At 48.6% G+C, this 50756-nt stretch carries 48 protein-coding genes (1 of these 48 running past the window's edge); 28 read left to right on the plus strand and 20 right to left on the minus strand.

Annotated features, from left to right (window positions below; all coding sequences use genetic code 11):
- On the minus strand, window positions 1-336 hold the start of the coding sequence (locus HMPREF2608_RS07920) for a Glu/Leu/Phe/Val family dehydrogenase (RefSeq protein ID WP_070504425.1). Its footprint begins 930 nt before the window's first position; 336 of the gene's 1266 nt are visible here — the first part of the coding sequence; the start codon lies at window positions 334-336; its stop codon lies beyond the left edge, outside the window.
- A 421-nt stretch (window positions 337-757) separates the two neighbouring features.
- On the opposite strand from HMPREF2608_RS07920, the gene HMPREF2608_RS07925 reads away from it, so the two are divergent.
- The 3 genes from HMPREF2608_RS07925 to HMPREF2608_RS11495 all read left to right on the plus strand — a co-directional run bounded on the left by HMPREF2608_RS07925 (window position 758) and on the right by HMPREF2608_RS11495 (window position 2267).
- Window positions 758-1471, plus strand: a complete 714-nt coding sequence (locus HMPREF2608_RS07925) for a phosphoglycolate phosphatase (protein WP_070826548.1) — start codon at window positions 758-760, stop codon at window positions 1469-1471.
- A gap of 100 nt (window positions 1472-1571) precedes the next feature.
- Window positions 1572-2030: a recombination regulator RecX gene (recX, locus tag HMPREF2608_RS07930; protein ID WP_070826549.1), complete on the plus strand. Its 459-nt coding sequence runs from the start codon at window positions 1572-1574 to the stop codon at window positions 2028-2030.
- 75 nt (window positions 2031-2105) lie between these two features.
- A complete protein-coding gene (locus tag HMPREF2608_RS11495; RefSeq protein ID WP_049344044.1) occupies window positions 2106-2267 on the plus strand; it encodes a hypothetical protein in 162 nt (53 codons plus the stop codon).
- Between the two features lie 117 nt (window positions 2268-2384).
- Here HMPREF2608_RS11495 and HMPREF2608_RS07935 read toward each other — a convergent pair whose 3' ends face one another.
- The 3 genes from HMPREF2608_RS07935 to gmk form a co-directional block, all read right to left on the minus strand.
- On the minus strand, window positions 2385-4541 hold the full coding sequence (locus HMPREF2608_RS07935) for a RelA/SpoT family protein (protein WP_070826550.1): 2157 nt from the start codon (window positions 4539-4541) through the stop codon (window positions 2385-2387).
- 104 nt (window positions 4542-4645) lie between these two features.
- Entirely contained in the window at window positions 4646-4852 is a 207-nt protein-coding gene (gene rpoZ, locus HMPREF2608_RS07940; protein WP_003682294.1) for a DNA-directed RNA polymerase subunit omega, read from the minus strand.
- A 52-nt stretch (window positions 4853-4904) separates the two neighbouring features.
- Window positions 4905-5522: a guanylate kinase gene (gmk, locus tag HMPREF2608_RS07945; RefSeq protein WP_070826551.1), complete on the minus strand. Its 618-nt coding sequence runs from the start codon at window positions 5520-5522 to the stop codon at window positions 4905-4907.
- Between the two features lie 168 nt (window positions 5523-5690).
- Here gmk and HMPREF2608_RS07950 point away from each other — a divergent pair, with 168 nt between their 5' ends.
- On the plus strand, window positions 5691-6251 hold the full coding sequence (locus HMPREF2608_RS07950; RefSeq protein WP_003745823.1) for an adenine phosphoribosyltransferase: 561 nt from the start codon (window positions 5691-5693) through the stop codon (window positions 6249-6251).
- Between the two features lie 49 nt (window positions 6252-6300).
- Here the strand turns inward: HMPREF2608_RS07950 and HMPREF2608_RS07955 are convergent, their stop codons facing one another.
- The 3 genes from HMPREF2608_RS07955 to HMPREF2608_RS07965 all read right to left on the minus strand — a co-directional run bounded on the left by HMPREF2608_RS07955 (window position 6301) and on the right by HMPREF2608_RS07965 (window position 10514).
- The gene (locus HMPREF2608_RS07955; RefSeq protein ID WP_070826552.1) at window positions 6301-7038 is read right to left on the minus strand and encodes a toxin-antitoxin system YwqK family antitoxin; all 738 of its coding nucleotides are present in this window, start codon (window positions 7036-7038) and stop codon (window positions 6301-6303) included.
- 225 nt (window positions 7039-7263) lie between these two features.
- Window positions 7264-8163: a 50S ribosomal protein L3 N(5)-glutamine methyltransferase gene (gene prmB, locus HMPREF2608_RS07960; protein WP_070826553.1), complete on the minus strand. Its 900-nt coding sequence runs from the start codon at window positions 8161-8163 to the stop codon at window positions 7264-7266.
- 95 nt (window positions 8164-8258) lie between these two features.
- Entirely contained in the window at window positions 8259-10514 is a 2256-nt protein-coding gene (locus tag HMPREF2608_RS07965) for a nitric-oxide reductase large subunit (protein ID WP_070826554.1), read from the minus strand.
- Between the two features lie 399 nt (window positions 10515-10913).
- On the opposite strand from HMPREF2608_RS07965, the gene nirK reads away from it, so the two are divergent.
- A complete protein-coding gene (nirK, locus tag HMPREF2608_RS07970) occupies window positions 10914-12080 on the plus strand; it encodes a copper-containing nitrite reductase (protein WP_070826555.1) in 1167 nt (388 codons plus the stop codon).
- 172 nt (window positions 12081-12252) lie between these two features.
- Window positions 12253-13008: a formylglycine-generating enzyme family protein gene (locus tag HMPREF2608_RS07975; protein ID WP_004519388.1), complete on the plus strand. Its 756-nt coding sequence runs from the start codon at window positions 12253-12255 to the stop codon at window positions 13006-13008.
- Between the two features lie 3 nt (window positions 13009-13011).
- On the opposite strand, the gene HMPREF2608_RS07980 is transcribed toward HMPREF2608_RS07975, so the two are convergent.
- Complete coding sequence (locus HMPREF2608_RS07980; protein ID WP_039861972.1) at window positions 13012-13221, minus strand: hypothetical protein; 210 nt, start codon at window positions 13219-13221, stop codon at window positions 13012-13014.
- On the opposite strand from HMPREF2608_RS07980, the gene rpsO reads away from it, so the two are divergent.
- Entirely contained in the window at window positions 13220-13489 is a 270-nt protein-coding gene (rpsO, locus tag HMPREF2608_RS07985) for a 30S ribosomal protein S15 (protein WP_003679932.1), read from the plus strand. The two genes, HMPREF2608_RS07980 and rpsO, sit on opposite strands and share 2 nt — an antisense overlap.
- 178 nt (window positions 13490-13667) lie before the next feature.
- Complete coding sequence (locus HMPREF2608_RS07990) at window positions 13668-15761, plus strand: AsmA family protein (RefSeq protein WP_070826556.1); 2094 nt, start codon at window positions 13668-13670, stop codon at window positions 15759-15761.
- Between the two features lie 267 nt (window positions 15762-16028).
- Here HMPREF2608_RS07990 and ubiD read toward each other — a convergent pair whose 3' ends face one another.
- Window positions 16029-17507, minus strand: a complete 1479-nt coding sequence (gene ubiD, locus HMPREF2608_RS08000) for a 4-hydroxy-3-polyprenylbenzoate decarboxylase (RefSeq protein WP_070826558.1) — start codon at window positions 17505-17507, stop codon at window positions 16029-16031.
- A gap of 249 nt (window positions 17508-17756) precedes the next feature.
- Between ubiD and HMPREF2608_RS08005 the strand changes: the two genes are divergently transcribed.
- The 7 genes from HMPREF2608_RS08005 to trmA all read left to right on the plus strand — a co-directional run bounded on the left by HMPREF2608_RS08005 (window position 17757) and on the right by trmA (window position 25890).
- Window positions 17757-18419 (plus strand): DedA family protein, encoded by a 663-nt coding sequence (locus HMPREF2608_RS08005; RefSeq protein ID WP_070826559.1) that lies wholly within the window; start codon window positions 17757-17759, stop codon window positions 18417-18419.
- A gap of 66 nt (window positions 18420-18485) precedes the next feature.
- The gene (locus tag HMPREF2608_RS08010) at window positions 18486-19469 is read left to right on the plus strand and encodes an asparaginase (protein WP_070826560.1); all 984 of its coding nucleotides are present in this window, start codon (window positions 18486-18488) and stop codon (window positions 19467-19469) included.
- 13 nt (window positions 19470-19482) lie between these two features.
- Window positions 19483-20250 (plus strand): TatD family hydrolase, encoded by a 768-nt coding sequence (locus HMPREF2608_RS08015; RefSeq protein WP_070826561.1) that lies wholly within the window; start codon window positions 19483-19485, stop codon window positions 20248-20250.
- 287 nt (window positions 20251-20537) lie between these two features.
- Entirely contained in the window at window positions 20538-21806 is a 1269-nt protein-coding gene (locus tag HMPREF2608_RS08020) for an Nramp family divalent metal transporter (RefSeq protein ID WP_049344377.1), read from the plus strand.
- A gap of 155 nt (window positions 21807-21961) precedes the next feature.
- Window positions 21962-23038 carry a peptide chain release factor 1 gene (gene prfA / locus HMPREF2608_RS08025; protein WP_049329850.1) on the plus strand — a complete coding sequence of 359 codons (1077 nt, stop codon included), beginning with the start codon at window positions 21962-21964 and terminating at the stop codon, window positions 23036-23038.
- 149 nt (window positions 23039-23187) lie between these two features.
- Window positions 23188-24690 carry a phosphate acetyltransferase gene (gene pta / locus HMPREF2608_RS08030; RefSeq protein WP_070826562.1) on the plus strand — a complete coding sequence of 501 codons (1503 nt, stop codon included), beginning with the start codon at window positions 23188-23190 and terminating at the stop codon, window positions 24688-24690.
- A gap of 117 nt (window positions 24691-24807) precedes the next feature.
- Complete coding sequence (gene trmA, locus HMPREF2608_RS08035) at window positions 24808-25890, plus strand: tRNA (uridine(54)-C5)-methyltransferase TrmA (RefSeq protein ID WP_070826563.1); 1083 nt, start codon at window positions 24808-24810, stop codon at window positions 25888-25890.
- Between the two features lie 69 nt (window positions 25891-25959).
- Here trmA and HMPREF2608_RS08040 read toward each other — a convergent pair whose 3' ends face one another.
- Window positions 25960-27000 (minus strand): zinc-dependent alcohol dehydrogenase family protein, encoded by a 1041-nt coding sequence (locus tag HMPREF2608_RS08040; RefSeq protein ID WP_070826564.1) that lies wholly within the window; start codon window positions 26998-27000, stop codon window positions 25960-25962.
- Window positions 27001-27162: 162 nt separating this feature from the next.
- Between HMPREF2608_RS08040 and mutY the strand changes: the two genes are divergently transcribed.
- Window positions 27163-28197, plus strand: a complete 1035-nt coding sequence (gene mutY, locus HMPREF2608_RS08045) for an A/G-specific adenine glycosylase (RefSeq protein WP_070826565.1) — start codon at window positions 27163-27165, stop codon at window positions 28195-28197.
- A gap of 6 nt (window positions 28198-28203) precedes the next feature.
- Here the strand turns inward: mutY and HMPREF2608_RS08050 are convergent, their stop codons facing one another.
- Both HMPREF2608_RS08050 and HMPREF2608_RS08055 read right to left on the minus strand, forming a co-directional pair.
- Window positions 28204-28560, minus strand: coding sequence for a hypothetical protein (locus tag HMPREF2608_RS08050; RefSeq protein ID WP_063067965.1), 357 nt, complete (start codon window positions 28558-28560; stop codon window positions 28204-28206).
- Window positions 28561-28563: 3 nt separating this feature from the next.
- The gene (locus tag HMPREF2608_RS08055; protein ID WP_003745781.1) at window positions 28564-28761 is read right to left on the minus strand and encodes a zinc-finger domain-containing protein; all 198 of its coding nucleotides are present in this window, start codon (window positions 28759-28761) and stop codon (window positions 28564-28566) included.
- A 107-nt stretch (window positions 28762-28868) separates the two neighbouring features.
- Here HMPREF2608_RS08055 and HMPREF2608_RS08060 point away from each other — a divergent pair, with 107 nt between their 5' ends.
- The gene (locus HMPREF2608_RS08060) at window positions 28869-29369 is read left to right on the plus strand and encodes a DMP19 family protein (protein WP_084824608.1); all 501 of its coding nucleotides are present in this window, start codon (window positions 28869-28871) and stop codon (window positions 29367-29369) included.
- 63 nt (window positions 29370-29432) lie between these two features.
- Here HMPREF2608_RS08060 and HMPREF2608_RS08065 read toward each other — a convergent pair whose 3' ends face one another.
- On the minus strand, window positions 29433-30206 hold the full coding sequence (locus tag HMPREF2608_RS08065; protein ID WP_070826566.1) for a M48 family metallopeptidase: 774 nt from the start codon (window positions 30204-30206) through the stop codon (window positions 29433-29435).
- A gap of 108 nt (window positions 30207-30314) precedes the next feature.
- A complete protein-coding gene (locus HMPREF2608_RS08070; protein WP_070826599.1) occupies window positions 30315-31247 on the minus strand; it encodes a serine hydrolase in 933 nt (310 codons plus the stop codon).
- A gap of 288 nt (window positions 31248-31535) precedes the next feature.
- Here HMPREF2608_RS08070 and clpX point away from each other — a divergent pair, with 288 nt between their 5' ends.
- A complete protein-coding gene (gene clpX, locus HMPREF2608_RS08075) occupies window positions 31536-32801 on the plus strand; it encodes an ATP-dependent Clp protease ATP-binding subunit ClpX (RefSeq protein ID WP_070826567.1) in 1266 nt (421 codons plus the stop codon).
- A 207-nt stretch (window positions 32802-33008) separates the two neighbouring features.
- Here clpX and HMPREF2608_RS08080 read toward each other — a convergent pair whose 3' ends face one another.
- Entirely contained in the window at window positions 33009-33341 is a 333-nt protein-coding gene (locus tag HMPREF2608_RS08080; protein ID WP_070826568.1) for a hypothetical protein, read from the minus strand.
- 429 nt (window positions 33342-33770) lie between these two features.
- Between HMPREF2608_RS08080 and HMPREF2608_RS08085 the strand changes: the two genes are divergently transcribed.
- On the plus strand, window positions 33771-35165 hold the full coding sequence (locus HMPREF2608_RS08085) for a DEAD/DEAH box helicase (protein ID WP_141761483.1): 1395 nt from the start codon (window positions 33771-33773) through the stop codon (window positions 35163-35165).
- A gap of 183 nt (window positions 35166-35348) precedes the next feature.
- On the opposite strand, the gene acnB is transcribed toward HMPREF2608_RS08085, so the two are convergent.
- Both acnB and HMPREF2608_RS08095 read right to left on the minus strand, forming a co-directional pair.
- Window positions 35349-37934 carry a bifunctional aconitate hydratase 2/2-methylisocitrate dehydratase gene (acnB, locus tag HMPREF2608_RS08090; RefSeq protein ID WP_070826570.1) on the minus strand — a complete coding sequence of 862 codons (2586 nt, stop codon included), beginning with the start codon at window positions 37932-37934 and terminating at the stop codon, window positions 35349-35351.
- A 200-nt stretch (window positions 37935-38134) separates the two neighbouring features.
- Window positions 38135-39172, minus strand: coding sequence for a sensor histidine kinase (locus HMPREF2608_RS08095; RefSeq protein WP_070826571.1), 1038 nt, complete (start codon window positions 39170-39172; stop codon window positions 38135-38137).
- A 93-nt stretch (window positions 39173-39265) separates the two neighbouring features.
- On the opposite strand from HMPREF2608_RS08095, the gene argH reads away from it, so the two are divergent.
- Window positions 39266-40645, plus strand: a complete 1380-nt coding sequence (argH, locus tag HMPREF2608_RS08100; RefSeq protein ID WP_070826572.1) for an argininosuccinate lyase — start codon at window positions 39266-39268, stop codon at window positions 40643-40645.
- Window positions 40646-40812: 167 nt separating this feature from the next.
- Window positions 40813-41337: a hypothetical protein gene (locus HMPREF2608_RS08105; RefSeq protein ID WP_070826573.1), complete on the plus strand. Its 525-nt coding sequence runs from the start codon at window positions 40813-40815 to the stop codon at window positions 41335-41337.
- 50 nt (window positions 41338-41387) lie between these two features.
- Here HMPREF2608_RS08105 and fumC read toward each other — a convergent pair whose 3' ends face one another.
- Window positions 41388-42776, minus strand: coding sequence for a class II fumarate hydratase (gene fumC / locus HMPREF2608_RS08110; protein WP_070826574.1), 1389 nt, complete (start codon window positions 42774-42776; stop codon window positions 41388-41390).
- Window positions 42777-43085: 309 nt separating this feature from the next.
- Between fumC and HMPREF2608_RS08115 the strand changes: the two genes are divergently transcribed.
- Complete coding sequence (locus HMPREF2608_RS08115; protein ID WP_070826575.1) at window positions 43086-45005, plus strand: TonB-dependent receptor; 1920 nt, start codon at window positions 43086-43088, stop codon at window positions 45003-45005.
- 58 nt (window positions 45006-45063) lie between these two features.
- Entirely contained in the window at window positions 45064-46041 is a 978-nt protein-coding gene (locus tag HMPREF2608_RS08120; RefSeq protein WP_049335420.1) for an ABC transporter substrate-binding protein, read from the plus strand.
- A gap of 140 nt (window positions 46042-46181) precedes the next feature.
- On the opposite strand, the gene HMPREF2608_RS08125 is transcribed toward HMPREF2608_RS08120, so the two are convergent.
- Window positions 46182-46472 carry a DUF1330 domain-containing protein gene (locus HMPREF2608_RS08125; RefSeq protein WP_070826576.1) on the minus strand — a complete coding sequence of 97 codons (291 nt, stop codon included), beginning with the start codon at window positions 46470-46472 and terminating at the stop codon, window positions 46182-46184.
- A 111-nt stretch (window positions 46473-46583) separates the two neighbouring features.
- On the minus strand, window positions 46584-47015 hold the full coding sequence (locus HMPREF2608_RS08130) for an organic hydroperoxide resistance protein (protein WP_070826577.1): 432 nt from the start codon (window positions 47013-47015) through the stop codon (window positions 46584-46586).
- A gap of 85 nt (window positions 47016-47100) precedes the next feature.
- On the opposite strand from HMPREF2608_RS08130, the gene HMPREF2608_RS08135 reads away from it, so the two are divergent.
- The 5 genes from HMPREF2608_RS08135 (at window position 47101) to HMPREF2608_RS08150 (ending at window position 50565) form a co-directional block, all read left to right on the plus strand.
- Window positions 47101-47781, plus strand: a complete 681-nt coding sequence (locus HMPREF2608_RS08135; RefSeq protein ID WP_210402777.1) for an AraC family transcriptional regulator — start codon at window positions 47101-47103, stop codon at window positions 47779-47781.
- A complete protein-coding gene (locus tag HMPREF2608_RS11570) occupies window positions 47760-48014 on the plus strand; it encodes a helix-turn-helix transcriptional regulator (protein WP_210402778.1) in 255 nt (84 codons plus the stop codon). The genes HMPREF2608_RS08135 and HMPREF2608_RS11570 overlap by 22 nt, the downstream gene beginning before the upstream one ends.
- Window positions 48015-48147: 133 nt before the next feature.
- Window positions 48148-48945, plus strand: coding sequence for an ABC transporter permease (locus tag HMPREF2608_RS08140; protein WP_049230919.1), 798 nt, complete (start codon window positions 48148-48150; stop codon window positions 48943-48945).
- A complete protein-coding gene (locus tag HMPREF2608_RS08145; protein WP_210402779.1) occupies window positions 48945-49637 on the plus strand; it encodes an ATP-binding cassette domain-containing protein in 693 nt (230 codons plus the stop codon). Before HMPREF2608_RS08140 ends, HMPREF2608_RS08145 begins: the two co-directional genes overlap by 1 nt.
- 313 nt (window positions 49638-49950) lie before the next feature.
- Complete coding sequence (locus tag HMPREF2608_RS08150) at window positions 49951-50565, plus strand: CadD family cadmium resistance transporter (protein ID WP_070826601.1); 615 nt, start codon at window positions 49951-49953, stop codon at window positions 50563-50565.
- Window positions 50566-50756: the final 191 nt, after the last annotated feature.

Consider the following 50756-nt stretch of genomic DNA (forward strand, 5'->3'; position numbering starts at 1 on the left):
GCCTTTACCGCCGCCGTAAGGAATACCGGCCACGCAGCATTTGATGGTCATCCAAATAGACAGTGCTTTGACTTCGTCCAGATTTACATTGGGATGGAAGCGCACGCCGCCTTTGTAAGGGCCGACGGCATTATTGTGTTGTGAACGGTAGCCGGTGAAATTTTCTACTGTACCGTTGTCGAGTTTGACAGGGAAGTTGACTTCCAAAACACGTTGCGGCTTTTTCAAGATTTCAAATACTGCTGGGTCGGCATTCAGGCGATCGCAGGCAATTTTCACTTGTTTTTGTGCAATTTCAAACGGATTCAGTGTTTCTTTAACAGCAGATGCGGACATGTATTTTTCCTTTTCATACACATGATTAGACGAGAGCCATACTTGTTACTATATACAAAAACAGGAAAAAATGTAATAGCATGTAGTCGATAAAAAGCAAATCCATTCATTTATATATGAATTTAGTTTGAGGCCGTCTGAAAATATCGGCACACTAGCCGGAAATTTTTCAGACAGCCTAGTACAAATGCTCATCAAACCATTCAAAAAAGTACACAAACCCTTTGTTTTTTAATGCCTACTAAACCGCCCTTTTTGTTGACAAAATCCTTTCCACATTGCCAACAGACTGACAGACTTAGACCAGCGAAAATTGTTAACAATTTAAACAAATATCCCTTTAAAGAATCAGCAAAACATCGGCAAATCAGGCAAACAATGTTAAAATAACCACTTAAATAATATGACAGAAAGCTACTCAATGACCACTGCTGCTTTAGAACATGTTCAAGCCGTTGCCTTTGATTTGGACGGTACCTTATGTGATTCCGTTCCCGATTTAGCCGCAGCAGCCCAAGCCATGTGTGCGCACTTGGGTTTACCTGTTTTGCCCACCCAAACGGTTGAAAGTTATGTCGGCGACGGCATCAGCAAGTTGATTCATCGCGTCATTAGCAATGATCGTGAAAAAGAAGCCGATCCTGAAATCTGGGAAAAAGGCTTTGTGTTCTTTATGAAATATTATCGCGAACACTTAAGCGACTTTACCCGCCCCTACCCTGAAACCGAAGCCGGTCTCGGCCTGCTCAAGTCCTTGGGTATTCCATTGGTTGTTATTACCAATAAAAATGAAATTCTGGCTGCTGAGTTGCTGAAACAGCTCAATCTCGACGGCTATTTCAGCTTGGTTCTCGGCGGAGACAGCCTGACTGAGAAAAAACCCAGCCCATTGCCGCTTCAACATGCGGCCGAAGTTTTGGGCATCGACGTTGCCAATATGCTGATGGTGGGCGACTCCAAAAATGACATTATTGCCGCCAAAGCGGCCGGTTGCTTCAGCGTCGGCGTAACATTCGGCTACGGCGACATGACCTTGCTCTCCCAAGACAAAGCGACTAAACCTGATTTGTTGATTCGCGCGCTGCCTGAAATCTACGAAAATCTGCAACCGCAAAAAAACAAAGACGAAGAATAATTCGGCTTTATTTTTAGACGGCCTTTTCGGTGCTTTCACCTAATCAGGCCGTCTGAAATGTAATTCAATGTAGTTAAAATCCCGCCCCTTCCATATCCCCATGAAACCTCCCAAAACCTTACGCGCCCGCGCCTTGGATATTCTTTCCCGTCAGGAAGTCAGCCGTGTCGGCTTGAAACGCAAACTGGCTCCCCACGCTGAAAGCGAAGAAGAATTGGAAAAGATTTTGGATGAATTTGCCGAACGAAATTGGCAATCCGACCAGCGTTACGCAGAAGCCTATATTCACAGCAAGAGCAACCGTTACGGCACGCTCCGCCTCAAGCAAGCCTTGGCGCAACAAGGTATCGATGCAGACGACTGTCGGGAATTCTTACCCGATAGGGAGGACGAGCTGCAAACCGCCATTTCCGTCTTGCGTAAAAAATTCAAGCAAGAAGCTCAAGATTTGAAAGAAAAACAAAAACAAGCGCGTTTCCTTGCCTATCGCGGCTTTGGTGCCGACACCATTCAGACGGCCTTAAAAACGGCGTGGAATGAAGAAGACTCCTATCAATAATCATTCCCACTTGAATCTTTGCTTCTATCGGCGTACCCTTACGCTTTTATTCAATAATTCAATCAGAGCTTCATTATGTCCGACAAACCGCACGATACACCTAATCCCCTACTCGAAGATGAACGCAAAAACCCTGTTTACCGCTTGGGTCAGGCAGTAGCCGGATTCATGTTGCTGGTTTGGGCCGGCGTTTTGGCCTTGGTTTTCTTCTTGGTTTTCCGTTTTTGGTTGAATTAAACCTAATCCGATTACAAAAAAGCCATAAACCCTCTTAAAAAAGCCAACAGCTTTTATTTGTAAACATCAAAAAGGCCGTCTGAAAATACTTTCAGACGGCCTTTGCTTATAACGAGATTATCCTCGAATCACTTTACGGATATTCGGATTGGCATGCATTGCATGAATAATCTGATTAACCTGATCCAAGTCTTTGACTTTAATTGTGAATTTAAATTCTACAAAACCTTCCGTTCCTGCTTGCGCTTTGGTTGGCGTATCGACAGATTCGATATCCGCACCGGAATTGGAAATCGCTTGCGCCATTGAGGCCAACAAACCATGCGCATCTTCGGATTTAACGTTGAGGATGGTGCGGTACGTTTGATTGCGCAAACTGTCCCAACCCGCATCCAGTTGCTCTTCCGGATCAGCTTTGACCAAAGTTTGACAGGTATCACGGTGGATAATCATACCCTTGTCTTTGACCAATAATGCGCGGATCGCATCGCCGGGAATCGGATGACAACATTCGGCAAAATGAATCCGGCCGGTTTCCTGATCGTTGACTTTGATCGGGCTGAGTTTGACCTCGCTGCCAAAATGTTGGCCTGCCAACTCGGCAATGTGCATGGCAACGTGTACCGGCAAAGTATGCCCCATACCGACATTGTAGAGAACCTCTTCAAACGAGGTTTGTTTGGTATTCAAATCGGCAAGGTATTTTTCTTTGAGGTCGTCTGAAAGCAGGATGTCTTTAGGCAACAGGCTGGATAAAGCTTTTTGCAGCAGGTTCTCACCCAAAACAACGGCATCGTGACGATTCAGATTTTTAATGTATTGACGGATGGCGCTGCGCGCACGGCTGGAAACGGCAAAGTTCAACCATGCCACATTAGGCTTGGCGTGTTCGGAAGTAATGATTTCTACCGTATCACCGGTTTTCAGCTTGGTGCGCAACGGCATCATGACGTTATTGATACGCGCGGCAACGGTTTTATGGCCGATGTTGGTGTGCACAGCATAGGCAAAGTCAATCGGCGTTGCACCCTTAGGCAAGGTTAAAATATCGCCTTTCGGAGTAACGATATAGACTTCATTGGGGAACAAATCGACTTTGACATGCTCCAAAAACTCGATGGCATTTGAGCTGCTGGCTTGCAGGTCAAGAATATTTTTCATCCATCGGTTCATATGGAGGACGGCTTGGTCCGGAGTATTTTCACCGGATTTATAAATCCAATGGCCGGCAATACCGCCCTCGGCTACGGCATCCATTTCACGCGTACGGATTTGCACTTCGATCGGCAAACCGTAAGGGCCGACCAAGGTTGTGTGCAGGCTTTGATAACCGTTACTTTTCGGAATGGCGATATAGTCTTTGAAACGGCCAGGTTTGGGGTGGTATAAATTATGCAATGCACCCAACGCGGCATAACAGGCAGGAATATTGTTTACAATGACCCGAAAGCCGTAGATATCCATTACTTCGGCAAAACGCAGTTTTTTAGCCAGCATTTTTTGATGGATGCTGTATAAGTTTTTCTCGCGGCCTTTGATTTTGGCTTCAATATTGACACCCACCAAACGCTGACTGAATGCACGCAGCACTTTGCCGACAACATCGCGACGGTTTTTGCGGCTGTTGTCCATGGCTTTTTTCAGGGTTTCGTAGCGTCTTGGGTGGAGGTTTTGGAACGATAAGTCTTGAAGCTCTTGATACGCATTGTTCAGGCCAATGCGATTGGCGATTTGAGCATAGATTTCGAGGGTTTCTTTGGCGATGCGACGGCGTTTTTCCGGACGCATAGAGCCAAGGGTACGCATATTGTGCAATCGGTCGGCAAGTTTGACGACGATGACGCGCACGTCTTTAGTCATGGCGAGGATAAGCTTGCGGAAACTTTCCGCCTGATGCTCGGCATGATCTTCAAATTTGAGTTTTTCCAGCTTGGAAAGGCCGTCTACCATTTCGGCAATGGTATTGCCGAATTCTGCCGCCATTTCGACTTTGGTTACACCCGTATCTTCCAATACATCGTGCATAACGCCTGCGCAGAGGCCTTGAACATCCATGTGCCAAATCGCAAGCTGCGTGGCAACGGCAAGGGGATGGGTGATGTAGGGTTCGCCGCTTTTACGGGTTTGTCCGTCATGGGCGTGGAAAGCGTAGGCAACGGCTCTTTCAAGCTCGGCCTGCTCATTGGTATTGAGATAGGATGCGGTGCGAAACAAAAGCTCGCGCGCTTCTGCTGTCAACGGATCATAGGGGGCGGTAGGCAGTGGGGCTGGCATTTTCAGACGGCCTTTTATGGCTATTTTTAAGCCGTCAGACTGTATCGGTTGTGATATCGCACCGATACAGTCCGCGCGACGGTTTTATCGGTTTGCCGGTTGGTTTATTTGTTGCGGGTCAGCAGCTCGGTTCCGATTTGTCCGGCTGCGATTTCACGCAGGGCGGTAACGGTTGGTTTGTTGTTGCGGATGTCGTCAACCAAAGGCGTGTTGCCGTTTTCGAGCTGGCGTGCGCGACGGGCGGCAACGAGGGTAAGGTCGAAGTGGTTAGGGATTTTACCTGTGCAGTCTTCAGTAGTAATACGGGCCATGTTTGCTTGCTTTCTTTCTATGTTTCAAATAAACGGTTATTTTCGCTGTTTTTTAGGAATTTTCCAACAGGTTTGAAATAAATCCCTGTTGAGAGGATTTTTTCAGACGGCCTGCTTTAATAATGTGGAATAAATCGGCTTCGGCACGATCCAAATCGTCATTCACGACAACGTAATCGAACAAAACGGATTGCTCAATCTCATGACGGGCTTTTGAAAGGCGTGTTTGAATAACTTCTTCGCTGTCTGTACCACGGCCGATCAAACGTTGCGCTAAAACTTCAAAGGAAGGCGGCAGGATAAAAATACTGCTGGCTTCAGGCAACGATTTACGCACTTGCGCCGCACCTTGCACATCGATTTCCAAAATTACGTCATAGCCCTCTTCGCTCAATGAATTCACGCCGGCGATGCTGGTGCCGTAATAATTGCCGAACACATTGGCGTGTTCCAAAAAGGCTCTTTGCTCAATCAGTGATTCAAATTCTTCTTTGGGAACAAAGTGGTAATGCACACCATGTACCTCACCCTCACGCGGCTGGCGCGTAGTATGAGAAATGGAAACACGGATATCGTCATGATTTTTCAACAGGCGCGACACCAAAGTCGTTTTGCCTGTGCCCGAAGCGGCGGAAATGATGAAAATATTGCCTTTTTTGTGATTTTGCATGGTAATTCAGCCGATGGTATGTACCTGTAAATTATAACACAACACAATGTTTCTCGGAATTTCAGACGGCCTGTTGCAAAATTTGGCTATTGTATCGATTAATTTGGCAAGTTTGCATATGACCGCTACAATGGCGTGTTAAAAACTTTTTGATTTCGGAATATCGAAATGTTGATTCATCCTGAAGTAATGGGCGTAGAAGCTTTGGCGGACAAAATCCGTAAAATTGAAAACTGGCCGCAAAAAGGGATTTTGTTTCATGACATTACTCCCGTTTTGCAAAGCGCAGAATATTTCCGCCTGCTGGTTGATTTGCTGGTTTATCGCTATATGGGGCAAAAAGTTGACGTTGTGGCAGGCTTGGACGCGCGCGGTTTCATCATTGGCGCGGCTTTGGCCTATCAACTGAATGTCGGCTTCGTTCCCATTCGTAAAAAAGGTAAACTGCCGTTTGATACGGTTTCTCAAAGTTATGCTTTGGAATATGGCGAAGCAACGGTAGAAATCCATACCGATGCCATCAAACCGGGCGCACGCGTTTTGTTGGTAGATGATTTGGTGGCGACCGGCGGCACCATGCTGGCAGGCGTCGAGCTGATCCGCAAACTGGGCGGCGAAGTAATCGAAACAGCTGCTATTTTGGAGTTTACCGATTTGGACGGCGGCAAAAAAATCCGCGAAAGCGGCGCGCCGTTATTTACCCTGTGCCAAAACAAAGGCTGTATGTAACACACAAAAAACCGCAAGCCGATCAGCCTGCGGTTTTTTATTGTTAAAATTATTCGAGAACGTATCCGTCTGTATCCCAAAAGGTTTTTTTCACCAACTGGTCGTCTTTATAAACCAACTCGGATTTCTTCGCACCATCATCATACCAGTCCAAAATGATGCCGCTGCGTTTGCCGTTGCGAATGCTCAATTCAGACACAACGCGGCCATTTTCATCCCAACTGATAATTTCCGTCGGTTTGTCATTGCTCATCATCATTTCGGTTTTCGGGCTGCCGTCTGAATACCATTGCTTCCAATAGCCATTGGCTTTATCGTGCTTAAATTGAATTTCGCTTTCTTTCACACCGTTTCGGTAATAGCGGGAACCCACACCCTCACTCAGTCCATTTTGATAGGGCATCACCGCAGATTTTTTGCCGTTTGGATACCAGTTAATCCACTCACCGTGCGGCTTACCGTTGCGATAGCTGCCAACCATCTTTTTCTGCCCGTTAAAATGCCACAGGGTCAGCGTGCCATTATCCAGAGCCGGCACAAAAACCTTAATCTGACCAGCAGGTATCTCGTACGGATCAGAATATTTTTTCATTGATGGATAGTAAAAATCCTGAACCTGCGCCTTGCCTGCCGCAATTTTGTATTGGCGGACATAAGCAACCGAAGGCATGGTTGCCGTCAGTTTACCGTTTTGATTGAAATAAACGGTATATTGCTGGGCAAAAGCGACAACGGGCGTACTGAATAAAACAGCAGCCAACAGGCCTGATTTTAAACAATTATTCATAATATTGGGTTTGGCAGTATATGTTCTACAAAAAGTCAGTAATAAAAATCTACCGGCATTTAAATCTATGACAAATATTATAAGCCATAGTTTCAAACCCTGCTTGGATTTCACAGCCGACATATCATAGGCGTTTGTATTTTCTTAAAACATTAAAGACATTACAAAATAGAGGCCGTCTGAATTTTTTTCAGACGGCCTCTATTTCAATTACATTAAAACAATTTATTCTTCACCCAACAATTGCTCACGGGTCAACAAGAATACAAACCCATCGCCACCGCTGGTTTCCAACCAAGTAAACGGTAATTCGGGATAAGCCGCTTCCAATACTTCACGATTGTGACCGATTTCAACCAGCAATACACCTTTTGGATTCAAATATTTCGCCGCTTGCAGAATGATTTGACGTGTAGCGTCCAAACCATCTTCGCCACTACCCAAAGCCAATTCCGGCTCGTGCAGGTATTCATCAGGCAACGCTTCCACTGATTCCGCGTCGACATAAGGCGGATTGGAAACAATTAAGTCGTAGGTTTCATCCAAACCTTCGAATAAATCGGTATGCACCAAGCTGATGCGGTCTTCCAAACCATAATCTTCAATATTGATGGCGGCTACTTCCAGCGCATCCAAGCTTAAATCAACGGCATCGATTTGTGCATCAGGATAGTGGTGCGCCATTTGAATGGCCAAACAGCCGCTACCGGTACACAAATCCAAAGCTCGATGCACCAACTCATCATGTTCAATCCAAGGACGGATATCGTCGCCCAGCAATTCGTAAATGAAAGAACGAGGCACGATAACGCGCTCATCAACATAAAAATCAAACTCGCCCTGCCATGCCTGATGCGTCAGATACGCGGCAGGAATATACTCCACTGCGCGGCGTTCGAGAATGGACAACACCTCTTCCTTCTCACTTTGCAACAATTTAGCATCCAAATAAGGTTCCAACGTATCCAAAGGCAGATTCAAAGTGTGCAAAATCAGATAGGCTGCCTCGTCATGGGCATTATCGCTTCCGTGTCCGAAAAACAGTCCGGCATCGTTAAAACGGCTGACGGCGAAACGCAGCAAATCGCGAACAGTGGTCAGCTCTTGAGCAGCTTGATTGAACATAATGTTTTGTCTTGTCAATTTAAGAATGTTGAAATTATAACAGAAAGGCCGTCTGAAAACTTTTCAGACGGCCTTCGATTTAATTCAGCTTAAGATTATTTATCGCGGCTGAATACGATTTTGGTAGCTTGGATAGCAACGCAGACAGCACCACCGATAAAGATCAAGTCAGCAGCAGTACGAACCCAACGCAGGGTATCCAGAATTTCCATTTGCAGGAATTCTTCACTACGTGCATACCACAGACCATGAGTGATAGAAGCGTAAGCTTGAATCACGCCGACCGGCAACAGGCTGATGGCAATCATACCGACCAGACCGCCGTTCAGCAGCCAGAAGCCCCAAGTCATCAGTTTGTCGTCAAATTGAACATTAGGTTTCAGGTAACGTGCAACCAGCAATACAAAGCCCAGAGCCAAGAAACCGTACACACCGAACAGAGCCGCGTGAGCGTGAACTGCAGTAGTGTTCAGACCTTGGATGTAGAACAGGGAAATCGGCGGGTTAATCAGGAAGCCGAATACGCCGGCACCGATCATGTTCCAGAAGGCAACTGCTACGAAGCACATCAGAGGCCAACGCAGACGTTTCGCCCAGTCGGACAGGTGTTGGTAAGACCAGTGTTCGTAAGCTTCACGACCCAGCAGAATCAAAGGTACAACTTCCAAAGCAGAGAAACATGCACCGATTGCCATAGAGGCAGAGGTAGAGCCAGAGAAGTACAAGTGGTGCAATGTACCTGGAATACCACCCAACATGAAGATTGCAGCAGCGGCCAGAGTAGAAGCAGTAGCAGTACTACGGCGAACAAAGCCCATGTTGTAGAAGATGAATGCGAAGGCAGCAGTAGCGAACACTTCGAAGAAGCCTTCTACCCACAGGTGAACCACCCACCAACGCCAGTATTCCATCACAGCGATTGGAGATTTCTCACCGTAGAACAGGCCAGGAGCGTAGAACACACCCACACCAACCATAGAAGCTACAAAGATAGCCAACAGGTTTTTGTCTGTACCTTTTTCTTTAAAGGCAGAAATGGTGCAACGCAACATCAAGAACAGCCACAACAGCAAGCCGACCATCAGCAGAAGTTGCCAGAAGCGACCCAAATCCAAGTATTCGTAACCTTGGTGACCGAACCAGAAGTTCAGCTCAGGCGGAATGATGTGAGTCAAAGCAAAGAAGTTACCTGCGTAAGAACCGCCGACTACGATGAACAGGGCGATGTACAGGAAGTTCACACCGGCACGTTGGAATTTAGGATCTTTACCGCCGTTCACAATCGGAGCCAAGAACAGACCTGCTGTCAGGAAGCCGGTTGCAATCCAGAAAATAGCGGATTGGATGTGCCAAGTACGGGTCAGCGCATATGGGAACCAGTCGGCCATTTCAAAGCCCAGTGCGGTATCGATACCGTAGAAGCCTTGACCTTCGACAGTATAGTGAGCGGTCAAACCACCCAACAGTACTTGTACGACAAACAGCGCAACAGTCAGGAATACATATTTGCCCAACGCTTTTTGAGAAGGAGTCAGTTGTACTTTAGAGATAGGATCTTCAGTAGGTACTTCAACCTCTTCATGTTTGGTCAAGAAAGAGTAACCCCACATCAGCAAGCCGATACCCATCAGCAACAATACCACGCTGGTGAAAGACCACATGTAGTTTTCAGTAGTCGGTACGTTGTTGATCAAAGGCTCGTGCGGCCAGTTGTTAGTGTAAGTGAAGTTCTCGTCAGGACGGTTGGCCGAAGCAGACCAAGAAGTCCAGAAGAAGAAGTTGAACAGTTTTTCACGCGCTTCTTGGCTTGGCAATGTGTTGTTTTTCATTGCAAAGTGTTCGCGAGTGGTTTGGAACTTAGGATCGTCGCTGTACACGCCGTGATAGTAAGGCAGAATACTTTCGATCGCTTTCACGCGGGTATCGCTGATAACGACAGAACCGTCTTCCTTAATACGGCTTTGGTTGCGGTATTCGTTAGCCAAACGGGTTTTCAGAACAGCTTGTTCCTCAGGAGAAACTTCGTCAAATTTTTTGCCGTAAGTTTCTTGCGCAGTCAGATCCAACCATGCAACCAGCTCGCGATGCAGCCAGTCGGCAGTCCAGTCCGGAGCTTGGTATGCACCGTGACCCAATACAGAGCCAACTTCCATACCGCCGGTAGTTTGCCATGCAGATTGACCTGCCAAAATATCGTCTTTGGTCATCAGGACTTTGCCGGATGCAGAAACGACTTGTTCAGGGTATGGCGGAGCCTTTTTATAGACCTCGCTACCCATATAACCAAGAATGGTAAAGCATACTGCCAGTACGGCAAACAGCAAGTACCAAAGCTTCTTGTACTGTCCCATTTTGAGTACTCCTTGATTTTGGTAAAAAGTGGTTGGGTATTAATTCATCAAATATGAATGTTAAAGATTGTATCACGGTTTTAAAAGTAAAGAAATATTTTGTCAATAATATTCCTTTAAAACCATTAACTTATATGATATTGATTCCCATTTTCCTGTACAAACCCTCCTTTATCGTATTTTGTGTTAAGTTTCCGCTAACATTTTCACACAAAATTAAACTTTTCGATGTATTTTTTTATACTTCTAAAGGAGTATTTAGGGATTAAAAGATTCATATTCCCTGAACAATTTGATTTACATCAAAATAAGACCAAACAAGCACCTACATAATCATACAAAACTTCAAACCATCCTATCAGGATTCTTAACTTTTCTTACTATAAGGAAACTTTAAACATGAAACGCCAAACCTTAGCCGCACTTATCGCTTCTGTATTTGCATTGGCCGCATGCGGCGAGCAAGCTGCTAAACCTGCTGAAACTCCAGCTGCTACCGCTTCTGCTGAGGCTCCTGCTGCTTCCGACTCACAAGCTGCTGCAGAGACTCCTTCTTCAGAACTGCCTGTAATCGATGCTATCATGACTCACGCTCCGGAAGTTCCACCTCCAACTGATCGCGACCATCCGGCTAAAGTACGCGTTAAAATGGAAACCGTTGAAAAAACCATGACCATGGAAGACGGTGTTGAGTACCACTACTGGACATTCAACGGCGACGTTCCAGGTCAAATGATCCGTGTACGCGAAGGCGATACTGTTGAAGTTGAATTCTCTAACAATCCTTCTTCTACCGTTCCTCACAACGTTGACTTCCACGCTGCTACCGGTCAAGGCGGTGGTGCAGAAGCTTCCTTCACTGCCCCAGGCCACACTTCTACTTTCAGCTTTAAAGCACTGCAAGCCGGTTTGTACATCTACCACTGTGCCGTTGCTCCTGTAGGTATGCACATCGCCAACGGTATGTACGGTTTGATCTTGGTTGAACCTAAAGAAGGCCTGCCTAAAGTAGATAAAGAGTTCTACATCGTACAAGGCGACTTCTATACTAAAGGTAAAAAAGGCGCTCAAGGCCTGCAACCTTTCGATATGGATAAAGCAATTGCCGAACAACCTGAATACGTCGTATTCAACGGTCACGTAGGCTCTATCGCCGGTGATAACGCTCTGAAAGCTAAAGCTGGTGAAACTGTTCGTATGTACGTTGGTAACGGTGGTCCTAACTTGGTATCTTCTTTCCACGTTATCGGCGAAATCTTCGACAAAGTATATGTTGAAGGTGGTAAACTGATTAACGAAAACGTACAAAGTACAATTGTTCCTGCCGGTGGTGCCGCTATCGTTGAATTCAAAGTCGACATTCCAGGCAGCTACACTTTGGTTGACCACTCTATCTTCCGTGCGTTCAACAAAGGTGCTTTGGGTCAATTGAAAGTTGAAGGTGATGAAAACCCTGAAATCATGACCAAAAAACTGAGCGACACCGTTTACCACCCTGCCGGTGCTGCTGCTTCTGCCCCAGCCACTGCGTCTGCCGCACCTGCTGCTTCTGAAGCCGCTAAATAATCCCTCGGTTTAATACGCCAAGCCACTGCTACTCTTCTCTTAGAGTCGCAGTGGCTTCCATCACAATTAATCTTCCTATTCAATCAGACAGATTGATTTTTCAGACGGCCTTGTTATGATTAGGCTATCTTAAAAATAAATTTTCTGTTTCAATCGATAATAAGGGCGTACCATGAAACTCATACGACTCCTCCTCTTAGGCAGTGCCTTAATCTGCGGCAATACATTTGCAGCCGAAATGGTAAAAATCGAAGGAGGCAGCTATCGCCCTCTCTATCTTAAAAAAGAGACTTCCCTTATTAAAGTCAAGCCCTTCCAACTTGATAAATATCCTGTAACCAATGCCGAATTCGCCGAATTTTTGAAAACACATCCACAATGGCAAAAAGACAAAATCAGCTCTAAACAAGCTGAAAAAGCTTACCTGAAACATTGGGTAAAAAACGGCAGCAACAGTTATGCGCCTAAAGCCAGCGAACTCAAACATCCGGTAACTAATGTTTCATGGTTTGCCGCCAATGCCTACTGCGTTTCCAAAGGCAAACGCCTGCCGACTATTGACGAGTGGGAATTTGCAGGCTTGGCTTCTACCACTCAAAAAGATGGCTCTGCCGAACCCGGCTACAACCGCACCATCTTGGATTGGTATGCAGACGGCGGCCGAAACGGCCTGCACGACATCGGTAAAAACAAACCCAACTACTGGGGCGTATACGATATGCACGGCCTGATTTGGGAATGGACTGAAGACTTCAACAGCAGCCAACTCTCTGCCGGCTCGTCCAACACACAAATGTTCTGTAGCGGCGCATCCGTAGGCTCAAGCGACCCGTCCAACTATGCGGCATTCTTACGCTACGGCATCCGCACCAGCCTACAGTCCAAATATGTTTTAAATAACTTGGGCTTCCGCTGTGCGAGCAAATAAAGTTTAGTTTTTTATCACCAAAGCAGCTTTGGCGGTACTGAAAGGTATCGCCGCTTTTTTTGGCCGTCTGAAAAGATATGGCGCACAAAGACAAATTGTGGCATAATCCGCCCGTCTTTCTAAAAAGGCACTTAGGAGTTTGCTTAGGTCGTTTGGCTTGGCAAACTTGTCCGAACCTGAAAAGGTTCTTTTATTTTCGGAGTTATCCATCATGGCATTGACCGTAGAACAAAAAGCACAAATTGTTAAAGATTTCCAACGCAAAGAAGGCGATACCGGCTCTTCTGAAGTACAAGTCGCTCTGTTGACTTTCCGCATCAACGACCTGACTCCTCACTTCAAAGCCAACCCTAAAGACCACCACAGCCGTCGCGGCCTGTTGAAAATGGTTAGCCAACGTCGTCGCCTATTGTCTTACCTGCGTCGTACTCAGCCTGATACTTACCGTACACTGATTACCCGCCTGGGTCTGCGTAAATAATTTATGCTTAAATCAACACCGCCTTCGGGCGGTGTTTTTTATTAACATACCGATGCCGTCTGAAACACAGGCCCACGCTCTGTGTTATACTTCCACACGCTTAAGCAGCAAGGCTTAAACTTCCAATCACTCCTTAAAGCTCCCATCAAAGCGAGAATCTGAATTGTCTGTTCATTCCATGTTGCACTCAGGAAAATTTTGGCTGAAATCCCTGGTTTTCAGCATTGCCGTGCTTTTATGCCTCGCGGCGGTATTGAGTGCCTTAATGTTCCGCATATTCAATACAGAAAACATCGACGCATTCATACAGAAAAACTTTTCTGCCCATGGCTGCCAAGTCAAATACAACGCCAATATCAGCAGAAAATGGCTACCGCGCCCTACGCTGATTTTAAAAGACCTCAGCCTTTCCTCTTCCGAACCTGACACGCCGACGCTGAACATCGCTGAGTCCGAAATGGGCTTTGGTTGGAGCAGCCTATGGTCAGACGCCCCCATTCTTGAAAAATGGATTCTTTCCAATCCGTCGCTGACGCTGGGCCCAAAAAACCACCTGCCTGCCTGCCTGCAACAAAACCATGCATCAAAAGAAAGCTTCCAGCTCAACCGCGTCATCATCAATAGCGGCAGCATCCGCTATCACAATAAAGAGCAAGATGTTGCCTTAAACGATCTGCAATTTTCCCTACGCAGAGCCGATTCAGACGGCCGTCCCTTCGACATCAGCGGCACACTGCAAAATATCGGTAACCCCATCAGTTGGCAGGGCGCAGGCTATCTGGTACCCAACAATGCCGGTTGGAGTGTTCCCGCCCTTAAGCTGAACCTACAAACCGTATTACTCAAAAACAAGCTGGATGCCCAAATCGCAGGCAGCCTTAATTGGCAAAATCAAACCGCCCTTTTGCGCGACTTCAATCTGCAAGCCGAAAGCGACTATCAAAACTTGCATATCAACGCACGTTCTCCCCTCTTGCAATTCAAAAACGGCTATTTGCACCTCAACACACTCAACGGCGCATTGACCGCCGGCAGTGAAAACAACCAATGGGACGGCTCATTCAAACTGGACAAAACCAACCTCTATCCAACCGTCTTGACCGCCGCCAATTTTGAACTCAAAGGCAGCCATAAAGACGACCGCCTCCAAACCAACTTTACCTTTTCCAGCCCATTGGTTTGGCAAAAAGGCAAAGGCATCGATGCACCCAAACTGCATCTCAGCACCCTGCAAGACACCATCAACCGCCTTCCCCGCCCCCGATTTATCAGCACCCTTGAAGGACTGGCCAATTTCAGCCTCAATACATGGGAAGGCCGTCTGAAAGGCGCATTTGACAGACAAGCCCTTGCCTTGGCCTTTAAATACCAACGCGATGCCCAACCTCGTCCGCACCTTGACGCCGGTATCGCCTTACAAAAACTCAATCTGACCCCTTACTTGGAAGATCTGAAAACCCAGCCATCACTGAACCTTCCTTCCCTGCTGGCCAAATCCTGGTTACCCGACATTGAGGCCAACCTCCAAATCGGCAGCATTCAAACTGCCGGCCTGCAATTAGAAAACATCGAATCCCTGCTCACCGCCGATAAAGAACATATCGCCCTGCACCGTTTCAAAGCCGGGCTTTATGGCGGAAAAACCGAGGGCGGCCTGAGTATTGCAGCAACCCAACCTGCCTCCTACCACCTTCAGCAAAACGCAAAAGGCATACAAATTCAGCCGTTACTACAAGACCTGTTCGGTTTCCACAGCTTCAGCGGCAGCGGCGACGCCGTTATCGACATTAAAACCACCGGTAACGACCGCGCCCAAATGATACAAGCCCTAAACGGCAGCCTACTCCTCGATATTACCAACGGTGCATGGCACGGTATTGATATGGACAGCATTCTGAAAAACGGCATCTCTTCGGAAAAAATCGACAACAGCAACCTTAAAACCCCTTTCCATCATTTCACCCTCAATAGCGAAATCGAGAAAGGCATCAGCCATCATATCAACACCGAACTGTTTTCCGACAGCCTGCACGTTGTCAGCAGCGGCTATACCGATTTGAATACCCAAAAGCTATCGGAAAACCTGCTTATCAGCAACGTACTGCAACCTAAAAACAAACCGATTCCCCTAAAAATCGGCGGAACCGTACAAAACCCTTCCATTACCCTTGATTACAGCCGCTTGACCAATGGCATGAACACGCCTGCAGAAAAACAAAAAGCCCTGCAAGAAACCATACAAGAACAATGGAAGTGGCTCAAACCGCGCTAAATTTTTAAATCAAAGGCCGTCTGGAACCCACAAAGTTTCAGACGGCCTTTTAACAGATACATTGTCAGAATAAGATGTTTACTTAGGAATGACCATATAAATAATCAGTGCAACAATGATGGCAAACCATATAGTCAACATTATCAAGCCCTTTTTGGAGAGTTTTCTTTTTCTCCAATCGAGCCTCAATATTTCTATCATACCCTCAAACATCGCCCCAATCATTTCTATCACGATTTGAAGTATAAATTCCAATAGAAATGACATCTACAAGCCCAAACGCTCCCAAATCTCATCGATTTTGGCCGTAACCGCAGGGTCTTTTTTGATCACACGACCCCATTCGCGGTCGGTTTCGCCCGGCCACTTGTTGGTCGCATCCAAACCCATTTTGCCGCCGAGTCCGCTGACGGGGCTGGCGAAGTCGAGGTAGTCGATAGGTGTATTTTCCATCAAAACAGTGTCGCGTACGGGGTCCATGCGCGTGGTTACCGCCCAGATGACTTCTTTCCAGTCGCGCACGTTCACATCGTCATCGACCACAATGATGAATTTGGTGTACATAAACTGGCGCAGGAACGACCAGCAGCCCATCATCACGCGCTTGGCGTGTCCGGCGTACTGTTTTTTCATGCTGACCACCGCCATGCGGTAGGAACAGCCTTCGGGCGGCAGGTAGAAATCGGTGATTTCGGGGAACTGCTTTTGCAAAAGCGGTACGAACACTTCGTTCAACGCCACGCCCAAAACCGCAGGTTCATCGGGCGGTTTGCCCGTGTAGGTGGAGTGGTAAATAGGGTTTTCGCGCATGGTGATGCGCTCAACCGTAAACACGGGAAAATGGTCCTGCTCGTTGTAATAGCCGGTGTGATCGCCGTATGGGCCTTCCAACGCGGTTTCGTTCGGATGAATCACGCCTTCTAATACGATTTCTGCACGGGCGGGCACTTGCAAATCGTTGCCGATACATTTCACCAGCTCCGTCCGTGAACCGCGCAGCAGCCCGGCAAACTGGTATTCGCTCAAGGTATCGGGAACGGGCGTTACCGCGCCCAAAATGGTGGCAGGGTCGCAACCGAGCACGACGGCGACGGGATACGGCGTATCGGGATTGAGTTTGCGGAATTCCTGATAATCCAGCGCGCCGCCGCGATGCGACAGCCAGCGCATAATCAGCTTATTTTTGCCGATTAATTGTTGGCGGTAAATACCGAGATTTTGGCGTTTTTTGTGTGGACCGCGCGTTACGGTCAAGCCCCATGTTACCAGCGGCGCAACGTCTTCCGGCCAGCAATGTTGAATTGGAAGTTTATACAAATCAACATCTTCACCTTCCCACACGATTTCCTGACACGGCGCATTTTTCACCACGTTCGGCGCCATGCTCCAAATGTCTTTCAGCAACGGCAGTTTGGAAAACGCGTCTTTGATGCCTTTGGGCGGTTCGGGTTCTTTCAGATACGCCAGCGTCTGCCCGATTTCACGCAGCTTGGACACACTGTCCGCACCCATGCCCAACGCCACGCGTTCGGGCGTGCCGAACAGATTCGCCAACACGGGATAATCATAACGCGTACCGTCAGGCTTAATCGGATTTTCAAACAACAACGCCGGCCCTTCGGCGCGCAGTACGCGGTCGGCGATTTCGGTCATTTCCAAATGCGGCGACACCGGATGCTGAATGCGCTTGAGTTTGCCATCGGCTTCCAATCCGGCGATAAATTCTCGCAAATCTCTGTATTTCATGATTTCATTTTCCTGAACAGGCCGTCTGAAAACAGACTGCCATTTCGGGTTTGAAAGATAAACCAGCGGCTATTGTACCTGCCAAATCTGTTCAAATCCCAACTTTCCACGTTCGAATTTCGAGATTTTTTGCAAACTACCGTCAAATTTAAACAATATCTGCTTGTGATTGCTTTCAGACGGCCTTATCTTTGGTAAAATTCCAACTTAATCCAGTTATCAATCAATATCTATCGTGGGACAGCGGCCATGTTTGCAATTTTAGAATCTTTTTTCGTTGAATACGGCTATGCGGCCGTGTTTTTCGTTTTGGTTATTTGCGGCTTCGGCGTGCCGATTCCTGAAGATTTGACGCTGGTAACCGGCGGTGTGATTTCCGGCCTGGGTTATACCAACTCGCATATTATGTTTGCCGTCGGCATGCTCGGCGTATTGGTAGGTGACGGCTTTATGTTTGCGGCCGGCCGGATTTGGGGACAAAAAATCCTTAAATTCAAACCGATTGCCCGCGTGATGACGCCCAAACGCTATGCCCAAGTACAGGAAAAATTCGACAAATACGGCAACTGGGTTTTATTCGTCGCCCGTTTCCTGCCCGGCCTGCGTACCGCTGTTTTCGTGACCGCCGGCATCAGCCGTAAGGTTTCCTACCTGCGCTTTATCCTGATGGACGGCTTGGCCGCGCTGATTTCTGTTCCGGTTTGGATTTATCTGGGCGAATACGGCGCACGCAATACCGACTGGCTGATGAAAAAAATGCACAGCCTGCAATCCGGTATCTTTACCGTACTGGGCATCGGCGCAGTCATTGTCGGTTGGATTTGGTGGAAAAAACACCGCCGCCACACCTTCTTCCGCGAGAAACTGCATGAAAAACGTGCTGCAAAAGCCAAAAAACAAGCCAATCAATAAACCATTCCAGGCCGTCTGAAACACTTCCCCGCTTTCAGACGGCCTCAATCATTCATCAGAAACACCATGAAACAAAAAATCTTCGTCCTCTACACCGGCGGCACCATCGGCATGACCCAAAGCAGCGCCGGCCTACGTCCCGACACCGCCCTCGTCAATAAAGCCCTTGCCCCCTTTTCAGACGGCCTTGATTTCAAATGGCACGTTTGCCAGCCGCTCATCGATTCTTCCGCGGTAACGCTGCAAAACCAACTCGACTGGCTGGATCTTATTATCGCCAATCTGCCTGACTATGACGGCATTTTGGTGTTGCACGGCACGGATACCATGGCATACACTGCCAACCTCTTCGCCCTTTCGCTGCAAGGTTTGGACAAACCCGTTATCCTGACCGGCTCGCAATGGCCTTACGATGCCGCCAACAGCGATGCGCCGCGCAACCTTGCCACCGCCGTTTCCGCTTTCTCACTCAAACTCAAACAAGTGGCGATTGCCTTTGACGGCAAGCTCTTCCCCGCCGTCGGCAGCAGCAAGGTCAGCACCGAGACCGCCGCAGGTTTTGACAACCTGCATTTTGGCGCACTCGCCGAATGGGAGGAAAACAAAGGTTGGCACAATATCCGTACCGCCCCGACCGACCATTCAGACGGCCTCAAGCCGCATCTTCCAAATCCTGAAGCCAAAGTTTCCGTCCGCACGCTGATTCCCGGTTATGCTGCGCAAGAACTTTCAGACGGCCTGCCCCACCTTTCCGCCCAAGCTCTAATCCTGCAAAGCTACGGCCACGGCAATGCGCCGAGCAACGATGCGTTTATCCGAGCAGTCCAAGCCTTTACGCAACAAGGCAAATTGCTGCTCAACATCAGCCAAGTACCGCAAGGTTGCGCCGCCGCCGTCTATGCCCAAGGCGATGCTTTGCGTCAGGCAGGTATCATCAACGGCGGCAAATGCAATCTCGAAACTGCCACCGCGCTGATGACCCTTGCCGTTTCCCATGACTGGAATGCAAATAAGGTGCAACAAGAATTGCGTCAATTAAATCTGCTGTAAACCGCCATTAAACATGACTTTCACCGACACCCACTGCCATCTTGCCGATCCCAAACTTGCCGACACGCTGCCTGCCGTGCTTGCCGAAGCGCAAGCCGTCGGCGTAGCGCGTTTTGTCGTACCGGCTACATCTCCAAATGATTGGCAGGCAGTTGCGCAGTTGGAGATGCCGTCTGAAAACATCCATATCGCTTTGGGCATTCATCCGTGGTTTTCAGACGGCCTCAACGAAGCGGCATTCCAAGAGTTAGAGAAAGAATTAATCCGGCATCCGCAAGCATGGGTTGGCGAAATCGGCTTGGATTTTTATGGCAAAGAGCAAACCCAAGCGCAACGCGACACGCAGACCGATGTCTTTATCCGCCAACTCATCCTCGCCCAAAACCTCAACCGCCGCGTCATCATCCATAATCTGAAAGCTACCGCCGCCATTGCCGCCGCCGTCAAAACCGCCGGTTTCACACGAGGCGGTATCGTTCACGCCTTCTCCGGCAGCGTAGAAGAAGCGCGGATTTTGGTGAAACTCGGCTTCAAAATCGGCATAGGCTCGCTATTGCTCAATCCCAATGCAAAAAAAGTCCGTGCCGCCTTACAAGCTTTAGACGACACGGATTTTGTTCTCGAAACCGACAGCCCTTTTATGCTCGGCCATGAAACCAATACACCAGCCAACATCCGCCGTATCGCCGAAATTGCCGCCGAATTGCGCGGCGTACCGCTGACACAATTGTCTGAAATAACCGAGCAAAACGTGGATTCCCTGCTCCATACTTCCCCTTAATATGCCGACCTCAAGGCATCAAAAAGCCTTGCACAGCCATTTCGTTTCCAAACCGACACACTCTGCCCTCCCTACCCCATATTCATGAATAAAAAGCGATACAAGGCCGTCTGAAAAAATGTTTTTGGCACAAAATATCGTTCACTCCGTCATCTCGGCTTTTTAACACCGTATTTTCCCTTTGATTGATAAAAAGTATTACGCATATTATTGGGCAAACTTTTTATTTACGTTAAAATGTGCTTTTTTTTGATAATAAGGTCGTCTGAAAAAGACGGAAACTAATTATGGCTGAACAACATACACACGCTTCCACCTGGAAGAGCAAAATCAATGCTCTCGGCCCGGGTATCATGATGGCTTCGGCGGCAGTCGGCGGCTCGCACCTGATTGCCTCCACGCAGGCAGGCGCACTTTACGGCTGGCAGCTTGCGCTGATCATTATTCTGACCAATCTGTTCAAATACCCGTTTTTTCGTTTCAGCGCACATTACACGCTTGACACGGGCAAAAGCCTGATTGAGGGCTATGCCGAAAAAAGCCGCGTTTATTTGTGGGTATTTTTGATTTTATGTATTGCATCAGCAACGATTAATGCCGGTGCAGTCGCCATCGTTACCGCCGCCATCGTCAAAATGGCGATCCCGTCGCTGACTTTCGATGCCGGCATGGTGTCCGTCATGATTATGGTTTCCTGCCTGCTGATTTTGGCAAGTGGCCGCTATAAAGCATTGGACAACGTTTCCAAAATCATCATCGTCAGCCTGACCATCGCCACCGTCGCCGCAGCAGCCGTGGCCATGTCTCGCGGCATGCAGATGAAACCCGACTTTATCGAGCCTACCCCGTGGACACTGGCAGGCTTGGGCTTCCTCATCGCGCTGATGGGCTGGATGCCTGCACCGATTGAAATTTCCGCCATCAACTCTTTGTGGGTTACTGAAAAACAACGCATCAACCCTTCCAGCTACCGCGACGGCATTTTTGACTTCAACGTCGGCTACATTACCAGCGCGATTTTGGCGGTCGTTTTCCTCGCCTTGGGTGCATATGTACAATACGGCAACGGCGAGGAAGTGCAAATGGCGGGCGGCAAATATGTTGGCCAACTGATTAATATGTACGCCGTGACCATCGGCGACTGGTCTCGTCCATTAGTGGCATTTATTGCTTTCGCCTGCATGTACGGCACCACCATTACCGTAGTGGACGGCTACGCACGCGCGATTGCCGAACCGGTACGCCTGCTGCGCGGTAAAGACAAAACCGGCAACGTCGAACTGTTTGCTTGGAACGTCTGGGTCGCAGGCTCAGGCTTGGCCGTGATTTTCTGGTTCAACAGCGCGATGGCAGAGCTGCTCAAATTCGCCATGATTACCGCCTTCGTTGCCGCCCCTGTGTTCGCTTGGCTGAACTACCGCCTCGTCAAAGGCGACAAACGTCACAAACTGACGATGGGCATGAACTTCCTCGCCATTATCGGTTTGATTTATTTGACCGGCTTTACCGTTTTGTTCCTGCTGAACCAAACAGGCATCTTGGCTGCGCCTAAATAAGCCCATATAAAAAAGGCCGTCTGAAACTTAAAAACAGGTTTCAGACGGCCTTTCTAATCAATCATATCTTTTTGAATTTTCATTCAAACCCATTATAATGACTCCTTATTTCGCCGTTGCAGACCACCCGACGGCATCCGTATTTTGGAAAATTTATGAAGCCGTCTATCTTAGAAAAACTACAACAACTCAGCGACCGACTGGAAGAAGTCACTCACCTGCTCGGACAGCCTGAAGCCACGTCCGACATGGACAACTACCGCAAACTCACACGCGAACACGCCGAACTGACCCCCGTGGTCGAAGTGTTCCAAAACTATCAGCTGGCGCAAAGCGACTTGGCGGATGCCGAAGAAATGCTGTCCGACCCTGAAATGAAAGACTTTGCCGCCGAAGAAATCGAAGCGGCCAAAGCCAAAATCGACGAACTCGATACCGAATTGCAAAAACTCTTGCTGCCCAAAGATGCCGACGACGACAAAAACATCTTCATCGAAGTGCGCGCTGGTACCGGCGGCGACGAAGCCGCGCTGTTTGCAGGCGATTTGCTGCGCATGTACAGCCGCTACGCCGAACGCAACCGCTGGCAGGTTGAGATCGTTTCCGCCAACGAAAGCGAATTGGGCGGTTATAAAGAAGTCATCGCCCGCATTATCGGCTTGGGCGCGTACAGCCGTCTGAAATTTGAATCCGGCGGTCACCGCGTGCAACGCGTCCCTGCCACTGAAAGCCAAGGCCGTATCCATACCTCCGCCTGCACCGTCGCCGTCATGCCTGAAGCGGACGAACTCGAAGACATCGAATTGAACCCCGCCGACCTGCGCATCGATACCTTCCGCGCATCCGGTGCCGGCGGTCAGCACATCAACAAAACTGACTCCGCCGTCCGCATTACCCACTTGCCGACAGGTATGGTGGTCGAATGCCAAGACGGCCGCAGCCAACACGCTAACAAGGCGCAGGCGATGAAAGTCCTCGCCGCCCGCTTAAACGATGCACAAAAACGCGAAGCCCAAGCCAAAGAAGCCGCCGAACGCAAATCCCTAATCGGCAGCGGCGACCGCAGCGAACGCATCCGCACCTACAACTACCCACAAGGCCGCGTGACCGACCACCGCATCAACCTTACCCTGCACAAACTGGATTTTGTGATGGACGGCGATTTAGAAGAAATCACCAATGCCCTGATTGCCGAGCATCAAGCCGAGCTTTTGGCGGCAATGGGGGATTGATGGATTTGGTCCATTGCGTTTATACTTTTCAGACGGCCTGATGACATATGTCAATATGGCTGTGTATATGTTATCCCAAAGTGATAAAATGCAGCACCAGCTGCGCCACAGCAACACCCTTCTACAATCACCGAAAGAGAGGACACAAAATGGCAAAAATCCTGATCGCACCGGTATCTACCGGCCTGAGCGTCGATGCAGCGGCAAAAGCATTCGCAGCGGCATTAAATGCGCAAGTTTTCCAAGCCGTTGACTCCACTACAGAAGCCCTGTTGGCTCAAGGCAAGAGCGACGACTGGTTTGACGCGCTTGTCGGTAAAGTTGCAGCATTGAATGCAGATAACCTCGTTATCGAAGGCATTACTCCTGATGCAGACAAATTGTTCTTGGCAGGCAAAAACGTTGAATTGGCACTGTCTTTGGACGCAGGCGTTGTCTTGGCGCTAAAATCCGACAATACCGACGCAGCCGCCGTCACCCAACAATTAAACCTCGCCAAACAGCTCTACACCAACGCCCCGGGCTTATTGGAAGGCTTTATCATTGACGGCGCAGCCGCAGCTTTGGGCGCACAAGTTGCCGAGCAAACCGGCCTGACTTTCTTCGGCTCCAGCGACAAACTGCAAGACGTATCCGCTTTGGCCAAACGCGAAGCCAAACGCCTGTCTCCAGCCCAATTCCGTTACAACCTGATCGATTTCGCACGCAAAGCTGATATGCGCATCGTCCTGCCTGAAGGCGCAGAACCACGCACCGTCGCCGCTGCCGCTATCTGTCACGAAAAAGGCATCGCCCGTTGCGTACTGTTGGCTACCCGCGAAGAAGTTGAAGCCGTAGCGAAAGAACGCGGCATCTCCCTGCCTGATTCTTTGGAAATCATCGATCCTGCTTCTTTGGTTGAGCAATACGTCGAGCCAATGTGCGAATTGCGCAAATCCAAAGGCCTGACTCCTGAAGATGCACGCAAACAGCTGCAAGATACCGTCGTACTCGGCACCATGATGATGGCTCAAAACGACGTAGACGGTTTGGTTTCCGGCGCAGTCCACACTACTGCCAACACCATCCGTCCTGCCCTGCAACTGATTAAAACCGCTCCGGGTGCAAGCCTCGTATCCAGCGTATTCTTCATGTTGCTGCCTAACCAAGTTTTGGCATTCGGCGACTGCGCGGTTAATCCAAACCCAACGCCTGAACAACTGGCCGACATCGCCATCCAATCTGCCGACAGCGCCAAAGCCTTTGGTATCGATCCAAAAGTGGCCATGATTTCCTACTCTACCATCAACTCAGGCAGCGGCCCTGATGTCGATGCAGTGATCGAAGCCACCAAACTGGCGAAAGAGAAACGCCCTGATTTGGCTATCGAAGGTCCGTTGCAATACGATGCCGCTACCGTTCCATCTATCGGCAAATCCAAAGCTCCGGGTAGCGCTGTTGCCGGTCAAGCAACCGTTTTGGTTTTCCCAGACCTCAATACCGGCAACTGTACTTACAAAGCCGTACAACGCAGCGCCAACGTCCTGAGCGTAGGCCCGTTGTTGCAAGGTTTGCGCAAACCGGTTAACGACTTGTCCCGCGGCGCATTGATTGAAGACATCGTCTTCACCATCGCCCTGACTGCCGTTCAAGCCAAACAAATGCAAGGCTGATTGACAAGCTGATGCTTTGAAATCAAAGGCCGTCTGAAACCGATGTTTCAGACGGCCTTTCGTATCTTTGCGCCAACTATATTATAATTCGCCATTATTTTCTGAAAGACTGCCCCAATGACTGCCTACCAGCAACAACTAGCCGACAAAAAGCAATATCTTCAGCAACTTTTCCAAGGACTGGATTTCCCTGAAATCGAAGTCTTTGAATCTCCGGAACAGCATTACAGAATGCGTGCCGAGTTCCGTATCTGGCATGAGGGCGGCGAAATGTTTTACGCTATGTTTGAGCGTGGACAAAAGGCAAGCGGGACAAGCCTGATCCGTTGCGACCAATTTCCTGCCGCGTCCGAATCCATCAATGCCTTGATGCCGAAATTGATTGAAGCCGCATCCAATCATCCCGAACTGAAAAACCGCTGGTACGCCGTCGAATTTTTGTCCACTTTAAGCGGCGAAATGCTGGTAACCATGATTTACCACAAGAAGCTGAACGAAGCATGGCAACAAGCTGCGCAAGAGCTGGCGCACAATTTGGGCATCCACATTATCGGCCGCAGCCGCGGACAAAAAATCGTATTGAGCCAAGATTTTGTAACCGAAGCGTTGAAAGTCAACGGCAAGACCTTCCGCTACCGTCAAATCGAGGGCAGCTTTACCCAACCCAATGCCCAAGTGTGCCAAAAAATGCTGACTTGGGCGTGTGATGCTGCGCAAAACTTAGGCAAAGACATGCTTGAGTTGTACTGCGGCAACGGCAATTTCACCCTGCCGCTTTCGCAACATTTCAATCAGGTTCTAGCAACCGAAGTTTCCAAAACTTCCGTCAATGCCGCCCAATGGAATATTGAAGCCAACCAAATTACCAATCTCAAAATCGCCCGCCTGTCTGCGGAAGAATTTACCGAAGCCTACACGCAAAACCGTGAATTCCGCCGCCTGCAAGAACAAGGCATCGACTTGAAAAACTATGATTTTTCAACTATTTTCGTTGATCCTCCACGCGCCGGTGTTGATGATGAGACGCTCAAATTAGTTGCCCGATTCGACAACGTCCTCTATATTTCCTGCAACCCTGAAACCCTGCGCGCCAACCTCGACACGCTCTGTCAAACCCATACTATCGAACGCGCCGCCCTGTTCGACCAATTCCCATTTACCCACCATATCGAAAGCGGCGTTTGGTTGAAGAAAAAATAAAACCATACAAAAAGGCCGTCTGAATGTTCAGACGGCCTTTAATTAACGGCATATTAAACGATTTTCAAATCAATCCGCTTCCAAAACCACTTTCATGGCTTGGTTTTCAGCAGCATGCTTGAATACATCGTAAGCTTTTTCCAATTCGCTGAATTTGAAATGGTGTGTCATCATTTTGGAGTAATCCACTGAGCTGCTGGAAATAGCTTTCATCAGCATTTCGATGGTATTGGCGTTAACCAGGCCGGTAGTGATGGCAAGGTTTTTAATCCACAGTTTTTCTAGTTTGAAATCAACGGATTGACCATGTACACCAACCACGGCAATATGGCCGCCGGGTTTCACGATGTCTTGGCACATATTCCAAGTCGCAGGGATACCGACTGCTTCGATGGCGCAATCTACGCCGTCTTCGCCAACGATGGCGACAACTTGCTTGCTCACATCGCCTGAAGCAGGGTTGATGGTATGGGTCGCGCCCAATTCTTTCGCCAGTTTCAAGCGGTTTTCGTCCATATCGCAAACGATGATGGCGGTAGGGCTATACAGTTGCGCAGTCAGCAACGCAGACATACCAACAGGGCCGGCACCGGCGATGAATACGGTATCACCAGGTTTCACATCACCATATTGCACACCGATTTCGTGGGCGGTCGGCAAGGCATCGCTCAACAGCAGGGCAACTTCTTCGTTGACGTTGTCAGGCAGCGGAACCAAGCTGTTGTCGGCATAAGGCGTACGGACATATTCGGCCTGAGTACCGTCAATCATATAGCCCAAGATCCAACCGCCGTTGCGGCAGTGTGAATAAAGTTGGATTTTACAGTTGTCGCAAGTACAGCATTTGCTGACACATGAAATAATGACTTTATCACCGACTTTGATGTTTTTTACAGCATCGCCGACTTCTTCTACAATACCGATGCCCTCATGACCGAGAATACGACCATCGGCAACTTCAGGGTTTTTACCCTTCCAAATACCCAAGTCAGTACCGCAAATCGTGGTTTTAACGATTTTGACGACTGCATCGGTCGGATCGATAATTTGAGGGAGAGGTTTTTCTTCGAAACGAATGTCGTTTGCGCCATGATAAACCATTGCTTTCATGTGAATCTCCTTGAACGGTTAATAAATTTTAACAATACAACGTAAATCCACGTTAACTATATTTATATACCCCTACATCAGATAAGTCAATTCTGATTATTATTTCATATTTTATAGTGTAACATATTGTTTTAAAAATAAATAATTAAAAAGCAAATATTAATGAACACACCCACATCCTTCGCACAACGACTCATCGATTGGCAGCGCCAACACGGCCGCCACAACCTGCCTTGGCAGGTCAAAGACCCTTATTCCGTCTGGCTTTCAGAAATCATGCTCCAACAAACGCAGGTTGCTACCGTATTGGACTACTATCCGCGTTTCTTAGCCAAATTCCCAAGCGTGCAATCGCTTGCCGCTGCGCCGCAAGACGAGGTTTTATCCTTGTGGGCAGGCTTGGGCTATTACAGCCGCGCACGCAACCTGCACAAAGCAGCGCAACAAGTCGTCGGACAATTCGGCGGTATCTTTCCGCCCGAACGCAAAGACTTGGAAACGCTCTGCGGCGTAGGCAGAAGTACTGCCGCCGCCATTTCTGCCTTTGCTTTCAACCGACGCGAAACCATCTTGGACGGCAACGTCAAACGCGTTCTCTGCCGTGTCTTTGCCCAAGACGGCAATCCGCAAGATAAGAAATTTGAAAACTCGCTTTGGACGCTTGCCGAAAGCCTGCTGCCGTCTGAAAACGTCGATATGCCTGCCTATACACAAGGACTGATGGATTTGGGCGCAACCGTCTGCAAACGGACAAAACCTTTGTGCCATCAATGTCCTATGGCAGACATCTGTGAAGCAAAAAAACAAAACCGCATTGACGAACTGCCCCGCAAAAAAACTGCTCCCGAAGTGCAAACCCTACCGCTTTACTGGCTGATTATTCATCACACTGATGGCGCATTATTGCTTGAAAAACGCACTGCCAAAGGCATTTGGGGCGGTCTGTATTGCGTACCCTGTTTTGAAAAATTAGACGATTTGTATGCTTACGCCAAACGCTTCGGCATTGTTTCAGACGGCCTTGAAGAACAAACCACGTTTACCCACCGCCTGACCCACCGCTTATTGATGATTACCCCTTTTCAGACGCAACAAAGGCCGTCTGAACATCTTTCAGACGGCCTTTGGGTATCAGCGAAACATTTGGCGGATTATGGTTTGCCCAAACCTTTAATCAAGTATTTGGCAAAAGGCTAAACCGCCCTATTCCACAATCTCTTTAAATACAACTTCTTTCCCGCCGCGAATCAGCACGGCAAACCCATCGCCAATCTGCCAACGCGAGCTTGGATTGGCGTACTCTACGCCCTGACTGCGCAAGCGGACTTGCACCAGTTTCTCAACTGTATTGCCTTCACGCAGCTCAACCATCATCGGGCTGTGGCTGTTGATATAAATTGCAGTAATCGTCCGACCTTGTACGGATTGATAACGGACAGAATACGTCTGCGCCTGTGCAATGACCGGTAACGGCGCGTCTGGACGCACGGCCTTATACGAACCGCACGCAGCGCACAAACTCACGCACAAAGCGCAGATGATTTTGTTCAACATAGGCATAGATTAGTAATGGTGATGCGGAATCTCGCCATCAAGACGGTAATAAGTGCCGCAATACGGGCATTCAATCTCGCTGTTGGACTGAATCGGCAAGAACACGCGCGGATGGCCGTTCCATGTTTCATGATTAGGGCCGGAGCAATGCAGCGGCAAATCCTGCGGTTTGATGACTACAACGTTTTTTTCAGACTGTGTACTCATGGTTTGGTTCCTCACTATGTTTTCTTATCTTCCGATATTGTAAAGCAAAACGGCCGGTAGGTTCAGACTGAAAACATTATATAATCACTTTTTTCAGACGGCCTTTGATGATTATGACTATCCTGCTCCGCCTTCAAGATTTCAATACTTCCGATTCCGCTTCATTTCTTTATACACTCAGCGCAGCCTATTTGGACCACACCGAACAGGCAGGCGATGAGGAAATGTCCGGCCTCAACGACGAACAGCATACATTGACCGCCCTTTGCTACCTCGACAGCCAAGTTCAAGAAGGCGGCTTCGTACAGCTTATCGCTTCAGGATACGGAGAATACATCTTTGGCAATCCGGTTGCCGACAGCCTGCGCCGCTGGCGCATCAAACCGATACCGAAAATCTTAGACAAAGCCAAAGCCCTGTACGAAAAACACGGCGAAGCCATTGAAAAAATGGCAGACGAGCAAAGGGATTTCGACGAAATCCGCAAAACTTTTCCCGATTTTGAAGAGCTTGACGGCGATTATTATGACGTTGCCGACGAAGACTTGGAAACCGCAGCAGCCTACGTTCAGGCAAATTGGGATAAATTTGCCAAACTGTCAGACTGAAACCATAAAACTTTGCCGGTTTGAATCATCTGTTCAAACCGGCAAAATCATCAATACATCGAATTAACGTTTGTTTTTCTGATAAATCGGCATCACTTCAGGCAACATTTTGCGGATTGCATTGATACGCGCCTGATTGGTCGGGTGGGTCGACAAAATAGACAATGAGCTGCCGCCCTGTACTTTGTTCATTTTTTCCCACACGCTTACCGCAGCCTCAGGGTTGTAGCCTGCTTCAGCCATCAAACGTACACCGCCGGCGTCCGCTTCGCTTTCCTGATGACGTGAGAACGGTTTGGTCGCCAACAAATCTGCACCCAAGCCGACCAAATCGCCATCCACACCGGTTGAGCTGGCCAAAATCGAACCGCCCAAGCCGGTCAATACTTGTCCGCCCAAAGCTTTTTTGCTGTGTTCCAACAGAGCATGGGTCATTTCATGGCCGACAACGGCGGCAATTTCATCATCAGTCAGCTTCAATTTCTCTACTATACCGGTGTACACGGCCATTTTACCGCCCGGCATTGCCCATGCATTCATTTCATCACTGCGGATAACGTTCATCTGCCAGTTGAAAGATACACCGGTTTTGTTAGCGCGTTCCGCATGAGGACGCAGACGCGCAAACACGCGTTGAACGCGTTGAGCAGTTGGAGATGAAACATCCAAAGCTTTTTGACCACGCGCTTTTTGAATGACTTGTGAGTAACTTCTAGCCGCGTCTTCATTTAAAGTCGCAGTATCGTAGCCAACCATATCCGCTACAGAAGTACAGCCGGTCAACGCCAAAATCACGCCCATGCCGGCCCAATATTTTTTATTCCATTTTTTCAACATGTTTTCTCTCTGTGTTTTAAAATTAATGTAACGACATTGTAACCAAATTTAATACACTTTACACAAAAGGCCGTCTGAACGGTTTCAGACGGCCTTTAAGCGTAATATTCAAGAACGGCGCTGCAACATCCAAGACTCAATCTTACGCGCATCGTTCACGCGGGTTGTAGAAGACGGAGAGTTGAGCAATACGATGGTAATCGGCTGATTCTGTACATTGGCCTTAACCACCATAGAACGTCCTGCCTCGCGGATATAGCCGGTTTTCTGCAATTCGATATTCCAGTTGCCCTCACGCACCAAGGCATTGGAGTTTTTGTAGTTTTGACGACCGTTTGCCGTCCAAACCGAGCCGTAATTTGAAGTCGAATTTTTGCGGATCAGAGGATATTTGCTGGCTGCCGCAACCATGCGGTTCAAATCACGCGCAGTTGAAACGTTTTGGAAATTCAAACCGGTAGGCTCATAGAAACGGCTGCTGGTCATACCCAGGCTTTGCGCTTTGGCATTCATTGCCGCAACAAACGCGCTCATACCGCCCGGATAAGTACGGCCCAACGCATGAGTAGCACGGTTTTCACTGCTCATCAGGCTCAGGTGCAACAGTTCGCCGCGTGTCAGCGTCGTGCCGATGCTCAAACGGCTGCCCGTACCTTTCAAACGGTCGATTTCAGCCTCGGTAATCGTGATAGGCTCGTTCATATCCAGATGCGCATCCAACACCACCATCGCGCTCATCAATTTGGAAATAGAGGCAATCGGCATGACACGATCAGGGTTTTTCTGATACAGCACTTCACCGGTTTTATTATTGAAAATCAAAGCAGATTGCGAAGAAAGCAGAGGGCCTGCCAAAGCGGCTTGAGCTTCGACTTGGTCGGCATGACTCAACGCAAAAGCTTCCATCGGGTCATTTTGCACTGGGAAATTTTGCTCCAAAAATTGTCCCAATACATCCATATCATCGGCAACGGCAGGCGCGGAAGCAAAAGCCAATGCCACACCTGTCCATACCATTCCTAAAGTTTTATAGAATTTCATATCTGCCAATTCAAAAAATACATTTAATTCAACATTCTGTTAAATTTTTCTCTAATTGTAAAGCGAGTTGAGAAAACTTTGCGTTTGTTTGCGAGATATTCAAATCCAGCGCCCTCATCTGTTTCTTAGACGACACGGCGCAATGCCTGCTCTGATTTGAAAAAACACAAGATAGTCATTATACTTAGGCTCCTTTGTCAGAGGCATTCCCTCAATCCGGCAATCTGCCCGAAATATCTGTTCCCCCTTTACAACACAGCCTCCATACAACCATACGAAGAAATTATTATGTCTGAAGAAAAACGCACCTGTTCATTCTGCGGGAAGTCCGAAAACGACGTTAAAAATCTGATCGAAGGCGAACACGCCTTCATCTGCAACGAATGTGTAGAAACTTGCGGCATGATGCTGCAAGACAACGAATCCGGCAAAATTGAAAACGAGCTTGCCAAAGCGAACGAAAAAAACGCCGAGAAAAAACTGCCTACCCCGGCCGAAATCGTTGCCAACCTCAACGACCACGTTATCGGTCAGGAACACGCAAAAAAAGCATTGGCAGTATCGGTTTACAACCACTACAAACGCCTGCGCCATCCAAAAGCAGACGGCAAAGTCGAATTGTCAAAATCCAATATTCTGCTGATCGGCCCTACCGGCTCAGGTAAAACCCTGTTGGCGCAATCTTTGGCGCGCAAACTGGATGTCCCTTTTGTTATGGCGGATGCCACAACCTTGACCGAAGCCGGTTATGTCGGTGAAGACGTCGAACAAATCATCACCAAACTTTTGGGCAAATGTGATTTTGACGTTGAAAAAGCCCAGCGTGGCATCGTTTATATTGATGAAATCGATAAAATCTCACGTAAAAGCGACAATCCGTCCATTACGCGCGACGTATCCGGCGAAGGCGTGCAACAAGCCTTGCTGAAACTGATTGAAGGCACGGTAGCCAGCGTTCCCCCTCAAGGTGGCCGCAAACATCCGAACCAAGAATTCATCAACGTTGACACCACCAACATCCTCTTTATCTGCGGCGGTGCATTTGCCGGCTTGGAAAAAGTCATCCGCCAACGTACTGAAAAAGGCGGTATCGGCTTTGGTGCTGCGGTACACAGCAAAGATGAAAACGCCGATATTTCAGCTCTGTTTGAAACAGTTGAGCCTGAAGACTTGATTAAATTCGGTTTGATTCCCGAGCTTATCGGCCGTCTGCCTGTGATTGCCACACTGGCAGAATTGGACGAAGATGCTTTGGTCAACATTTTGACCGAACCGAAAAACGCCTTGGTCAAACAATACCAAACCTTGTTTGAAATGGAAGATGTCGGCCTTGAGTTTGAAGAAGACGCTTTGCGCAGCATTGCCAAACTGGCGATGGAACGCAAAACCGGTGCGCGCGGTCTGCGCTCTATCGTCGAACGCTGTCTCTTGGACACCATGTACGCCCTACCAGATTTGAAAGACGTAGCCAAAGTTGTCATCAATAAAGAGGTGGTGGAAAAAGGCGAACAGCCAAAACTTTTCCGCGAAGACGGCAGCGAATATAAGCAATAAGGTTTATTCTCCGAAAAAGACGTGTACCCGTTACACGTCTTTTTTATTTTCTTAATAAAACCAAAACCATATTTTCTAATAATGTCCTTATACATAAAAAACAAAGGCCGTCTGAAACATATTCAGACGGCTTTTGTTTTCAAGTTGCTCTAAGTCTGCCTTCATCCGGAGTATTGATGATGGTGACTTCCTTGAATTTTATGAAGCTTATTTTTTTGCTTTCTTAACAGCTTTTTTAGCAGGAGCAGCTTTGGCGGCAGGCTCAGAAGCCGCAGCTTCAGGAGCAGCAGTTTCAGGAGCAGCTACCGGCTCAGATGCAGCAGGCTCGGAGGCAGCTGATTCAGCCGTACGTTGATAGCCTTTGCCTTTCATGCAAGCATCAAACACAGCGCGGTCAGCATTTTCACCAGATGCTTGTTGGCATTGAGTCATTGCTTCTTCAACAGTGATGCGTGGCGCTGCCGCTTCTTCAGGTTTGGAAGAAGAACAAGCTGCCAACATCAGGCTACCAGTTGCAAGAGCGATCAATAAAGTTTTCATAATTGTATATTCCTAAATTTTGATTTTATGGTTTACCGTTAAACGGGAGATACAGGCCAAAAAACAAGCTCTGTACCCCAATATTGAGTACATGAGTACAATTTAGTTTCATTTCAGCCTGTAAGTTTTTGATAAATTAATTCTATTGAAGTTAAGACAAATGCTTAATCCTCAATAAACTCAAAATCTTGCAGACCAATCATTTTTTCTGTTTTTTCACTGTAAAAATATCAAAACGTAGCTGCTCCTAGTCGCAACCATCATTTGGGGAGTCCCTCTTTTTATGGCATAATGGGCTACTTGACGGATTATCCCGCTCCCCATTTTTTCAAACCGCAGAATCAACATCATACTGCGGTTTATCCATTTCAGAATCAGATTTTTCAGACGGCCTCACCATTCAAAAGGCCGTCTGAACAGAAAGCCACCATCATGAATCCTTTCTCTTCACTCGGTTTAGGCAGCGAATTAGTCTCTGCCCTAACCGATCAAGGGTATGAAAACCCGACGCCTATCCAAGCCGCAGCGATTCCTAAAGCCTTGGCAGGACACGATCTTTTGGCCGCAGCACAAACCGGCACAGGTAAAACCGCCGCCTTTATGCTGCCCAGCCTCGAACGCCTGAAACGCTACGCCACATCCAGCACCTCCCCTGCCATGCACCCTGTCCGCATGTTGGTATTGACCCCGACCCGCGAACTGGCCGATCAAATCGATCAAAACGTGCAGGCATATATTAAAAATCTTCCTTTGCGCCATACCGTACTCTTCGGCGGCGTCAATATGGACAAACAAACTGCCGACTTGCGCGCCGGTTGTGAAATCGTTGTCGCTACGGTTGGCCGACTGCTCGACCACGTCAAACAAAAAAACATTAATTTAAACAAAGTTGAAATCGTCGTACTCGATGAAGCCGACCGTATGCTTGATATGGGTTTCATCGACGATATCCGCAAAATCATGCAGATGTTGCCCAAACAGCGACAAACCCTGCTTTTTTCCGCCACTTTCTCACCGCCTATCCGCAAGCTTGCGCAAGATTTTATGCACACGCCTGAAATGGTCGAGGTGGCCGCGCAAAACACCACCAACGCCAATGTCGAGCAACACATCATTGCCGTTGATGCACTTAAAAAACGCAACCTGCTCGAACGTCTGATTGTTGATTTGCATATGAATCAAGTTATTGTTTTCTGCAAAACCAAACAAAGCGTCGATCAAGTTACCCGCGACCTCGTCCGCCGCAACATTGCCGCGCAATCCATCCACGGCGACAAATCCCAACAAAGCCGACTGGAAACCCTCAACGCCTTTAAAGAAGGTACATTACGCGTTTTGGTTGCCACTGACGTTGCCGCACGCGGCCTGGATATTGCCGAGTTGCCTTTCGTCATCAACTACGAGCTGCCAACCCAACCTGAAGACTACGTCCACCGCATCGGACGCACCGGCCGAGCCGGTGCTGACGGCGTTGCCATTTCCTTAATGGATAAAACCGAACAGAAAATGTTTGAATCTATTAAAGAACTAACCGGCAGCGATTTGAATGTGGAACGCATCGAAGGCTTTGAGCCGCATTGGTGGGGCAACGACAATCAAGATGAAGCCGAAGCGCAACCGGTTCAGCACAACGACAGCCGCTCTCGCCGCGATGATAGAAACAAACGCAACGAATATGCGAATAAGTCAGACAAAAACTCGAAAAAAGTAGAAGAGAAAAACGATCCGGGTATTGTCTGCGGCAAAATTGCCGGCAGAACACGCCGCAGCCGTCACGAGCGTCAGCCTTGCGCCCTGCTTCAACCTGGTTTTGGCGTAAAGTAAACAACGCTGATTAATCGGTTTTCTGATTATTTATCCTAAGCAAAGGCCGTCTGAAACTTATCTTTCAGACGGCCTTTTATTAAGCTGAAAATAAAAAGGACGTGATAAACACGCCCTTTATTTTTCCGTTTCAGACGGCCTTTATTATTTTAGGCCGTCTGAAAATCGGTTTAGCTTGTTACCTTAAACATTCACGGTTTCGGCTACTTCGTTGTAGCTGTCGATTTCGTTGAAGTTCATGTAGCGGTAGATTTGGTCGCCCTGCTCGTTGATGATACCGATATTGGCTTGGTATTCTTCAACAGTCGGGATTTTACCCAGTTTGGAGCAGATTGCCGCCAACTCAGCCGAGCCGAGGTAAACAAAGGTGTTTTTACCCAAGCGGTTCGGGAAGTTACGGGTAGATGTGGACATTACAGTCGCGCCTTCGTGTACTTGTGCTTGGTTACCCATACACAATGAGCAACCCGGCATTTCCATACGCGCGCCGGCACGGCCGAGTACGCCGTAGTGGCCTTCGTCGGACAACTCTTTCGCGTCCATTTTGGTCGGCGGCGCTACCCACAGGCGCACGGGAATATCGCTCTTGCCTTCCAAGAGTTTGGAAGCGGCGCGGAAGTGGCCGATGTTGGTCATACAAGAACCGATGAACACTTCGTCAATTTTGGTGCCGGAGCGTTCAGACATGAAGCACACGTCATCTGGGTCGTTCGGGCAAGCAATAATCGGCTCTTTAATGTCGTCCATGTTGATTTCAATCACGGCGGCGTATTCGGCATCTTTATCTGCTTCGAGCAACTCAGGATTTGCCAACCATGCTTCCATGGCTTTGATACGGCGTTCCAAAGTGCGCGAATCTTGATAGCCGTTGGCAATCATGTTTTTCATCAACACAATATTGGATTTCATGTACTCGATAATCGGCTCTTTGTTGAGCTTCACAGTACAGCCTGCAGCGGAGCGTTCGGCGGACGCGTCAGTTAATTCAAAGGCTTGTTCCACTTTCAAATCAGGCAGACCTTCGATTTCGAGGATGCGGCCGGAGAAGATGTTTTTCTTACCGGCTTTGGCAACAGTAAGCAGACCTTGTTTAATCGCGTACAGCGGAATGGCGTTCACCAAGTCACGCAGGGTTACGCCCGGTTGCAGTTTACCGCTGAAGCGTACCAATACAGACTCAGGCATATCGAGCGGCATCACACCGGTGGCTGCTGCGAAAGCAACCAAGCCGGAGCCGGCAGGGAAAGAAATACCGATAGGGAAACGGGTGTGGCTGTCGCCGCCGGTACCAACTGTATCAGGCAACAGCAGACGGTTGAGCCATGAGTGAATCACGCCATCACCCGGACGCAGGGATACACCGCCACGGGTAGAGATGAAAGCAGGCAATTCTTTATGAGTTCTCACATCGACAGGTTTTGGATAAGCCGCGGTGTGACAGAAAGACTGCATCACCATATCTGCTGAGAAGCCCAAGCAAGCCAGGTCTTTCAATTCGTCGCGAGTCATCGGACCGGTAGTATCTTGCGAGCCAACAGTAGTCATGCGTGGTTCGCAGTAAGTACCCGGACGCACGCCTTTGCCTTCCGGCAAACCGCAGGCACGGCCAACCATTTTTTGAGCCAAGGTGAAACCGGCTTTGCTTTCGGCAGGCGCTTGAGGCAGACGGAACTCGGTAGAAGCAGGCAATTTCAGTGCTTCGCGCGCTTTGGCAGTCAGACCGCGACCAATAATCAAGTTGATACGGCCACCGGCTTGCACTTCGTCCAGCAATACTTGTGATTTCAGGCTGAACTCGGCAACAGTTTCGCCGTTTTTCACGATTTTGCCTTCATAAGGCAGGATATCGACGACATCGCCCATTTTCAGAGCAGATACATCAACTTCAATCGGCAATGCGCCGGAGTCTTCTTGAGTATTGAAGAAAATCGGCGCAATTTTGCCACCCAGGCATACGCCGCCAAAACGTTTGTTCGGTACGAACGGAATATCTTCGCCTGTATGCCAAATCACAGAGTTGGTAGCAGATTTACGTGAAGAACCGGTACCGACCACGTCGCCAACGTAAGCAACCGGATGGCCTTTAGCTTTGAGTTCTTCCAATAATTTAATCGGACCGACTTCGCCCGGTTTGTCAGGCGTGATGCCATCGCGCGGGTTTTTTAACATCGCCAGCGCGTGCAGAGGGATATCAGGACGGCTCCATGCATCAGGTGCAGGAGAGAGGTCGTCTGTATTGGTTTCACCATCGACTTTGAAGACGGTAACAGTGATTTTTTCTGGAACTTTGGCGCGTGAGGTGAACCATTCGGCATCTGCCCAAGATTGCAATACTTCTTGCGCGTATTTATTGCCTTTTTCGGCTTTTTCTTGAACATCGTGGAAAGAGTCAAACATCAACAGAGTGTGTTTCAGACCATTTGCAGCAATAGGCGCAAGTTTGTCGTTGTCCAAGAGTTCGATGAGTGCATGAATGTTGTAGCCGCCAAGCATGGTACCCAACAGCTCGGTAGCATACTCAGGGGAAATCAGCGGACTGGATGCGCTGCCTTCGGCAACGGCTGCCAAAAATGAGGCTTTAACTTTGGCGGCATCATCCACACCGGGTGGTACGCGGTGAGCCAACAGCTCAACCAAGAATTCACCTTCACCGGCAGGTGGATTTTTCAGCAGCTCAACCAAATCAGCAGTCTGCTGAGCAGTCAGAGGAAGGGCGGGAATACCAAGGGCGGCGCGCTCGGCGGCGGCTTTACGATAGGCTTCTAACATCTCTTTGTTCCTTTTTCTGTTTTTTCTTCTGGGCAGTTGCAAATGATTTGCAATTAAGGATTGTAAACAATCCTTTTAAGTATCATAGACCAGTTTTCAAAAAATGGGAACAGTTATGTTACTGAGTGTAATAAATTTAAACTATTTTGTTTAATGTATTAATAGTCCAACCTATCCAAAGCCGCCCTCTTCTACGCGTTTTAGCCAAACAGACGGGAAACTTCGGCTGATTTTTTACGGTACGGCAATATGATTTCAACGCGGAACAGGCCGTCTGATTGGATGTTTCTGATTTTCGCGTCGGTGTCATACATCAAAGTCAGGCGCTCTTTCAGATTGCGCAGAGCCATAGAATTGCCTTTATGCGGCTTGGTATTTTCGTTAGGTTCTGTTCCGCACGGATTTTCGATACTGATGAAAATAGATGATTTTTCCAATTTTGTTAATACCGTAATTATCCCTGGACGGTGGATAGATTCGACACCGTGAAATACGGCATTTTCCAAAAGCGGTTGCAGCAGCAGATGCGGCGTTTCCGCATCATCGGGCGCATGGTGCTGCCACATAACCTGTACGCGCATATGTCCCATGCGGATTTGCTCGATGGCAATATATTCTTGCGCCCACTCGATTTCCTGCCCCAAGGTACTGTTTTGACTACCGTCGCGTAGTTGTGCTCGGAACAGGTTGGCCAGATTTTCCAACAGAGTTTCCGCATCATACGGGCGCAGACGGATTAAGCTGATGGCGGCATTTAGGCTGTTAAACAAGAAATGCGGACGGATACGCGCCGTCAACGCGCTTAGCCTGGCTTCGGAAATGGAAGGCGCAAGGCTGTTGCGACGGGCGGCTTCGATGTACATGAAACTGAAACAAAAAAAGGTCAGCAAGAAGAAGTGTTGAATCAGCGGCCACATCTCCGTCTTCAAAATCACTAGATCGACAAACAAAAAAATCAGCAGGTTGGAGACGTAGGAAATCACGACGCTGTACTGCGAGCGAAGCAGGGACGGCGCAAATGCCTGTAAGAAATAGACTTTAAGTAAAATTAAGAGGATGACGGGGCAAGCCCATGAAAAATGTTGGAAAATCTGTTCCGGATAAGGTACGCCCGATACCGTCATCAACGGAAAGATAAACAAACTGATTAATAAAACAATGAGCAGGCGCACCAAAGTTGCGGAATTGCGCAAATCCGGCACTGCGAAATTCTGGTTTATTTGACGTATAATAGACATGATTTCAACCGTTTTCTTTCATAATGTATAGACGGGTCTGCTATATTGAAGACGTAGACCCTGTTTTTTTATTTATATTTTAAGGATGCTGATATGAGCAAGGACAAAACCTGGTCAGGCCGTTTTAACGAACCTGTTTCCGAGCTGGTCAAAAAATATACCGGCTCGATTGATTTTGACAAACGACTGGCAGAATGGGACATCCAAGGCTCGCTGGCACACGCGCAAATGCTGACACAGTCGGGCGTTTTGAGCGAAGACGACCTCTCCGCCATCCGTCAGGGCATGGCCGAGATTATAGCAGAAATCAAGGAAGGAACTATTTCCTGGTCGCTGGATTTGGAAGATGTCCACATGAACATCGAACGCCGCCTCACCGACAAAATCGGCGATGCGGGCAAACGTCTGCATACCGGCCGCAGCCGCAACGACCAAGTCGCTACCGACATCCGCCTGTGGCTGCGCGATCAAATTACCGTTATTCAAAGCCTGATTCAAAACCTTCAGACGGCCTTAGTCGATTTAGCAGAACAAAACGCCACAACCGTCATGCCCGGCTTTACCCACCTGCAAGTTGCCCAACCCGTTAGTTTTGGGCATCACATGCTTGCCTACGTCGAAATGCTCGGCCGCGATTTTGAACGCATGGCCGACTGTCGCAAACGCGTCAACCGTATGCCGCTCGGCGCCGCCGCACTGGCCGGTACCACCTACCCGATTCAGCGCGAAATTACCGCCGAGCTGCTGGGCTTTGAACAAATCTGCCAAAACTCGCTCGATGCCGTATCTGACCGCGATTTTGCCATTGAGTTCACCGCCGCCGCCTCGCTGATTATGGTTCACCTGAGCCGCCTGTCTGAAGAATTGATTTTGTGGATGAGCCCGCGTTTCGGCTTTATCGACATCGCCGACCGTTTCTGCACCGGCTCGTCCATCATGCCGCAGAAAAAAAACCCCGACGTACCTGAACTCGTGCGCGGTAAATCCGGTCGCGTGATTGGCCACCTTATCGGCCTGGTTACCCTGATGAAATCGCAACCTTTGGCATACAACAAAGACAATCAGGAAGACAAAGAGCCATTGTTTGACACTGCCGACACGCTTATCGACACCCTGCGCATTTACGCCGACATGATGCGCGGTGTAACCGTCAAACCCGACAATATGCGCGCCGCCGTCATGCAGGGTTTTGCAACGGCTACCGACTTGGCGGATTACTTGGTGAAAAAAGGCATGCCTTTCCGCGACAGCCACGAAGTTGTTGCCCAAGCCGTGCGCCATGCCGATGAAGCTGGCGTTGATTTGAGCGAATTGCCGCTTGAAGTCTTGCAAGGTTTCAGCGGTTTGATTGCCGACGACGTTTACAGCGTACTGACACCCGAAGGCAGCTTAAACGCGCGCAACCACTTGGGCGGCACCGCGCCTGAACAAGTCCGTTTCCAAGTCAAACGCTGGCGTGAATTGTTGGCTTAAACCCATCTAAACACATAATAAAAGGCCGTCTGAAAATTTTCAGACGGCCTTTTGATTACCTGTGTTACACTCAACCGCACAATAAAAACAGATAAACCTAAACTTACCTTCAAACGAGAAAACACGCCTCCTGACTTTGCCGCCGTCTTCATACAAAAGGAGCAAGGATGAAAAACATTGTCTTAAAATTGGTCATGATCTGCCTATGCTGCGGATGCTATGCCGTATTCGTTGCCTGGGAAAATGGCGGATTCAGCCAGCTCCATGATTTTCAAGCAATAGAGAGCAACGGCATGAGTGTATACCTTCATCAAACCTCCGCCGCCACCATGCAGGCCGAAAAAAGCGAGCTGTCGATTTTGCAAAACAACCAAAACAGCTTAGCCTCTTGCGTCGGCATTGAATCTTTATGCGAACACGCCAAGCCGGGCATCTGGGTTGAACATGCCAAATTCTTACAACACAAAGACACGGGCAAATTATTGGTACTTTCGTTGGATTATTTGGAAAACGATGACACCGCAAAAACCCTACACAACCGCTATACTGCATCGCTCCTCCCCCAAGCAGACAGAACGGAAGCGTGGCATTATGCCCGGCGTACATTTTTGAGCTCAATAATATTTCTAATGGGCATCCATCTGCTGCCAATGATTTTTGCCCTATTCGAAGAAAAGACAAGCGCAGCATAAAAACATGCTGTCTGAACACATTTTCAGACGGCATGTTTCATTATTAAAGCTTAACGCGGATGAACCATATCGGCAGGAACGACCAATTCGTCAAACTCTTCGCCTGTCAGCAAGCCCAATTCGATGGCGGTTTCGCGCAACGATTTGTCGTTTTTGTAGGCGGTTTTGGCGACTTTGGCGGCGTTTTCGTAGCCGATTTTACGGTTTAACGCGGTAACGAGCATCAGGGAATGGTGCAGGAAATAGTCGATTTTTTCCGGCACGGGTTCAATGCCGACGGCGCAGTGTTCGTTGAAGCTGTTGCACGCATCGCCCAACAGGCGGATGGATTGCAAGAGGTTGTAGGCGATAACGGGCATATAGACGTTCAGCTCAAAGTTGCCCGATGCACCCGCCATGCCGATGGTAACGTCGTTGCCGAACACTTGGCAGCACACCATGGTCATCGCTTCGCATTGGGTCGGGTTGACTTTGCCCGGCATGATGGACGAACCCGGCTCGTTTTCGGGGATTTTGATTTCGCCCAAACCGCAGCGCGGGCCGCTTGCCAGCCAGCGGATGTCGTTGGCAATTTTGTTCAGGCTTGCCGCCAGCGTTTTCAATGCGCCCGAAGCGGCAACGGCGGCATCGCGTCCGCCCAAGGCTTCAAATTTGTTCGGCGCGCTGACAAACGGCAGGCCGGACAGTTCGGCGAGTTTGGCGGCGGCTTTTTCGGCGTATTCGGGATGGCTGTTCAAACCCGTGCCGACCGCAGTGCCGCCCAAAGCGAGTTCGTACAAACCTTTGAGCGCGTCGTTCAGACGGCCTAAGCCGTGGTCGAGCTGGGAAACGTAGCCGGAAAATTCTTGTCCCAAAGTCAACGGCGTCGCATCTTGCAAGTGGGTGCGGCCGATTTTGACGATGGGGGCGAATTCTTTGGCTTTTTTGTCCAATGTATCACGCAAGGCTTGGACGGCAGGGATCAGGTGGCGGTTGATTTCAATCGCGGCAGCAACGTGGATGGCGGTCGGGAACGCGTCGTTGGTCGATTGCGCGTGGTTCACATGGTCGTTGGGATGGACGGGCTGATACGCCGCCAAACCCGTACCGGCGATTTCGTTGGCGCGGTTTGCCAGCACTTCGTTCATGTTCATATTGGACTGCGTGCCGGAGCCGGTCTGCCAAACCACTAAGGGGAACTGCCCGTCGAGCTTGCCGTTCAACACGTCGTCCGCCGCCTGCGTAATCAAATCCGCCTGCTCGGGCTTAATTCTGCCGAGGGAAACATTGGTTGCTGCGGCGGCTTTTTTCACCAGCGCCAAAGCATAAATCAACGGCTGCGGCAGGGTTTCACCGCCGATTTTGAAATTGTTACGGCTGCGCTGGGTCTGCGCGCCCCAATAGGCTTCGGACGGGACTTCGACATTGCCCATGGTGTCGTGTTCGGTACGGGTACTCATGCGTTTCTCCTACATTTAAACAGAAATAATAATGATTCGTAAATTTATTATACCCAGCAAAAGGCTGTCTGAAAAGAGAGAGGTTTTCAGACAGCCTTTTGCTTTATTAACCTGAAATACTAATAGAAGATAAAACCCGATTTCGGAGCAAATGCAACCTGCGCCGCCGCTCCCCTCTTCTAAAAATTTTCCTCCTTGCCGATTTGTGTTCTACGCTAAGTGTTTATCGACAATAAATACCTTATCGTTTCTTTACTTTGCTTCTCTCTAAGAGCATAATAAATAAAAATGATTATCAGGATATAGATAATGAAACAAAACCATTTGATTTGCTTGTTAATGAGCAGTTTTGCCGCCGCAAACGGCTTTGCCGAAACCTTGGCAGACCCTGATGAAATCCAGCCTGTCAAAACCTTCTCCCCTCCCAAACCGATTGCTCCGACCGCGGCTCAGGGCTATTTCCCCGAAAACCAATTCGACCGCACCGACCGCAGCGATCATTACTTTGTTACCGAAAACATAGACCAAGCCTTCCGTCCGTTGAAAGCGAACAGCGGCTTCTACGGCAAAAGCTTTTACAATTCCATTACCGCGCAAGCGCGCAGGGCAAAAGTGTACGGCGTGGCCAACCTCAATCACACCAAGGCCAACGGCTACAAAGACGGCGACGGCAATCAGACCGATTGGAAATACAGCCGTTTCAATCAAGCTTTGGTACTCGGTTTCGTGCCGTCTGAAAATCAGGAATACCGCCTCACTTATCTGCACGACGACATCAACAACGACCGCCAACCGCAGTTCGTCAACGACGCATTGGATACCGAACGCCACATCGCCAAGCTCAACGCGCGTTGGGGCAATGCCGATTTGAGCAATACGGTCAGCGCGGAAGCAGGTGTCATCAAACTCAAACGCCATGCCGACAATTACTCCTTGCGACCAAACAACACGCCGCAGCAAGTGTTCGTAGAGCTTGACCGCAAAGTGTATGATTTCTCGCTCAAACACGATGCGGACTTCGGCAAATTCCACAACACCGCCGCCGTCAGCTACCGCAACGACAGCCAAAACGGCGAACGCAACGCCCACACCGCCATGCGCGACTTCCTCAACGGCTACCGTTTCGCCGATGTACACCTAGACCGCTGGCGCATTGCCGATACCTTGTCCTACAAATTCAACGACCAACACAAACTGGGCTTGGGTTTGAGCTACGAACTCAATGAAGCGGACGTACGCAAAAATACAGCGCAGCCCGCCCATCCAATGAACCGCAACCTTGCCTTCGCCTCATCGCAACAAATCTGGAAAACCCATTACGGCTACGACTTCAACGGTAAAGTGCGCCGTCATGCCTTCTCAGGCGAACTCAAATACGATTTCATGCCGTCTGAAACGCAAAAATACAGCGTTTCCCTTGCTCACTTAGAACGCATCGGCGACAACACCGAACGCTTCAACTCGCTTGCCGCTATCGTACAAAACCGCATGAACGGCGCATTGATGAACCAAAAACCAGCCGCCGCCATCGCAGGCAATCCCCTGCTGAAAACCGAAAAACACAACCGCATCGAACTCACCGCCGACAGCCGCAACGACTACTACAACGGCTACATGAACTCGTTGGCAGGCGCAGGCTGGAACGTAGGCGGCACGCTTGTGGCAGACAAAGTCAAAGACCTGATTATTTTTGACCGCGCCCACGGACAAAGCGGCACGGCTTCCAAAGGCGGCGGCATCATCACACGCAACGTGGACGCTCGATTGTTTACCGCACAGGCCTACGCGCGTTACAACTTTAATCCGCATTGGGCGGCAGGCATCAAAGCCGCCTACAACTACGGGCACAACGAAACCGACGGCAGGCCGCTCTATCAAATCCGTCCGTTTGAAGCCGCCGTCCAAGCCGACTACAAAAACTACTTTGCCCACGGCAGCTACAACATCGGCGCCGCAACACGCTTTGTCGCCAAACAAACCCGCGGCGATTTTGACGCGGCAAGCGGTCTGGGCATAGACAAACGCGAAGCCGCCAAAGGCTTTACCGTTGCCGACGTGTACGCAGGCATGAACATCAAAGACAAATACGGCTTGCGCTTGGGCGTGAACAACGTGTTCAACAAAAAATACGCCGAACACATCAGCGGCGACCACGTCCTCGCCCTGTCGCCCAGCGTAGTGTATGCACCGGGCAGGACGTATTGGTTGAGTTTGCATGCGGCTTTTTAAAATCAGGCCGTCTGAAAGAATGCCTACACTGGCTTATTAAGAATTAGGAGATAAAAAAATGGATATGAAAAGACGCGATTTCTTAAAAATGACCGCCGCGCTGGCTGCGGCAGGTGTTTCACCTTCGCTGTTGGCGGCGGGGAAAGAGCAATTTACCGTGTACGGCGCGCCGGCAATGCCCAGCGTAACCATTGCCGTAGCAGCGTTGCAAGGCAAACTGGCGAAACAGGCAGATGTATCGCTTAAAATCTGGCGATCGCCCGATCAACTGCGTGCAGGCGTAGCAAGCGGACAATTTAAAGTCATGATGAGCCCGAGCAATGTCGGCGTGAACCTGCGCAACCAAGGGCAGAAAGTCGGCATGGTCAATATTTTGACCAACGGCATCACACAGCTGATGTGCAAAGGCAGCGCGATTGCCTCGCCGCAGGATTTGGTCGGCAAAAAAATCCTTGTGCCGTTTAAAAACGACATGCCCGACATCGTGCTGCAAGCCTTGTTGAAAAAACTGAAAATCGACGCACACAAAGTCGGCATCACTTACACTGCCACGCCGCCCGAAGCAGTCGGACTGTTTTTGAGCAAGGATTACCACGCCGCCATTCTGCCCGAACCGATGGCAACTGCCAGCCTACTGAAAGGCAAAACCATGGGCGTAAACGTCGTGCGCGGATTTGACTTGGTGAAGGCATGGGGACAGGCGTTTGACACCAAACCGCTGATTCCGATGGCGGGCATCATCGCCAACGAAGAATATTTCCACGCGCACAAGGCGCAGTTCGACATCTTCCATCAGGATTTGAAAAACGCGCTCAACTGGATACTCGCCAACCGCCAAAGCGCGGCGAAAATCGGCAAAAACTACCTCCCAGCCCCCGAACCCGCCCTAGTCATGGGCTTGGACGGCGCGCGGCTGACGGTAACCAAAGGCAGCGAAGTGAAGAACGAGATTTTAAAGTTTTACGAAATCCTGATGCAGTTCAACCCGAAACTCTTGGGCGGCAAGCTGCCGGATAACGGGTTCTTCTTGGCTTAAAATGGGAGAAAGGCCGTCTGAAAAAAAGGGGAATACCTGATTTATCATTTTTCAAATGACCTATAAGGCAATAATCAGATCGGCATACAAACAGCCGTCTGAAATCAATCTTTCAGACGGCCTTTTTCTAAGAAGTGATTTTAATTAATCCCTTCCACCAAAATTGCACGGCCAGTTGTTGCGCCCAAACGGATGGATTTAAATTGGTCATACTCTGGGCTGTTGTACCATGCTCGTGCGGATGCCATATCAGGGAAACGCAATACTACGGAGCCATCAAAATCTGCTCCTTCAAAGGCTTCATGCTCACCATTTGCCACTAAAATCTCGCCCCCAAAAGGCGCAAGTGTCGGTACGCCAAGTTTTCGGTAGTGGTCATAGGCAGATTGGTCTTTCATTTCATCACGAATAAAGATAACGTAAGCAGTCATGATATTTTCCTTTTCAAAAATTATGGGTTGATATGTTGGATATTATTATAGAAAGCCGTCTGAAATTTTAGACGGCCTTTATGTCGAAATTAATTATTATGATATTTTTTATTACAAATCAAACGATTGAGTAACATTCACATGTAAACGTACATCGACGTTGCCACGAGTGGCGTTAGAGTAAGGGCAAACTTCGTGAGCACGAGTGATTAATTTGCGCGCCTCATCTTCAGTCAAACCTGCTACGGTAATCGTGATATCCAAATCCAAACCGAATGCACCATCTGGTTTTTGACCGATGCCCACGCCGACAGTGGTGGAAGATTTCGTTGGTTTCAAACCAAGAGTCGGTGCTACATGGTTCATCGCGCTATCAAAGCAGGCCGCATAGCCCATGGCAAAAAGCTGCTCGGGGTTAGTGCCATGTTTGCCGCTTTCATTTTGAAATGAAACCAAATCAAAGCCGATTGAACCATCGTCCACTTGGGTACGACCATCACGTCCACCGGTTGCTGTTGCTGATGTTTTGTAGAAAATTTTCATGATATTGTCCTCAATTCAATATTGGTTAAATGTTTTGGCGTACTGCCGTTGAAAGTGAGTTCATTATATTGAACAGCAATATGAAGTGTTATATGATTTATCCAAATTACTTGCCCATTCCTACAAAACCATGTTCTCAACTGAAACGATAGAACGCTTATTAAAAGTTATTCCACATAACGAAACCTATTCATCTCCAATTAAAGGCTTGGTAATGCGCCATGCCGATCAGCCGTTTTGCTACGAGGGTATTATTCAAGAACCGAGCATTTGCATCGTGTTAAGTGGGGAACGTGAAATACAACTAGGCGAACAATGTTACCGTTTTGACAATCAACACTTTATGTTCTGCCCTGTCAATGTGCCTATGCGCGGCGAAATTAAATATGCCGAGCCGAAAAAGCCGTTTTTAGTGATGTCGATGAAAATTGATATTGAAAGCGTTAGCAAGATTTTATTAGCAAATCCAAACCTTGCAGATGATATTCAACAGGGCGACGAAGGTTTTGCACAATGGCATTTGGATGAATCTCTCAAAAATGCCGTTGAACGCTTATTACTCTTGCACGAAAATCCAAAAGATATTGAGTTTCTTGCACCGCTTATCCAACAAGAAATTTATTATCGACTCCTTACAGGCGAGCAAGGTGGCAAATTTAAAGCTATGGTAAGCAATGGATCACACACCAAAAAATCGCCCAAGCCACCCATTATCTGCAACAACATTTTAGTGAAACCATCACCGTGGAAACCTTGGCAAATCTGAGCGGCATGTCATTATCTGGCTTTCATAGTCATTTTAAGAAGATAACCAGCCTTTCACCGCTGCAATATCAAAAATCCTTACGTTTGATGGAAGCCAGACGACTGATCGCACAAGAAGGACGAGGCATTACCGAAACTGCTTACCAAGTCGGCTACGAGTCGCCTAGTCAGTTCAGCCGTGAATACAAACGCTATTTCGGGCATGCTCCAAAAAGGGAAGCGGGGGTAAAATAGTCAGCAATGCAAGGAAGTTCAGCCCACCGTTTTTTAGATGATATTGAGCTGGGTTACGCTAGCAGTTAACCCAACCAATATTTTCAGACGGCCTATCATCTCCAAACCATCACTATGAACCAACACCCAAACCATGATTAAAACCGACAAAATCCGCAAACCGCAACCTGCGGTGTTTTACATCATCGACTACCTTTGGAGCGGCTTTGCCGGTCTGAGCGTGGCGATGGTGGTGGTGGCATTGTGGGCGTGGGGCAGTGCTGTGTTCGGTGAGTTTATGCTGCCTGCGCCGGTGGAAGTGTTTCAAAAGTCTCTGGATTTATTGAAACATTTTCAGGAAAACGAAATCGGGATTTCGCTGTGGCGGTCGGTGGTGGGCATTTCGGTTGCGCTGGTGGCGGGATTGGCGGCGGGGCTGGTGGCGGGCAGTTTTAAGACGGCGATGGCGTTGCTTAAGCCTGTGATTACGATTTTGTTGGCGATGCCGCCGATTATTTGGGTAGTGATGGCGTTGTTTTGGTTTGGTTTCGGTAATCCGAGCGTGCTGTTTACCATCATTGTGTTGGTTGCGCCACTGACGTTTGCGAGTGCGGCGGTCGGGATGGCGAGCGTGAACAAGCAGCACGAGGAGTTGTTTGACGCTTATAAATTAGGCCGTCTGAAAAAAATCCGCTATCTGTATATCCCGCATCTGACGGGCTATGTGATTTCCAGCATCGGCGTGGCGGTGGCGATGGGGGTGAAGGTGGTGATTATGGCGGAACTCTTGGGCGCGAGCGAAGGCGTGGGCGCGCGGATTGCGGACGCGAGGGCGATGCTGGAGACTTCGACGGTAATGGCTTATGTGGTGTTGGTCATCGTGTTTGTGTCGCTGTTTGAATACCTGATTACCAAGCCTTTGGAAATTTTGTTTATGCCGTGGAGGAGATAATGCTCTGTCTTGAAAACGTGCGTTTTGAAATTCTCCGCGACTCCATTGTGCGCGATTTCAGTTTGAACCTGCAACACGGCGAAGTGAAAGCTTTGTTCGGGCCGAGCGGCTGTGGCAAGACGACGGTTTTGCGGCTGATTGCGGGCTTGGAAACGCCGAAATCGGGTACGATACGCAATACTTTCCGCAAAACGGGTTTTCTGTTTCAGGAAAACCGCTTGCCGGAAAACCTGACCGCGATGCAGAATATTGCGATTTTTATGGACAAATCCGATGAGGGCGAAATCATCACGCTGGCGGCGAAAGTCGGGCTGACTGCGGGCGATTTGAACAAATATCCGACCGAGTTGTCCGGCGGCATGGCGAAACGGGTGGCGTTTTTGCGCCTGCTGCTGTGCGGCTGCGACCTTGCCTTGCTGGACGAGCCGTTTGTCGGTTTGGACCGCGATTTGCGCGATATTTTGGTTGCCATGCTGGTGGAAAAAATTGAGCGGCAGGGCATGGCGTGTATGCTGGTAACGCACGACCGCTTCGAAGCCGCGCGCCTGAGCCATGAAATCATGCTGCTTTCCACTAAGGGCATGAACGTGCAAAACGTGATAACCCTGCCCACGCCGCTGTCCGAACGCGATTCGGCTTTTGAAGAAGCCGTGGTGGCAAGGGAGTTCCAGGGGATTCATTATTATGAGTGATGAGGGAAATTTGAATATCTGACGAACCTTGCGATTCGTTGCCCTCTCCCTAACCCTCTCCCACGAGGAGAGGGGATCAGGTTTCTGAAAATCAGAGGGCGCGTAGGGTTGGGAATCAGTTGGCAGGTAAACCCGAAAATGTTCGGGCTCAACAGCTTAATCCCCTCTCCCCGTGGGAGAGGGCTAGGGAGAGGGTAAGCAAGCCGCAGGCTTGCCTCTTTAGCGAAAGATACGAATCTGTTATCCGAACGCGATTCGGTTTTTGAAAAAGCCGTGGTGCCAAGGGAGCACGGGATTCATTATGAGGTGCTTTATGTTTTCGACTGTGATTACTGCTGCTGTTTTATATATTGCTACAGCAGTAGATTTGTTGGTAATACTATTAATATTTTTTGCTAGAGCAAATACTAGAAAAGAATATCGAGATATTTATATCGGACAATATTTAGGTTCTGCAATTTTAATATTAGTTAGTTTATTTCTAGCTTTTGTTTTGAATTATGTTCCGGAAAAATGGGTGTTGGGTTTATTAGGTTTAATACCGATTTACTTAGGTATTAAAGTTGCTATTTACGACGATTGTGAGGGCGAAAAAAGAGCTAAAAAAGAATTGGATGAAAAAGGATTGTCAAAATTAGTCGGTATTGTTGCTTTGGTTACAGTTGCTAGTTGTGGTGCAGATAATATTGGACTTTTTGTTCCTTACTTTGTGACTTTAGATCTTGTCGACTTATTAGTTACTCTTCTTGTATTTTTAATATTGATTTTTGTTTTAGTATATACAGCACAAAGATTGGCTAATATTTCAGGTGTTGGTGAAATTGTAGAGAAGTTTAGTCGTTGGATAATGGTCGTTATTTATATTGGTTTAGGGTTATTTATTATTATTGAAAATAATACAATTCGAACAATAATATCAATAATATGAATGATACGGGCATTTGAGTATCTGACGAACCTTGCGGTTCGTTGCCCTCTCCCTAACCCTCTCCCACGGGAGAGGGAATCAGATTTCTGAAAATCAGAGAGCGCAGGATTGGGGATCGGATGGCAGGTAAACCTGAAAATGTTCGGGCCTGGCAGCCTAATCCCCTCTCCCCGTGGGAGAGGGCTAGGGAG

Origin of the sequence: Neisseria sp. HMSC064D07, assembly GCF_001837185.1 — a bacterium.
Taxonomy (GTDB): Bacteria; Pseudomonadota; Gammaproteobacteria; order Burkholderiales; family Neisseriaceae; genus Neisseria; species Neisseria flavescens_C.

Coding starts and splice junctions, on each gene's coding strand:
- HMPREF2608_RS08020 (WP_049344377.1), top strand. CDS start 20,538: ATGGCTGAACAACATACACACGCTTCCACCTGGAAGAGCAAAATCAAT.
- HMPREF2608_RS08055 (WP_003745781.1), bottom strand. CDS start 28,761: ATGAGTACACAGTCTGAAAAAAACGTTGTAGTCATCAAACCGCAGGAT.
- HMPREF2608_RS07990 (WP_070826556.1), top strand. CDS start 13,668: ATGTTGCACTCAGGAAAATTTTGGCTGAAATCCCTGGTTTTCAGCATT.
- trmA (WP_070826563.1), top strand. CDS start 24,808: ATGACTGCCTACCAGCAACAACTAGCCGACAAAAAGCAATATCTTCAG.
- HMPREF2608_RS08060 (WP_084824608.1), top strand. CDS start 28,869: ATGATTATGACTATCCTGCTCCGCCTTCAAGATTTCAATACTTCCGAT.
- HMPREF2608_RS07965 (WP_070826554.1), bottom strand. CDS start 10,514: ATGGGACAGTACAAGAAGCTTTGGTACTTGCTGTTTGCCGTACTGGCA.
- HMPREF2608_RS08115 (WP_070826575.1), top strand. CDS start 43,086: ATGAAACAAAACCATTTGATTTGCTTGTTAATGAGCAGTTTTGCCGCC.
- HMPREF2608_RS08105 (WP_070826573.1), top strand. CDS start 40,813: ATGAAAAACATTGTCTTAAAATTGGTCATGATCTGCCTATGCTGCGGA.
- HMPREF2608_RS08015 (WP_070826561.1), top strand. CDS start 19,483: ATGACTTTCACCGACACCCACTGCCATCTTGCCGATCCCAAACTTGCC.
- clpX (WP_070826567.1), top strand. CDS start 31,536: ATGTCTGAAGAAAAACGCACCTGTTCATTCTGCGGGAAGTCCGAAAAC.
- HMPREF2608_RS08095 (WP_070826571.1), bottom strand. CDS start 39,172: ATGTCTATTATACGTCAAATAAACCAGAATTTCGCAGTGCCGGATTTG.
- rpoZ (WP_003682294.1), bottom strand. CDS start 4,852: ATGGCCCGTATTACTACTGAAGACTGCACAGGTAAAATCCCTAACCAC.
- acnB (WP_070826570.1), bottom strand. CDS start 37,934: ATGTTAGAAGCCTATCGTAAAGCCGCCGCCGAGCGCGCCGCCCTTGGT.
- HMPREF2608_RS07980 (WP_039861972.1), bottom strand. CDS start 13,221: ATGATGGATAACTCCGAAAATAAAAGAACCTTTTCAGGTTCGGACAAG.
- HMPREF2608_RS08070 (WP_070826599.1), bottom strand. CDS start 31,247: ATGAAATTCTATAAAACTTTAGGAATGGTATGGACAGGTGTGGCATTG.
- HMPREF2608_RS11495 (WP_049344044.1), top strand. CDS start 2,106: ATGTCCGACAAACCGCACGATACACCTAATCCCCTACTCGAAGATGAA.
- HMPREF2608_RS08010 (WP_070826560.1), top strand. CDS start 18,486: ATGAAACAAAAAATCTTCGTCCTCTACACCGGCGGCACCATCGGCATG.
- HMPREF2608_RS08040 (WP_070826564.1), bottom strand. CDS start 27,000: ATGAAAGCAATGGTTTATCATGGCGCAAACGACATTCGTTTCGAAGAA.
- rpsO (WP_003679932.1), top strand. CDS start 13,220: ATGGCATTGACCGTAGAACAAAAAGCACAAATTGTTAAAGATTTCCAA.
- HMPREF2608_RS07950 (WP_003745823.1), top strand. CDS start 5,691: ATGTTGATTCATCCTGAAGTAATGGGCGTAGAAGCTTTGGCGGACAAA.
- HMPREF2608_RS07925 (WP_070826548.1), top strand. CDS start 758: ATGACCACTGCTGCTTTAGAACATGTTCAAGCCGTTGCCTTTGATTTG.
- HMPREF2608_RS07935 (WP_070826550.1), bottom strand. CDS start 4,541: ATGCCAGCCCCACTGCCTACCGCCCCCTATGATCCGTTGACAGCAGAA.
- HMPREF2608_RS08080 (WP_070826568.1), bottom strand. CDS start 33,341: ATGAAAACTTTATTGATCGCTCTTGCAACTGGTAGCCTGATGTTGGCA.
- HMPREF2608_RS08140 (WP_049230919.1), top strand. CDS start 48,148: ATGATTAAAACCGACAAAATCCGCAAACCGCAACCTGCGGTGTTTTAC.
- prfA (WP_049329850.1), top strand. CDS start 21,962: ATGAAGCCGTCTATCTTAGAAAAACTACAACAACTCAGCGACCGACTG.
- nirK (WP_070826555.1), top strand. CDS start 10,914: ATGAAACGCCAAACCTTAGCCGCACTTATCGCTTCTGTATTTGCATTG.
- HMPREF2608_RS08050 (WP_063067965.1), bottom strand. CDS start 28,560: ATGCCTATGTTGAACAAAATCATCTGCGCTTTGTGCGTGAGTTTGTGC.
- HMPREF2608_RS08130 (WP_070826577.1), bottom strand. CDS start 47,015: ATGAAAATTTTCTACAAAACATCAGCAACAGCAACCGGTGGACGTGAT.
- HMPREF2608_RS07955 (WP_070826552.1), bottom strand. CDS start 7,038: ATGAATAATTGTTTAAAATCAGGCCTGTTGGCTGCTGTTTTATTCAGT.
- HMPREF2608_RS08125 (WP_070826576.1), bottom strand. CDS start 46,472: ATGACTGCTTACGTTATCTTTATTCGTGATGAAATGAAAGACCAATCT.
- mutY (WP_070826565.1), top strand. CDS start 27,163: ATGAACACACCCACATCCTTCGCACAACGACTCATCGATTGGCAGCGC.
- gmk (WP_070826551.1), bottom strand. CDS start 5,522: ATGCAAAATCACAAAAAAGGCAATATTTTCATCATTTCCGCCGCTTCG.
- HMPREF2608_RS08065 (WP_070826566.1), bottom strand. CDS start 30,206: ATGTTGAAAAAATGGAATAAAAAATATTGGGCCGGCATGGGCGTGATT.
- fumC (WP_070826574.1), bottom strand. CDS start 42,776: ATGAGTACCCGTACCGAACACGACACCATGGGCAATGTCGAAGTCCCG.
- recX (WP_070826549.1), top strand. CDS start 1,572: ATGAAACCTCCCAAAACCTTACGCGCCCGCGCCTTGGATATTCTTTCC.
- prmB (WP_070826553.1), bottom strand. CDS start 8,163: ATGTTCAATCAAGCTGCTCAAGAGCTGACCACTGTTCGCGATTTGCTG.
- argH (WP_070826572.1), top strand. CDS start 39,266: ATGAGCAAGGACAAAACCTGGTCAGGCCGTTTTAACGAACCTGTTTCC.
- pta (WP_070826562.1), top strand. CDS start 23,188: ATGGCAAAAATCCTGATCGCACCGGTATCTACCGGCCTGAGCGTCGAT.
- HMPREF2608_RS08145 (WP_210402779.1), top strand. CDS start 48,945: ATGCTCTGTCTTGAAAACGTGCGTTTTGAAATTCTCCGCGACTCCATT.
- HMPREF2608_RS08005 (WP_070826559.1), top strand. CDS start 17,757: ATGTTTGCAATTTTAGAATCTTTTTTCGTTGAATACGGCTATGCGGCC.
- HMPREF2608_RS07975 (WP_004519388.1), top strand. CDS start 12,253: ATGAAACTCATACGACTCCTCCTCTTAGGCAGTGCCTTAATCTGCGGC.
- ubiD (WP_070826558.1), bottom strand. CDS start 17,507: ATGAAATACAGAGATTTGCGAGAATTTATCGCCGGATTGGAAGCCGAT.
- HMPREF2608_RS08120 (WP_049335420.1), top strand. CDS start 45,064: ATGGATATGAAAAGACGCGATTTCTTAAAAATGACCGCCGCGCTGGCT.
- HMPREF2608_RS08150 (WP_070826601.1), top strand. CDS start 49,951: ATGTTTTCGACTGTGATTACTGCTGCTGTTTTATATATTGCTACAGCA.